General features: G+C 60.3%; 49 protein-coding genes and 1 tRNA gene (2 of these 50 cut by a window edge). 30 read left to right on the forward strand and 20 right to left on the reverse strand.

The window, feature by feature from the left end; genetic code table 11:
• Nucleotides 1-481, forward strand: the 3' portion of a protein-coding gene (locus ABXR19_RS05205) for a DNA ligase (protein ID WP_354600041.1). Its footprint begins 368 nt before the window's first position; 481 of the gene's 849 nt are visible here — the last part of the coding sequence; its start codon lies off the left edge, out of view; its stop codon occupies nucleotides 479-481.
• A gap of 83 nt (nucleotides 482-564) precedes the next feature.
• On the opposite strand, the gene ABXR19_RS05210 is transcribed toward ABXR19_RS05205, so the two are convergent.
• Entirely contained in the window at nucleotides 565-3,147 is a 2,583-nt protein-coding gene (locus tag ABXR19_RS05210; RefSeq protein ID WP_354600186.1) for a sensor histidine kinase, read from the reverse strand.
• A 149-nt stretch (nucleotides 3,148-3,296) separates the two neighbouring features.
• On the opposite strand from ABXR19_RS05210, the gene prfB reads away from it, so the two are divergent.
• From prfB to ABXR19_RS05235, 5 genes are all read left to right on the forward strand, one after another.
• Nucleotides 3,297-4,401 (forward strand): peptide chain release factor 2 gene (gene prfB / locus ABXR19_RS05215; RefSeq protein ID WP_354600042.1). Its coding sequence is split into 2 segments (ribosomal slippage): nucleotides 3,297-3,377 and nucleotides 3,379-4,401, totalling 1,104 coding nucleotides; the frame shifts between segments, so codons are not numbered across the junction.
• A gap of 53 nt (nucleotides 4,402-4,454) precedes the next feature.
• Nucleotides 4,455-4,925: a VOC family protein gene (locus ABXR19_RS05220; protein ID WP_354600043.1), complete on the forward strand. Its 471-nt coding sequence runs from the start codon at nucleotides 4,455-4,457 to the stop codon at nucleotides 4,923-4,925.
• Nucleotides 4,922-6,208 (forward strand): hypothetical protein, encoded by a 1,287-nt coding sequence (locus tag ABXR19_RS05225; protein WP_354600044.1) that lies wholly within the window; start codon nucleotides 4,922-4,924, stop codon nucleotides 6,206-6,208. The genes ABXR19_RS05220 and ABXR19_RS05225 overlap by 4 nt, the downstream gene beginning before the upstream one ends.
• Nucleotides 6,205-6,912, forward strand: a complete 708-nt coding sequence (locus ABXR19_RS05230) for a hypothetical protein (RefSeq protein WP_354600045.1) — start codon at nucleotides 6,205-6,207, stop codon at nucleotides 6,910-6,912. The genes ABXR19_RS05225 and ABXR19_RS05230 overlap by 4 nt, the downstream gene beginning before the upstream one ends.
• Before the next feature lie 144 nt (nucleotides 6,913-7,056).
• Nucleotides 7,057-9,849 carry an ATP-binding protein gene (locus tag ABXR19_RS05235; protein WP_354600046.1) on the forward strand — a complete coding sequence of 931 codons (2,793 nt, stop codon included), beginning with the start codon at nucleotides 7,057-7,059 and terminating at the stop codon, nucleotides 9,847-9,849.
• A 122-nt stretch (nucleotides 9,850-9,971) separates the two neighbouring features.
• On the opposite strand, the gene ABXR19_RS05240 is transcribed toward ABXR19_RS05235, so the two are convergent.
• The gene (locus tag ABXR19_RS05240; RefSeq protein WP_354600047.1) at nucleotides 9,972-10,703 is read right to left on the reverse strand and encodes a carboxylesterase family protein; all 732 of its coding nucleotides are present in this window, start codon (nucleotides 10,701-10,703) and stop codon (nucleotides 9,972-9,974) included.
• Between the two features lie 16 nt (nucleotides 10,704-10,719).
• On the opposite strand from ABXR19_RS05240, the gene ABXR19_RS05245 reads away from it, so the two are divergent.
• The 6 genes from ABXR19_RS05245 to ABXR19_RS19695 all read left to right on the forward strand — a co-directional run bounded on the left by ABXR19_RS05245 (nucleotide 10,720) and on the right by ABXR19_RS19695 (nucleotide 16,140).
• On the forward strand, nucleotides 10,720-11,226 hold the full coding sequence (locus ABXR19_RS05245; protein WP_354600048.1) for a hypothetical protein: 507 nt from the start codon (nucleotides 10,720-10,722) through the stop codon (nucleotides 11,224-11,226).
• Nucleotides 11,227-11,437: 211 nt separating this feature from the next.
• Entirely contained in the window at nucleotides 11,438-12,520 is a 1,083-nt protein-coding gene (locus tag ABXR19_RS05250) for a GGDEF domain-containing protein (protein WP_354600049.1), read from the forward strand.
• Between the two features lie 410 nt (nucleotides 12,521-12,930).
• The gene (gene lysS, locus ABXR19_RS05255) at nucleotides 12,931-14,445 is read left to right on the forward strand and encodes a lysine--tRNA ligase (RefSeq protein WP_354600050.1); all 1,515 of its coding nucleotides are present in this window, start codon (nucleotides 12,931-12,933) and stop codon (nucleotides 14,443-14,445) included.
• A gap of 108 nt (nucleotides 14,446-14,553) precedes the next feature.
• Nucleotides 14,554-15,150, forward strand: a complete 597-nt coding sequence (gene xpt / locus ABXR19_RS05260; protein ID WP_354600051.1) for a xanthine phosphoribosyltransferase — start codon at nucleotides 14,554-14,556, stop codon at nucleotides 15,148-15,150.
• A 56-nt stretch (nucleotides 15,151-15,206) separates the two neighbouring features.
• A tRNA-Ser gene (locus ABXR19_RS05265) sits at nucleotides 15,207-15,296 on the forward strand.
• A 514-nt stretch (nucleotides 15,297-15,810) separates the two neighbouring features.
• On the forward strand, nucleotides 15,811-16,140 hold the full coding sequence (locus ABXR19_RS19695; RefSeq protein WP_494338510.1) for a hypothetical protein: 330 nt from the start codon (nucleotides 15,811-15,813) through the stop codon (nucleotides 16,138-16,140).
• 211 nt (nucleotides 16,141-16,351) lie between these two features.
• Here ABXR19_RS19695 and ABXR19_RS05275 read toward each other — a convergent pair whose 3' ends face one another.
• The 3 genes from ABXR19_RS05275 to ABXR19_RS05285 form a co-directional block, all read right to left on the reverse strand.
• Nucleotides 16,352-17,116 carry a hypothetical protein gene (locus tag ABXR19_RS05275; protein WP_354600053.1) on the reverse strand — a complete coding sequence of 255 codons (765 nt, stop codon included), beginning with the start codon at nucleotides 17,114-17,116 and terminating at the stop codon, nucleotides 16,352-16,354.
• An 8-nt stretch (nucleotides 17,117-17,124) separates the two neighbouring features.
• The gene (locus ABXR19_RS05280) at nucleotides 17,125-18,156 is read right to left on the reverse strand and encodes a DGQHR domain-containing protein (protein WP_354600054.1); all 1,032 of its coding nucleotides are present in this window, start codon (nucleotides 18,154-18,156) and stop codon (nucleotides 17,125-17,127) included.
• Between the two features lie 554 nt (nucleotides 18,157-18,710).
• Entirely contained in the window at nucleotides 18,711-20,105 is a 1,395-nt protein-coding gene (locus ABXR19_RS05285; protein WP_354600055.1) for an amidase, read from the reverse strand.
• A 258-nt stretch (nucleotides 20,106-20,363) separates the two neighbouring features.
• Between ABXR19_RS05285 and ABXR19_RS05290 the strand changes: the two genes are divergently transcribed.
• The 4 genes from ABXR19_RS05290 (at nucleotide 20,364) to ABXR19_RS05305 (ending at nucleotide 24,279) form a co-directional block, all read left to right on the forward strand.
• Nucleotides 20,364-21,461, forward strand: coding sequence for an ABC transporter ATP-binding protein (locus ABXR19_RS05290; RefSeq protein WP_354600056.1), 1,098 nt, complete (start codon nucleotides 20,364-20,366; stop codon nucleotides 21,459-21,461).
• Nucleotides 21,462-21,478: 17 nt separating this feature from the next.
• Nucleotides 21,479-22,525, forward strand: a complete 1,047-nt coding sequence (locus ABXR19_RS05295; RefSeq protein WP_354600057.1) for an ABC transporter substrate-binding protein — start codon at nucleotides 21,479-21,481, stop codon at nucleotides 22,523-22,525.
• Nucleotides 22,526-22,612: 87 nt separating this feature from the next.
• The gene (locus tag ABXR19_RS05300) at nucleotides 22,613-23,467 is read left to right on the forward strand and encodes an ABC transporter permease (protein ID WP_354600058.1); all 855 of its coding nucleotides are present in this window, start codon (nucleotides 22,613-22,615) and stop codon (nucleotides 23,465-23,467) included.
• Nucleotides 23,464-24,279 (forward strand): ABC transporter permease, encoded by an 816-nt coding sequence (locus tag ABXR19_RS05305; RefSeq protein ID WP_354600059.1) that lies wholly within the window; start codon nucleotides 23,464-23,466, stop codon nucleotides 24,277-24,279. The genes ABXR19_RS05300 and ABXR19_RS05305 overlap by 4 nt, the downstream gene beginning before the upstream one ends.
• A gap of 64 nt (nucleotides 24,280-24,343) precedes the next feature.
• Here the strand turns inward: ABXR19_RS05305 and ABXR19_RS05310 are convergent, their stop codons facing one another.
• Nucleotides 24,344-24,694: a hydroxyisourate hydrolase gene (locus ABXR19_RS05310; RefSeq protein WP_354600060.1), complete on the reverse strand. Its 351-nt coding sequence runs from the start codon at nucleotides 24,692-24,694 to the stop codon at nucleotides 24,344-24,346.
• Between the two features lie 34 nt (nucleotides 24,695-24,728).
• Between ABXR19_RS05310 and ABXR19_RS05315 the strand changes: the two genes are divergently transcribed.
• The 6 genes from ABXR19_RS05315 to ABXR19_RS05340 all read left to right on the forward strand — a co-directional run bounded on the left by ABXR19_RS05315 (nucleotide 24,729) and on the right by ABXR19_RS05340 (nucleotide 30,798).
• Nucleotides 24,729-25,949 carry an MFS transporter gene (locus ABXR19_RS05315; protein WP_354600061.1) on the forward strand — a complete coding sequence of 407 codons (1,221 nt, stop codon included), beginning with the start codon at nucleotides 24,729-24,731 and terminating at the stop codon, nucleotides 25,947-25,949.
• Nucleotides 25,950-26,064: 115 nt separating this feature from the next.
• Entirely contained in the window at nucleotides 26,065-26,751 is a 687-nt protein-coding gene (locus tag ABXR19_RS05320; protein WP_354600062.1) for a GntR family transcriptional regulator, read from the forward strand.
• A gap of 139 nt (nucleotides 26,752-26,890) precedes the next feature.
• A complete protein-coding gene (locus ABXR19_RS05325; protein ID WP_354600063.1) occupies nucleotides 26,891-27,622 on the forward strand; it encodes a maleate cis-trans isomerase family protein in 732 nt (243 codons plus the stop codon).
• Nucleotides 27,622-29,067, forward strand: a complete 1,446-nt coding sequence (gene hydA / locus ABXR19_RS05330) for a dihydropyrimidinase (RefSeq protein WP_354600064.1) — start codon at nucleotides 27,622-27,624, stop codon at nucleotides 29,065-29,067. Before ABXR19_RS05325 ends, hydA begins: the two co-directional genes overlap by 1 nt.
• Nucleotides 29,068-29,071: 4 nt before the next feature.
• On the forward strand, nucleotides 29,072-29,848 hold the full coding sequence (locus tag ABXR19_RS05335; RefSeq protein WP_354600065.1) for a fumarylacetoacetate hydrolase family protein: 777 nt from the start codon (nucleotides 29,072-29,074) through the stop codon (nucleotides 29,846-29,848).
• Between the two features lie 149 nt (nucleotides 29,849-29,997).
• Nucleotides 29,998-30,798: a sulfite exporter TauE/SafE family protein gene (locus tag ABXR19_RS05340; RefSeq protein WP_354600066.1), complete on the forward strand. Its 801-nt coding sequence runs from the start codon at nucleotides 29,998-30,000 to the stop codon at nucleotides 30,796-30,798.
• A gap of 7 nt (nucleotides 30,799-30,805) precedes the next feature.
• On the opposite strand, the gene ABXR19_RS05345 is transcribed toward ABXR19_RS05340, so the two are convergent.
• From ABXR19_RS05345 to ABXR19_RS05405, 13 genes are all read right to left on the reverse strand, one after another.
• Nucleotides 30,806-31,474 carry an aspartate/glutamate racemase family protein gene (locus ABXR19_RS05345; RefSeq protein ID WP_354600067.1) on the reverse strand — a complete coding sequence of 223 codons (669 nt, stop codon included), beginning with the start codon at nucleotides 31,472-31,474 and terminating at the stop codon, nucleotides 30,806-30,808.
• Between the two features lie 2 nt (nucleotides 31,475-31,476).
• Complete coding sequence (locus ABXR19_RS05350) at nucleotides 31,477-32,490, reverse strand: ABC transporter ATP-binding protein (protein ID WP_354600068.1); 1,014 nt, start codon at nucleotides 32,488-32,490, stop codon at nucleotides 31,477-31,479.
• Complete coding sequence (locus ABXR19_RS05355; RefSeq protein WP_354600069.1) at nucleotides 32,487-33,527, reverse strand: ABC transporter ATP-binding protein; 1,041 nt, start codon at nucleotides 33,525-33,527, stop codon at nucleotides 32,487-32,489. The genes ABXR19_RS05350 and ABXR19_RS05355 overlap by 4 nt, the downstream gene beginning before the upstream one ends.
• Nucleotides 33,524-34,378, reverse strand: coding sequence for an ABC transporter permease (locus ABXR19_RS05360; RefSeq protein ID WP_354600070.1), 855 nt, complete (start codon nucleotides 34,376-34,378; stop codon nucleotides 33,524-33,526). Before ABXR19_RS05360 ends, ABXR19_RS05355 begins: the two co-directional genes overlap by 4 nt.
• Entirely contained in the window at nucleotides 34,375-35,316 is a 942-nt protein-coding gene (locus tag ABXR19_RS05365; protein ID WP_354600071.1) for an ABC transporter permease, read from the reverse strand. Before ABXR19_RS05365 ends, ABXR19_RS05360 begins: the two co-directional genes overlap by 4 nt.
• Before the next feature lie 91 nt (nucleotides 35,317-35,407).
• Nucleotides 35,408-37,051, reverse strand: coding sequence for an ABC transporter substrate-binding protein (locus ABXR19_RS05370; RefSeq protein WP_354600072.1), 1,644 nt, complete (start codon nucleotides 37,049-37,051; stop codon nucleotides 35,408-35,410).
• Nucleotides 37,052-37,322: 271 nt separating this feature from the next.
• The gene (locus tag ABXR19_RS05375) at nucleotides 37,323-38,165 is read right to left on the reverse strand and encodes a MurR/RpiR family transcriptional regulator (protein ID WP_354600073.1); all 843 of its coding nucleotides are present in this window, start codon (nucleotides 38,163-38,165) and stop codon (nucleotides 37,323-37,325) included.
• 641 nt (nucleotides 38,166-38,806) lie between these two features.
• Nucleotides 38,807-39,451 carry an IS5 family transposase gene (locus ABXR19_RS05380; RefSeq protein WP_354600074.1) on the reverse strand — a complete coding sequence of 215 codons (645 nt, stop codon included), beginning with the start codon at nucleotides 39,449-39,451 and terminating at the stop codon, nucleotides 38,807-38,809.
• Between the two features lie 243 nt (nucleotides 39,452-39,694).
• Nucleotides 39,695-41,587: an ABC transporter substrate-binding protein gene (locus ABXR19_RS05385; RefSeq protein WP_354600075.1), complete on the reverse strand. Its 1,893-nt coding sequence runs from the start codon at nucleotides 41,585-41,587 to the stop codon at nucleotides 39,695-39,697.
• 41 nt (nucleotides 41,588-41,628) lie between these two features.
• Nucleotides 41,629-43,164 carry a family 43 glycosylhydrolase gene (locus tag ABXR19_RS05390; RefSeq protein WP_354600076.1) on the reverse strand — a complete coding sequence of 512 codons (1,536 nt, stop codon included), beginning with the start codon at nucleotides 43,162-43,164 and terminating at the stop codon, nucleotides 41,629-41,631.
• Between the two features lie 13 nt (nucleotides 43,165-43,177).
• The gene (gene xylA, locus ABXR19_RS05395) at nucleotides 43,178-44,491 is read right to left on the reverse strand and encodes a xylose isomerase (protein ID WP_354600077.1); all 1,314 of its coding nucleotides are present in this window, start codon (nucleotides 44,489-44,491) and stop codon (nucleotides 43,178-43,180) included.
• Complete coding sequence (xylB, locus tag ABXR19_RS05400) at nucleotides 44,488-46,059, reverse strand: xylulokinase (RefSeq protein ID WP_354600078.1); 1,572 nt, start codon at nucleotides 46,057-46,059, stop codon at nucleotides 44,488-44,490. Before xylB ends, xylA begins: the two co-directional genes overlap by 4 nt.
• A 137-nt stretch (nucleotides 46,060-46,196) precedes the next feature.
• Nucleotides 46,197-47,231 (reverse strand): LacI family DNA-binding transcriptional regulator, encoded by a 1,035-nt coding sequence (locus ABXR19_RS05405; protein WP_354600079.1) that lies wholly within the window; start codon nucleotides 47,229-47,231, stop codon nucleotides 46,197-46,199.
• A 124-nt stretch (nucleotides 47,232-47,355) separates the two neighbouring features.
• Between ABXR19_RS05405 and pelA the strand changes: the two genes are divergently transcribed.
• The 6 genes from pelA to ABXR19_RS05435 all read left to right on the forward strand — a co-directional run bounded on the left by pelA (nucleotide 47,356) and on the right by ABXR19_RS05435 (nucleotide 54,620).
• Complete coding sequence (gene pelA, locus ABXR19_RS05410; protein ID WP_354600080.1) at nucleotides 47,356-48,936, forward strand: pectate lyase; 1,581 nt, start codon at nucleotides 47,356-47,358, stop codon at nucleotides 48,934-48,936.
• A 15-nt stretch (nucleotides 48,937-48,951) separates the two neighbouring features.
• Nucleotides 48,952-50,181, forward strand: coding sequence for a XylR family transcriptional regulator (locus tag ABXR19_RS05415; RefSeq protein WP_354600081.1), 1,230 nt, complete (start codon nucleotides 48,952-48,954; stop codon nucleotides 50,179-50,181).
• A gap of 141 nt (nucleotides 50,182-50,322) precedes the next feature.
• Nucleotides 50,323-51,561 (forward strand): porin, encoded by a 1,239-nt coding sequence (locus ABXR19_RS05420; RefSeq protein ID WP_354600082.1) that lies wholly within the window; start codon nucleotides 50,323-50,325, stop codon nucleotides 51,559-51,561.
• Nucleotides 51,562-51,679: 118 nt separating this feature from the next.
• Nucleotides 51,680-53,455: a pectate lyase gene (locus ABXR19_RS05425; protein WP_354600083.1), complete on the forward strand. Its 1,776-nt coding sequence runs from the start codon at nucleotides 51,680-51,682 to the stop codon at nucleotides 53,453-53,455.
• Between the two features lie 100 nt (nucleotides 53,456-53,555).
• Nucleotides 53,556-54,263, forward strand: a complete 708-nt coding sequence (locus ABXR19_RS05430) for a transposase (protein WP_354600084.1) — start codon at nucleotides 53,556-53,558, stop codon at nucleotides 54,261-54,263.
• A gap of 225 nt (nucleotides 54,264-54,488) precedes the next feature.
• Nucleotides 54,489-54,620 carry a hypothetical protein gene (locus ABXR19_RS05435; protein WP_354600085.1) on the forward strand — a complete coding sequence of 44 codons (132 nt, stop codon included), beginning with the start codon at nucleotides 54,489-54,491 and terminating at the stop codon, nucleotides 54,618-54,620.
• Between the two features lie 228 nt (nucleotides 54,621-54,848).
• Here the strand turns inward: ABXR19_RS05435 and ABXR19_RS05440 are convergent, their stop codons facing one another.
• On the reverse strand, nucleotides 54,849-55,583 hold the full coding sequence (locus tag ABXR19_RS05440) for an ankyrin repeat domain-containing protein (RefSeq protein WP_354600086.1): 735 nt from the start codon (nucleotides 55,581-55,583) through the stop codon (nucleotides 54,849-54,851).
• A gap of 199 nt (nucleotides 55,584-55,782) precedes the next feature.
• Between ABXR19_RS05440 and pstS the strand changes: the two genes are divergently transcribed.
• Together pstS and pstC are read left to right on the forward strand one after the other, a co-directional pair.
• On the forward strand, nucleotides 55,783-56,823 hold the full coding sequence (pstS, locus tag ABXR19_RS05445) for a phosphate ABC transporter substrate-binding protein PstS (protein WP_354600087.1): 1,041 nt from the start codon (nucleotides 55,783-55,785) through the stop codon (nucleotides 56,821-56,823).
• A 10-nt stretch (nucleotides 56,824-56,833) separates the two neighbouring features.
• On the forward strand, nucleotides 56,834-57,671 hold the 5' portion of the coding sequence (gene pstC / locus ABXR19_RS05450) for a phosphate ABC transporter permease PstC (protein ID WP_354600088.1). It continues 167 nt past the right edge of the window; only the first 838 of its 1,005 coding nucleotides appear in the window; its start codon is at nucleotides 56,834-56,836; its stop codon lies beyond the right edge, outside the window.

Below are 57,671 nucleotides of genomic sequence, written 5' to 3' on the forward strand. Positions count from 1 at the left end.
GCTGCCCGGCGCGGCCGGCGATTTCAGCGCGCGCGTGCAGCAGATCCGCCAGATCGTGGCGACCGCAAATCAGCCTTGGCTGCAGGCGGTGGAGCAGTTCCGTGTGGCCGACCGTGCAGCTTTGCAGAAGAAGATGGCGGCGGTAGTGAAAGCCGGCGGCGAAGGCCTGATGCTGCACCGGGCTGACGCGCCTTATATCGCCGGGCGCAACGATGCGCTACTCAAGCTGAAGCCTTGGGAAGACGCCGAGGCGCGGGTTGTGGGGCACGTGCCCGGCAAAGGCAGGAATGGCGGGCGTCTTGGCGCACTCAGCGTGGAGACGCCCGACGGGCGCCGCTTCCGGGTGGGCAGCGGGTTCACGGATCAGCTTCGTGAAAATCCGCCAGCGGTGGGAAGCACGATCACCTATCGCTTCCGCGCGCTGACGGCCAGCGGCTTGCCGCGTTTTCCGACGTATCTGCGGGTGCGCGAGGAGCCTTGAAGACCCGCCACCGGCGGCCCTCTTGTGGCAGGCAGGCTGCACGGCCAAGCGGGATGCGGCTCTACAGACAGCCCCTTGAAAACCTACACCTCGTCGTCCTCATAATCCTCGGCGTTGGAGGCGCCTGGAGTGGGCTGGTTCACCGGAATCACGAGGGTGAAGATTGAGCCCTTGCCGACTTCGGATTCGAGCAGGATGCGCCCGCCCATCAATTGCGCCAGATTGCGCACCAATGACAGGCCCAGTCCTGTGCCGCCCTTGTCGCGCTGGGCCTTGCCACCGACCCAGCCGAATTTCTCGAACACCGCCTGCATGTGTTCAGATGGAATGCCACAGCCGGTATCCGAGACTTCAAAATACACCTCGGTGCCGACACTCTCCACGGCAATGCGCACGCTGCCGGCGTCGGTGTATTTGATGGCGTTGTTGACCAGATTGTTGATCATCTGACGCAGACGTACCGGATCAGCCTGGATCACCGGCAGCGGGCCGTCCTGTCCCAGATCAAGATGGAACTCGAGTCGCTTGGTCGCAGCATGCGCGCGATGCACCTGGATCACATCAACCACGAAGGGCGCCAGATCGACCGGCTCGAGGTGCAGCACCATCTTGCCGGATTCGGCCTTGGCCACGTCCAGCAGATCATTCACCACGCCCAGCAGATGGCGGCCGGAGCTCTTGATGGTCTGGGCATGCTCGCGCTGCATAGGGTCCTGCAGATCCAGTTCGAGCAGTTCGGCAAACCCGAGGATACCGTTAAGCGGGGTGCGCAATTCGTGTGAAACATTGGCCATGAAATCACTTTTGCTGCGGTTGGCGTCCTCAGCCCGCTCGCGCGCATCCTCGGAATGACGGAAAGATTCTTCGACGCTGTCAGCCATGCGATTAAGCGCATCGGACAACTCGCCCAGTTCATCGCGCGAGCGCACGGGAAAACGCTGACTCAGATCACCGGTTTCGAAACGCCGGATGCCGCGGACCAGATTCTTGATCTGGGTGGTGATGAAGCCCGCCATCCAGAAGGCCACGCCGATCACCACGCAAATCATTGCGAGGGTAGACCAGGTCAGCTTGAGCGCCATGCTGCGCATGCTCTGTCCAACGGTGTCGAGCATGCCTGCACGTTCGACCTGGAAGAGGCGGTCTTTCTCGGCAATTGTTTCGCTGATCTGCTTGGCAGAAATGGTCGCCGCACGGTGAAAATCATCCATATTGGCGCCAATGGTGACAAAGCCGAAGCCTTGCGGGCTCTTGCCATACTGACCTGTGTAATACGGGATCGCAGCGGCGGTGGTGAGTTTGTGCAGGCCACTGAAATTGATCTCGAAGGAGCCGGAGCCGCCTTTCTCGGTCAGCTGATTCCAGCCCGCGCATTGCGGCGAGAAATTCAGGTAACGACAATCCAGCCCCAGCGTGCCGGCCTTGATCTGCTGCGGCGCGGGCTTGAGCTTGAGCGATTGATCCTTGAAGGTCGGCAAATCGCGCGAATACTCGGCCCAGGATTGGCCCGAAGCCTGCCAGGCGGCGTACAAGCCCTGATCCAGCCAGGGCGGCACCTGCTCGCCAGTGGCGGGATCGTAGCCAACGATCATGTAGTCCCGCGGATGGGCAATCGAGCGACTCTTGTGATCCCAGATGAAGGCGTAGTTGCCAGCAATCGCGTCGATGATGGGGGTATAGCGTGCATCGGTCGGGCTGACCCGGTCGGTGAATTGACGGATGTGGTCGTGATCCAGCGCCAGGGTCACGTAGCCGGTGATCTTGCCGCTGCGCACGACCGGTGTCGCCCACCGCACGATGCCCTGAAAGCGCCGTCCGACGGGGTTTTCGGTGCCGGCATAGGCGGAATTTTGTGGCTCGAAATCAATCCCGGCTTTCTTGGCACTGGCTGGCGTGTAGGGGCCGACCACATGGCTGGGCACATACGCGCCGACCACTTCAGACACGTAAATCTCGCCGGGCTTCAGGCGCTTGAGCTCGGGCCAGTAATTTTCCGCCTTGACGAAGGTATTGGCGCTGCGGCTGACATCGCGCAGTTGCGGCGACAGCAGCGTGCCGGCCTCTACCTTGACGCGCTCCCGCCCGTTCAGGTCGACAAAGCTGATCTCCAGAAACAGGGGACGCAATTCGCGCTGCCCCAGATAATCCGGCGCCCGGGTACTGAAAGAACGGGCGTTGTCAGGCAAGGTCTGAGCCGGGTCAGCCAGCAAGGCAGAATCCGGCGTCAGCGGCGTCACGGGCTCCCATTTGCTGCCGTCTGCCGACAGTTGCCAAGGGGCGTGAGCAAAATGCTCACGCCGCTGGCCTTGCAGATACTGGCGATAGGCGGCCTCACCCGGCTCCAGCTGTGCCACGCTGCGGATATCGTTATCCCGCTCATACAGGAACGCGGCGAGCGAGCGGGCAATATCCGTGGTCAGCCGCTCCATGCCCTCACGCGAACGATCATCCAGCGCCTTGATCGCGTCGGTAGTGACCTTGTCACCCACCTCACGGATCGCGCCAACCATGGTGTCGGCCATGCCGGTGGCGCGCGAACCCAGCGCCACGGCCAGCTGATGCGCGGCCGACCAAGCCAGCCAGGCCAGCAACACCAGCGGGATGAGTTTGATGACGACGAAGATCAGCACCAGTTTGGCGCGCAAACCCAGCGAGGCAAAAGTCATGTGTTTCAAGTCAATTCCATTGAGTTCAACTACATGCGCAGCCACGGATTTGCCGCAATGCACAAGGATAGCCGGACGGAACCAAGCAACCCAAGCGCTAGGGGTATAATCCGCGCCCTGTTCATGGAAAGTGTCACGGAAAGCCAACAATGGAAGCAGAACGCCTCAACGCAGTCTCGAACAAGATGTCCGACCTGAAGATCCGCGATCAGGATCTCCGGAGGTATCTTTGACTACGACAACAAAGCAGAAAAGCTGATCGAGGTCAGTAAGCAACTGGAAGATCCAGCGGTCTGGAATGATCCGAAGCGCGCCCAGGAAATGGGCCGCGAGAAGAAAGAACTCGAAGGCGTGGTATTCACCCTGGATGGCATCAGCCAGGGTCTGGTGGATTGCGCCGAGCTGTTCGAGCTGGCCAGCTCCGAGGATGACGAAGAAACCTTCGTGGCGGTGGAAACCGATGTGGTCGAAGTTGAAAAGCGCGTCGCCCTGCTTGAGTTCCGTCGCATGTTCAACAACCCAATGGACCCGCAGCCGGCCTTCATCGAAATCCAGTCGGGCGCGGGCGGCACCGAAGCGCAGGACTGGGCCAGCATGCTGGAGCGCATGTATCTGCGCTATTGCGAACGCAAGGGTTTCACCGTCGAGCTGATGGAAGAGTCCGAAGGCGAAGTCGCCGGCATCAAGAGCTGCATGATCAAGGTCACCGGCGAATACGCTTACGGCCATCTGCGCACCGAAACCGGCGTGCATCGCCTGGTGCGCAAGAGCCCGTTTGACTCCAGCGCGCGTCGCCACACGAGCTTCGTGTCGGTCGTGGTGTTCCCGGAAGTTGACGACTCGATCGAGATCGACATCAATCCGTCCGACGTGCGCACCGACACCTATCGCGCCTCCGGCGCGGGCGGCCAGCACATCAACAAGACCGATTCGGCCGTGCGCCTGACGCACATCCCGACCAACATTGTGGTGCAGTGCCAGAGCGACCGCTCGCAACACCGCAACCGTGACGAAGCCTGGAAGATGCTGCGCGCCCGTTTGTTCGAGCTGGAATTGCGTACGCGCCAGGCCGAGCAGCAGAAACTGGAAGACGCCAAGAGCGACATCGGCTGGGGCCACCAGATCCGTTCCTACGTGCTGGATCAGTCCCGCATCAAGGATCTGCGCACCAATTATGAAGTCGGCAACACCCAGGGCGTGCTCGATGGCGATCTGGATGACTTCATCCAGGCCAGCCTGAAACAAGGCGTTTAAGGCTCACGCGCGGAATGAGCCAAGGCAGCTTGCCTGAGCAAGTGCAATGCGAGGTGATCGGCATCGATCACCTCTACATTGCAGTTTCGGACTTGGCCAGGTCCGAAGCGTTCTACGACAAAGCCTTTGCCGTGCTCGGCTTTCGCAAAAATCGCTTCCAGATCAATAACGAACCACATGTGCAGTACTACAACCGGCATTTCGGATATGTACTGCGGCCTGCTCGCACACAGCATGTTCACGATGCCTATGCGCCGGGTCTGCATCATTTCTGTTTCAGGGTAGAAACGGCTGCCGAAGTTGAACGCTTGGCGCGGCAACTTGAGGCCTGTGGCATCAAGGCTTCAAGCCCCGAAACCTATCCGGACTATGCACCCGATTACGTTGCAACTTTTTTCACCGATCCCGATGGCATCAGGCTGGAAATTACCAATTACCGCATGGAGCGCCGCGAACGCCACGACAGCTGGAATGATCTGCCTGGCAGCCCCAGCAACAACTGTAATCACTCTGACGGTTCATGACTGAGTTTCCCGATTTCGACCTCGCTGAATTCCTGACCCCCGGCATCGAGCCCGACGACGTGCCGGCGCTGTGGTCGCTGGTGCGCTCGCGCGAGCTGATCAACACCTTCATCACGCTGTTCCGTGGCGGCGAGGAAGAGGTCTTCATCCGCCTGCACGTGCTGCGCGAAATCGGCGGTCGCGCGGATCATCCGCGCTGGCTGCCCGAAGAGCTGCGCCGCCACTTCGCCTACATCGATCCGATCAAGCTCGAAACCGTGCTCGGGCGCCTGCGCCACAACAGCCTGCTGATCTACGGTGAGGATGGTGCTTACCAATTCTCCGATGCGGGCCGCAACGCCGTCGCGGCGATGGCCGTGCTGCTGCGCTTTGGCGAGAACGAAGATGCCGAGCTGGGTTTTCTCACGACTCAGCTGGCTGGTATGCAGGCCACCGGCACGCTCACACCCGAGTTGCTGCAGCATCTGCTGGCCAAGCTCAATGCGCTGACGGCTTCGTTTGAGGAAGCCATCGCCTCCGGCTCCGAATTCCGCATTCTGGATGCACGCTCGCGCCTGACCGGCAATATGCGCTGGCTGGAAAAAGGCACGAATGTGCTACGTGGCCTGCTGTCCACCGAGGAAATCACCCCGGAAACCAGTCGCATCGCACACTCCATCGGCCTCGCGCAGAGCCGTCTGGCGCGGGTCGACGCGGCCTTTCAGCGCGCCCTCAACAAGATCGAATCGCAGCGCGTCACCCTGGGTTCCTCTGGCGTTTCGTCTTCGGACGCTGCGGCCTGGCTGCGCAGTCTGGACATCCGGCGCATTGCCGCGCTGGCCGATTCCGCCCTGTGCGCCGGCACGCAAGTGCAGTTCGTGGCGGGCGGGCATGAGTTGCTGGACCGCGCCGAATCCTCGCTATCCGAAGAAGTGCGCCAGATGGAGGCCGATACCACGCTGCCGCCGTCTGCAGATGCACCCCATGATGAAGTTGCGCCAACCGAAGATCTCGGCCTGCTGATTCGCCTGAGTGAACGCGTGGCTGCCATCGCCGAATCCAGCCCGGCCAGCAAGCTGATCCTCGGCGGCGGTTTCGGCCCGGCCAGTTATCGCCTGTCGCTACTATCCCTGCTCGGCAACGAAGAAGCCCAGGCCGAAGGCCCGGTCTCCGACCTGACCCAGATGCCTTATGACCTGATGCTGGAAGACTGGCTGGTCGAAGTCATGGAAGACGAAATCTCGCACATCTCCGCCGGCAACGTTGTTCGCCGCGACACCCCGAATGTGGAGCCCCAAGCATGAATCAGGACATCACCAACCTCACCGCCCGCCTGCTGGCCCACCGCTGGCTGCCGCGCACCGATTTGCAGGTGCGCCGCGTACTGGTCGACGAGGCTTTCCGCCTTGAGCTGGAAACGCGCCTTGCCGCCGTCGGCCTGCAACTGCTCGACAATCCTTTCGCCGAACACGTTGCCGTCGGCCTGCAGGACGAAGTCACAGACGCTGTCTTCGGTGGCCGCGATTATTCGGCCAGCACCATGGGCCTGACGCGCGACGAAATCGCCCTGCTGATCGTCATCTGGACCCTGATCATCCTGCCCAAGCGTGAACGCCAGCTCGGCCGCCGCAGCGTGGAGGATGACGGCCAGAACGACATGTTCGGCCAGGAAAAACCCATCGAACACGGCGAGAGCGTCTCCGGCGCGGTGTCCGAAGCCTCACTGCTGGCCGATTTCGGCACGCAACTGGGCGGGCGCACCAAGATCCGCAACTTCGCGCTGGGCAAGCTCGCCCGTCTCGGTTTCATCGAGCGCCGCAACGGCTACCTGTTCGAAGGCCCCCTGCTCGATGTGCTGCTGGACTACCGCGTACTGGCCGACCGCATCATCAACGGCACCCTGGCCGACGTGCTGGCCGCTGCGGGCCGCGCCCTGCCCGCCAGCCTCACCATTGAGGAGATCGATGAAGAGATCGATCTCGACAACGAAGTGGAATCGCGGCGCTAAGCCAACACCCATATGCCAATAACCGTTCGTGCTGAGCGTAAGGAGTATCACGACAGGAGTCGAAGCACTGCGTGCCCGCAGACCTGCCCTTCGACTTCGCTCCGCTACGCTCAGGGCGAACGGCTTTAACAGCCAGGACACAAGATGTTCCACATCCGCGATATCGAACTCGTTCACTGGGATTTCTGGCGCCGCTTCACGCTGCCGCTGGATGCCCAGATCATCACCATCGTCGGGCCGAACGGCTCGGGCAAGACCACGCTGCTGGACGCAATGCGTACGCTGTTTGCGCTCAAGTGTTCGGGCAAGCGCGATTTTCGCCGCTACGTGCGCCGCTCCAACGCGGGCTTCGCGTGGATTCGCACAAGCGTGTCGAACAAGCCCGGCAACACCGGCAAGCGCCCCTTCTTTCCGTGCATGAAGGACGACGTAACGCTGGCCTGCCGCATCAAACGAGCCGGCGGTGACTGGATTCGTGAGTACTGCATCGAGGACGGCATCGTCACGGTCGAGCAACTGGAGGAGTCCGCCCAGTTCATCGGTCTGCGCGATTACCAGTCGCGTCTGGCCTACGCCGGCCTGACCCCGGCGATTGCCAAGGTGCTGTCACTGGAACAGGGCGACACCGACAAGCTCTGCGAATACTCGCCACGCTCCTTGCTGGATCTGGTGTTTGACGTGTTCGGCGACAAGGAAGTGCTGGACAACTATCAGGCCGCGCGTGAGGAACAGAAAACCGCCCAGCGCGAGCTGGAAGCGCTGGCGCTGGATCTGGATCGCCTCAAGGCGCAGGCCGAGAGCAAGCGCATGGAAGCCGAGCGCTTTCTGGAGTGGCGCGAGCTGAACAAGGAAGCCACCGATCTGGAGGCGGAAGCGATTTCACGGCTGGAAGTGGCCGAACTGCAGACCGAAATCGGCAGCTGGCGTGGCAAGCTCGCCCGCGCACGTCTGGACGTGTATCAGGCCGAGCACACACTGAGCAGCTCAGACACGCGTATGGCCGCGCTGGCCGGTGAAAAGGCTCAGGCCGAGCACGCCTTGAACAGCGCCAGCGCGCAGCTCAAGGATCTGGACGGTACCTGGCTCGCCGCCCGCGACAGCCTGCGCGACGTCGACAAGAAGCTCGCCGAGCGCGACGCCCTGCGCGAGCGCGTGACGCGCGAACATGGCGCGGCCGCGCTGGACTCCGAGGATGCGGCCGCCACGGCCTACAACGACTGGCAAGCTGCGCGCAGCAAGGTCAAGGAACTGACCGCCCGCTTCGAGGAAGCCAGCACGCGCCAGCGCGAAGCCAGCAGCAAAAGCGGCGCGCCACAGGATCACGAGGTGCAGCGTTTCCGCAGCGCCCTCAACGAGGCCGGCATCGACCATCGCCTCCTCGCCGAGATCACCGAAATTACCGACCCGGCCTGGCAAGGCGCGCTGGAAGCCATTCTGCGGCCCTATCGCTCGCTGATCCTGCTGGAAAATGATGGCGACCGGCACACCGCCTGGGCGCTGGGCGAGCGCGAGCGCTTCCGCCACTTCATCGTCGCGGATCGTGCGCCCTGCCCCGAGGTGCTGCCCGGCAGCCTGCTGGAAGTCGTGAATTTTGCCGGCGAGCCGCCGAAATGGCTGGCCGAGCTGCTCAACCGCATTCGCCGCGTCGACAATGCCCAGGCTGCCGGCAAACTGCCGCGCGATCAGGACTGGATCACCCGCGAGGGCTATCACCGCGAACGCCGTGGGGCGCGCCATCTGGGCGTACCGCACGATTTCTGGTTCGGTGAACTGGCGCGCAATGCGCGTCTGGAAGGCTTGCAGCAGGAGATCGCCGAGCTCGATAAACAACTGGCCTGGGCGCGCAAGAAGCAGGACGAACACGAAGCCGCGATGAAAACCGCGCGCGAGAAACTGCTAGGCATGCAGGCGGCCGAATTGCTGCTGGCCCGCGCCGCCGAATTCGAAGCTGGCGAACAGGACAAGCCGGCCTTGCAGGCAGCCCTGCAGCGCGCCGAAAGCGAACTCGCCGCCGCGCGTGCCGAAGTGGATCGCGGCAAGGAACGTATGGCCGGCATCGCCATCGAGGCCGACCGTCGCTCGCGTGATCTGGCGCAGGCACGCGAGGTCCTCAAGCGCGTGGCCGGCGAATCGCGCCCGCAACGCCTCGAGCAAACCGCCCGCCTGCTGCGCCTGCGCGCCAAACGCAAAGGCATGCCCAAACACTGGCTGGACGCCGAGGCGCAGGCCGAGTTGGCCGAACACTACGGCGGCCTGGCCGGCGCGCGCAATGAGCTCAACCGCTTGAAACGCCGCCTGCATGACGGTGACTGGCCGCAGGACGAGTCCGTGCTGATCGTGAAGGAAAAGATCGGCATGGAGCTGACCCAGCGCGAAGGCGATTACGGCCAGCGCATGGCTTATTCCGAGCGCACCAAGAGCATGGTGGATGAGGCCCGCGCGGCCTACATCGCCCGTCTGCGCGCCACCGTGCGCCAGTACGGCAAGAACCTGCGCGCGCTGGGCGATCTGTCCGGCGTGGGCGTGGAATGTCCGGTGCCGACGCTGGAGAATGACGACGCGACGCTCGCCGCCGCCGGCCTCGAAGTGGCTTTCGACTTCGACCAGAAAGGCGCACAGACGCTCAATGACGGCGAAGCCTCGGGTGGCCAGCAGGTGATGAAGTCGCTGATTTTGCTGATCGCGCTGCTGATGGACGATGCCCGCCCCGGCGGCTTCGTCTTCATCGACGAGCCTTTTGCCCACCTGGACGTGGCCAACATCGACCGCGTCGGCGCCTTCCTGCGCGCTACCCGCGCGCAATACCTGATCACCACGCCGGTGACGCACAACGCCAACGTGTTCCAGCCGGCGCAGCTCACCCTGATCACGCGCAAGAAGAAACCGGCCGACAGCTGGGCACCGCCCATCGGGGTATTGCGCCGGCAGATCGACTGAAAACCGCAACGGGCGGGCCTCTTCACAAGGCCTGCCCGCACAGCCATACCCAGCAAGCATCTTCAGACACCATGCCCGCTCAGGCACGGCCAGAGCGGCTCTACGAGGCAGGCTCCGAAACCCTAGCGGTGGTACTGCAACAACCAGTCGTAGATGCTTTGGTCGTAGGGATTGAGGACATCCGTCCCGATCATGGTCTCCAGCGTAGAAGTCATGCCGCTGAGGTCGTAAGTCCGCGCCCAGGAACTGTGCGCAACGTTGGTATAAATGGTGAAACGCGGCGCCACAGCGGGTGCTGGCGTACAGGCTTTTAAACCATCAAAGGCCTGCTTGGAATGGTTTGGAACCACAGTGGGATCAAGCGCTCCGTGGAAGAACCACACGGGTATATTTTTCCAGCCACATTGCAGGCCGGCAAAGCTGTATATCGCCGCCACCGGAATCACCGCAGCGGCCTCGCCTCCGGCGTAAGCATCCAGATATGCGTACAAGGGGCCGCCCCCGCCTGACAAACCCGTGAGATAGATGCGCGATGTATCGATCTTGTAGTTGGCTTTGGCAAACTGGATGAAATCATGCACGGCCTGCGCTGTGCGCGTCTGCGTATTCATCTGCGGCGACAGCACGATGAAGCGGTAGGACGGGTCCCACTTCGACAGCGCGATCTGTCTCGCCAATCCGTCGTCATCCACTTTGCCAATATCCGCAGCAGAACCCGTCCCGGTCTGACCGTTGCCATGAAACGCGATGATCACAGGCCAGCTTGCCGTGCTGGCGTAAGTCGTCGGCACATATTCGGCATAGCCCAGCGCCTGTGCTGCGCATGCAGAACCTGCAGCCCGGAGCGTTTGCACGCCAGGAATAGGTACGATGGCAGGCGCACACGCCAGCCCAGCCCCCCCCGAAGACGAACTGCTTGAACTACTTGAGCTACTCGAACTGCTCGAACTGCTTGAGCTACTCGAACTGCTCGAACTGCTTGAGCTACTTGAACTGCTCGAACTGCTTGAACTGCTTGAACTGCTGGATGAACTGCTGCCACCAGAGCTTTCCGTTTCGCTGGCGCCGCCGCCTCCGCCGCCGCAGCCAGACAGCACCAGGAGACATACCACAGCAAGAGGCAGCACGACTTTACAGCGGCCATTCCGGTTTAATGAGTTCATGTCGTGCTCCCTTTGTTTGTTGAACAACGATGAAGCGCAAAACAACTCCCCTCAAGGCCGGAGAGACTCATGGCAAGCTCACCGGGACAGAAGGAAAGCCATTTTCCAAACGAGGTTTAATAAACAGCCAACAATCACCAAGCGGCTCAGCTCAATACAACTCGACGAAATATGGCGACCGCCCATAGGGGTATTGAGGCAGAAAATCGATTGAAAGCGGCGTCGGACGGGCGTCTTAAAAATGCCTGCCCGCACATCCTCACCCAGCAAGCGTTTCCAGCCATCATGCCTGCACAGGATTGACCAGAGCGGCTCTACAGGTAGGTTCATTTCCTGCCGTCCGTCCTGCCCGCTCACAAATGGGTCAAGAATCCGCCGCGCACGCCGTTAGATGGCCCTAATGCGCTGTTTTCGGACCCGTATCCATGCGAACTGAAGTCGCCCTGCTGCGTCTGCTCAAGAAGCTCCAGTCACTGGAAGCCTCGCGTGATCGGCTGGCCATCGCCGAATCCGTGGTGATCGCCACGCTGGAAATCCTCGACGCACGCTTTGCCCTGCTCCACGGCTTCCGCGCCACCTCGCACGGCTACATGACCGCACCGCTCTCCTGGGTCGTTGAAGGCGGAGAATCGGCGACCACAAATCTGGATCATCTGGATGCGGAAGAAAACCATCTGACGGCCGAACCGTTGCTGGAAGAATGCGCGATGGCCGCAAATGGCTACGCCATCGCGGAAGAGAGCGGGCGCTGCACCTTGGCCTTTGCCATCGGCCCGGTCGGCACCCCGGTCGCAGTGGTGGAAGCGCATTGCGACGCGCCCCCCAGCGATGACTTGCGCGATTGCGTGCACGAACTGCTCGCCATCTACGCCGAGCACATCGGCCTGCTCGACTACGCCGAACTGGACACGCTGACCAAGCTGCAGAACCGCAAGACTTTCGACGAAAATTTCGACCGCTTCATCGGCATGGTGGAGCAAGCCGTCCAGCGGAGGGATGAAAGCATCAACCACGCAGACGTCGATGATCGTCACTGCTGGCTGGCGGTGGCCGACATCGACAAGTTCAAACGCATCAACGACAACTTTGGTCACCTGTTTGGCGACGAAGTACTGATCCGTTTCGCCGACATGATGAAGAAAAGCTTTCGGGGCAGCGACAAGCTGTTCCGCTTCGGCGGCGAAGAATTTGTCGTGCTGCTGCGCTTCATCACCGCCGAAAATGCGCACATCGTGCTTGATCGCTTCCGTGTCGCCATTGAAGAACATGAGTTCCCGCAAGTCGGTCAGGTCACCTGCTCGATGGGCTATGTGCAGATCAATCCGCTGCTGACTCCCGCCGAAATCCTCGGCCGCGCCGACGAAGCTTTGTATTTCTGCAAGGAAAACGGCCGCAACCAGATCCAGCGCTACGAAGACCTGGTGGCCCAAGGCTTGATTGAAGGCCCAGTCGCAGCGCCAGAGACCAGTACCGATCTGCAGGCCGACATCGACGCCTTGTTTGATTAGTCGCTTACTCGCACGAGTCGCGTACATACGCGAGTCGCGAGTCGCAAGTCGCTAAAACTCACCCGCACGCTCGAGCAGCCCGCAAAGCCGCGCTGGTCTTGCTTGTGCAGACATACCACCTGAAGAGGCAGGCTGGGTGCGACTCTACAGACAGGCCATCACTGAAACGGCGAACATCCCACGCCCAGCGCCCACGACTTGCGACTTGCGACCTGCGACTTGCGACTCGCGACTTGCGACTTGCGACTCGCGACTTGCGACTTGCGACTCGCGACTTGCGACTTGCGACTCGCGACTCGCGACTCGCGACTCGCGATAAGAGCGGCTCGCGATTTGCGCTCCGATCAGTCAAAATAGCGATCTTTCGCGCAAGCGCCCTGCTTGTGCCACGCTCATTGCGAGAATCGACCATGTCCGAACAGAACAATATCCCCGCCGACGCACCCGCGCAGGACGAGAACCACATCATCGCCGAGCGCCGTGCCAAGCTGGCCGAATGGCGCAAGACGGGCGCAGCCTATCCGAACGACTTTCGCCGCGAGAATCTGGCCGGCCATCTGCACACTGCCTGTGGCGAAAAAAGCGCGGAAGAGCTCGAAGCCACCCCGCTGACGGTGTCCGTCGCCGGCCGCATCATGCTCAAGCGCGTGATGGGCAAAGCCTCTTTCGTGACGATTCAGGACATGTCGGGCCGCATCCAGCTCTACGTCACCCGCGACAACGTCGGCGAGGATCTGTACACCAGCTTCAAGACCTGGGACATCGGCGACATCGTCGGCACCACCGGCATTCTGGTCAAGACCAAGACCGGCGAGCTGTCGGTCAAATCCGAATCGCTGCGCCTGCTCTCCAAGTGCCTGCGTCCACTGCCGGACAAGTTCCATGGCATGTCGAATCTGGAAATGCGCTATCGCCAGCGTCACCTAGACCTGATCACCAACGATGAATCGCGCGCCACTTTCATCGCCCGCAGCAAGTTGATCTCCGCGATCCGCCGCTACATGGACGGCCACGGCTTCCTCGAAGTCGAGACGCCGATGATGCACCCGATCCCCGGCGGCGCCTCGGCCAAGCCCTTCGTCACCCATCACAACGCGCTGGATCAGCAGATGTTCCTGCGCATCGCGCCGGAGTTGTACCTCAAGCGCCTCGTGGTCGGCGGCATGGAAAAGGTCTACGAGATCAACCGCAACTTCCGCAACGAAGGTCTCAGCCCGCGCCACAACCCCGAATTCACGATGATCGAATTCTACGAAGCGTATGCCGACTACCGCACGCTGATGGACTTCGTCGAAGGTCTGCTGCGCCACAGTGCCCGCGAGGCGCTAGGCACCGAGCAGTTCCAGTACCAGGGCCGCGACCTCGACCTGTCCAAGCCCTTCGACCGTCTCACCGTCGTTCAGGCCGTGATGAAGTACTGCCCGGAATTCACCGAAGCCCAACTCGGTGATGCCGCCTGGCTGCGCGAGCAGCTCACCGCCCGCAAAGCGATGCCGAAGGGCACGGTCGGTCTGGGTTCGTTGCAACTGGCCTTCTTCGAGGAAACCGCCGAAAGCCTGCTGTGGAACCCGACCTTCATCATCGACTACCCGGTCGAAGTCAGCCCGCTGGCCCGTGCGTCGGATGCCAACCCCGGCATCACCGAGCGCTTCGAACTCTTCATCGTCGGCCGCGAAATCGCCAACGCCTTCTCCGAGCTGAACGATCCGGAAGATCAGGCTGAACGCTTCCAGGCCCAGTCCAAGGCCAAGGATGCCGGCGATGATGAAGCCATGTATTACGACGCCGACTACATCCGCACCCTCGAATCCGGCCTGCCCCCCACCGGCGGCTGCGGCATCGGCATCGACCGCCTGATCATGCTGCTGACCGACAGCCCGGCAATCCGCGATGTGATCCTCTTCCCGCAGATGCGTCCGGAATAAGGCAGCGTCTCAGTAGACCAAGCCACAAACCGGGCGCACTCACCACGCGCCCGGTTTGCACATTCAGCGTCCCGAACCTTCAATCAAAACACCTTGCGCATTGCCATCATGACCGACATTCTCACTCGTCCTTTCCCCGAACTCGTTCAGCGCGTAGAGCGAGAAGGCATCGTGCAAGGCAACGAAATCCTCAAGATTGATCACTTTCTGAACCACCGCATTGAACCCTCGTTCATGCAACGCATGGCCCGTGAGATCGCGACGCGCCTGCGTCCGTTCAAGCCTGAACTGATCCTCACTGCCGAAGCCAGCGGCATCGCCCCGGGGCTGATGGTCGCGCTCGAACTTGATATACCCATGGTCTATGCCAAGAAATATCATCCAGAAGTCGAAACACCCATGCTCTCGCGTCTGATCCCTTCTCCCACAAAAGGCGGCGAAGTGCGCATGGTCGTCAGTCAGCGTTATATCCAGACAGGTCAGCGCATCGCCATCGTCGACGACTTCCTGTCCAACGGGCGTACCGCACTGGCGCTGATCGAAATTGCCCGCGAAGCAGGCTGTGAATTGGTTGCCGCGGCTTTTCTGGTCGAAAAGTGCTTCAAGCGTGGCCATGAACTGGTAGAAGAAGCTGGCGTCCCGCTCATCACCTTGGCGCAAGTCGAAAAACTTGAAGACGGCAAAGCCCATCTCAAGCAAAGCTGAAGCTGCGCTGAAACGCTGGCGCGAACGCGATTGGCTCTATATAATGCGCCGCTCGCGGAGAGGTGGCAGAGTGGTCGAATGTACCTGACTCGAAATCAGGCGTAGGTGTAAGCCTACCGTGGGTTCGAATCCCACCCTCTCCGCCAGCAATTCATCGAAGACCCGCACAGCCAATGGCTTTGCGGGTTTTTCGTTTCTAACTACCCCCCGCGCCACCCCCCTACAGCATTCTGCTAAGCATTGACGTTTGTGCTGGGTGTCATTGCGACCGCATTTCAGAGCGTCTCCCTAGAACCAAGCCTTTCCCTCTCTGGCCATGAAGAGATTGTTGCTTGCTCGCAACAAGGGCATGTACAACTAAGAACAAAGAGCGACAACGCCATTTTCTTTATAAAACAATTACTTAAAAAGATATTCCCCTGTGGTAGCGTCCAGCTTTTAACTGAAGGAGCGCACCATGCATCCGAAGTACGAAGCCGACAACATCACGAGCGACTGGGGCATTTTGGTCAATGAGCACCTTGCCGGGTACGGCATCACCTGAGCAAGCATCGCAACCAACTCTTTGCCAACAGGCGCTGCAACAATCTGCTTCGAGGTATCAACGGCTACGTCTGGACAATAGAAGAAGGTGGAGGTTCGGCGGGGCTCCATCTCCACATTTGCATTTTCTACACCGGGGAAAGTCGAGCTGACGTGTACCTCACCCGAAAAATCGGCGAATACTGGGTGAACGTGATAACGCAAGGTATTGGCAGATACTGGAACAGTAATGCCCAGAAGGAAATCCATGAGGAATACGGGCATGGAATAGGCACGGGGCAAATTAATCGCCACGACACAGAGAAGCGGGAGTCTCTACGGAAAAACCTGCAGTACCTATGTAAAACAGATCAGGCGGTATCGAGTAGAGAAGGCCAGCGTACCAAGGCATTCGGCACTAGCCAGGTGCCTCGTGCAAGATCTTTTGATACGAAAAAACCTGGCTGACCGACCTGATCCCTGCTCGGCACCCAGCGTGGTGCGCAGATGCCGAGCAGTCGATATCGACCCACAAGAGACATTCGACATCCGACGGCTCTGCGGCAGGTTTCTGAGCGGAACGGAGCGGTCATTCCGAGCAACTGCTCACCGACAAGTCATCGGCCAAAGCCGACTTTGGACCGTTGGCCAATATCAGACGGGAATGTATCGCTAAGAGTTAGGGCAACAACATGCGAGCCCCTGGCATCTCGCCGTGCCGGTCTCGAAACAAGCCTGCCAGAAACTTCGCGTCATCCTCTAAAAGTACGGCGGGCGGAACCATTGCCGCAAACGCAGTCTTTGCTGCCTGTATCGCTGCAATTGGAAGCGCGATTATTGCGTGATCGGGATCGAAGGCAAAGGTTGTGCCATTGTCATTTATATAAGCAAGCAGTAGGCGTCTTATGTTCTCTGACGCAATTTTTTTGAAGAACAGAGGTGCAGCTGGCTCATGGAATTTTGCGTTCTTGTAATTTATTTCTTCCCTTCGATCCATCATCCAGTCAAACGGCTTTTGGATACCTATTAACTGTGTGACCATAGGCGCGCCGGGAAAGTGTACGGTGTATTGCTGCAATATGACCTTGTGCGTATTTCCGCTCAGTTTTGTAGGGGCCTGTCCGGAGGCTGCTAGCAGCCGGTAGGGCGTACCCTTCTGGCCGACCACATGGTAAATGATTGCATACTTATGCGCGGCGAGAACGGCACGGAGTGCGTAAAAAACGGCGTAATAGAGCTTCACCGTGGACCACGAAAACATCTCACGCTGGATTCCCTGTATGGCATCGCCAACCGAAACAACTGCCGAATACAAGTAACTCTTGGCATCCTCAGCCAGTTCAAGTTCCAGCCTGCTGGCTGTCGTTGGATTAAGCGCTATGCCCGTCGGTGCATTTCCAGCAGGATTGATGAAAGTGTCAAAGTACTGCTGAGCCCTATGCATCGCGGGCCTTAGATTTCGAAGGTCTTCTGCTTACCTGCATCTGGCTCAAACGCTTCGACGAGCCGGTCGTAAACTTTCGAAACTGCAGCGCTACCGCCGAGTCCCTTAATCTCAGACTGCCAGATCAGTCGGTCGCCTTCAAGGTTCAGTGCATCCCGAATTGTGTCAGCCTTGAACGACTGCTTCGTGCTGCAATAAGAAACAAGTTTCTGTTGAAAAAACTGTGCGGCGGCCATGAATCCGGCGGCGTACAGAAATACGTTTTCCTTGCTTCCCCATTGATCCTTGTATTTCGATGCGATGGCCAAAAATAGATTCAGGATGATTTGTCGCTCGACTTCAAGTTCTTCAATTCCAATCTGTTCTAGTGCGCCTTTCGCTTCCACGATGGGCTTGATCGCAGTAACCGCCGTTGAAAACGCGATACCCCCTTTGCGGATTGGTGTACCCGGCAGTTTCAATAACCCAAAATATGGAGAACTCTCGAACGTATGCAGATTCATGGCAATGTCCCGCGCACGAAGCGCTGCGGGATCAACGCTGCCTTCACTAGCGATTCCGAAAAGGTCAAACACCAAGCTACGCGGTACCGGCTTTTGCTCTTCGTTAATTGAGAGAAAGATATCCGCGCACTCTCTGGACGTCAGGTTCTGATAGATCACCACCGGCAGGTCCATCGAACCAATGTTTTCATTTTCGACAATTGCCGCGCGTATTCCCGCGATGCGATGTTGTCCGTCGATGATCTGCGCGGATCGCGGAGCGTCTTCAAACTGAAGGTTTCCACCAACAATGGAAAGAGGGTTGTCTTTGCTGACCCAATTCAAGACGATGGCGTTGGGGTAGTCCCCCCCGCGCAGCGTGAAATCCTTGATACTTGCAATTCGGCTTGTATTGAGAACACGCTGAATCGAACCCTCTTCGGTATCTTGACCGCGCACCGACGCGTATGACAGTGCAACAACCCAATGGGCGGGCATTGTGGTGATGAAGAAATCGCGATTCGATTGCTTTGCATGCAGAAACGGAGATGTTTTCATGGTGTTTTGGTTCTAGGCCATTTATCGGCTGCAGTTGCCGCTTGCAGTATAGATATTACCCTGAGTCTGCGAACGGCCGCATCCAGGAAGCGAAACACGCAAATGCTGTACGTTACCCTACGGCAACTTTCGGGAGTGGCGGAGTCCGGAGTGGGTCGGGTCCGGCTATCGCCCGAAGCGCGACAAGCGGCCATTGATCGCCACCAGCAGGTAACCGGCGCATTGCCGCTCGAATCCGGCCCAAGGTCCGCTCAGGCCGAGCTCCGGGCGCTGAGATTCGAACCGGCAGAGGCGACTACAGGCCTCACTGCTTTCGCCGACTCATCGTCGGCCATTCCGGCCATTCGCTTTACGGTCCTAGTCGGTCGGCAATGTGGCGCTTAGCGGCCGCTTTGCTTTGAAACCTGACTGGCTTTGTAACAAACGTGAAGCCGCCATCACCTTGATCCGCTGTAGTGGCTGCACGCCCGTTGAAAAAACATCTACCGCCGAGAGGCACTCACTTGGCACCCAAGCTCTAGCGTTAAATCCTCATTTGCTTTCACACACCAGTATCAATCCAACTGCCAGGCACTTTCTATTTGCCAAGCAGCGGCCAAAACGAGCGCATCGGCATACCGTGGCCCTACTATTTGCAGGCCAACTGGCAAGCCCTGCCGACCTTTACCACACGGGATCGACACCGCGGGCACATTGCAATAATTGAACAGCGGGGTATACGCCGCATGTCCTCGCGGCCCGGCGGGTCTGCCACCAATGACAGGCGGGCCAAACTGATCTATTGGCCAGGCCTCAACCGGCGAGGCGGGGCAGAGCAAGAGATCGTAATCTCCGAAAAATGCGGCCAGCGCCTGAGCCAACTTGTCGCGCAACATCAGCACAGCGGCCAGCTGCGAGCCGGTGACCTGCTGGCCGAGGCGGATCTGGTCGGCAATGTTGGGATAAATATCGTTCGGCGCACTTGCCAGCGCCTCGCTAAACATTGCTGCCAGCTCCGCCTGCTGCAAGACCAGCAGCGGGTACTCGCGCGCCGAAGCCGGCCAGTTCGGGCTCGCCTCGTCGATCTGCCAGCCGGCTGCACGCAAGCGCTCGACCGCCGCAAGCATGGCTGCCGCAACATCGTCATCAATCGCGAAATCACAGCCCAAGTCCAGCGAGGAAGCGATGCGCAGGGGTGGCAGCGGTGCCTTCAGCGTGGGCATTGCGCGCAGTTGCGCGAAGTCCGGCTGCGAGAGCGGATCACGGGCATCGTAATCCGCAAGCGCGTCGAACATCAGTGCCACGTCTTCCACATCGCGCCCGACCTGACCGATCACCGACAGCATGTGACTGGGGTCATCAAAACCCCAGGGGTTGGGCACGGCGCCGAGGGTGGGTTTGAAACCGACCAGTCCGGTGTGGGCCGCAGGGCGCCGAGTCGAGCCGCCCGCGTCGGTCGCCAGTGCCAGCGGCCCCATGCCGGCCGCCACCGCCGCGACTGCACCGCCTGATGAGCCGCCGGGCGTGCGGCTCAGATCCAGCGGATTGCGCGTCACGCCATGTAGTAAATTATTGGTGATGCCCATGCAGGCGAACTCGGCACAGTTGGTGATGCCCAACATCACGCCGCCCAGTGCACGCAGGCGCGACACGCACCAGGAGTCACGCGGCGCCACGAAATCCTTGAACAAGCGTGAGCCAAACGTGGCTGGCAGGTCGCCCACCCACAGGTTGTCCTTCGTCGTGAAGGGCACGCCCGCCAGCGGCAGGTCTTCGCCCGCCGCCAGACGTGCGTCCACCGCCGCCGCTTCGGCCAGAACGGCCTCGCGGTCAAAGTAGATCAGCGCATTGAGCGCAGGATTCTCGCGCTCGACCTGATCACACACCGCTGCAGCGATCGCTTGCGCGCTCATTTCGCCACCCCGAACTAGGCCTGCAATATCGCGCGCCTTCATCCATTCGATCTGCATCTGTTCACTCCCGATCTCATACAAGCAAGCACCAAAGACGTCCAGAAAACCGCATTGAAGCCCAAATTTAGTGCAATGTTTAGTTGAATAAATTGTGTACAACATTGCCAAAAACAGATTCTACACAAACAACACATAAGACATAAGCCAATGTTTTAAATAAACAAAAATCAAACAAAAATTGTTCATCAAGTCAATTGAAGAAGCTGGCACTACACTTGCTAACAGGCTGATATCAGTCATTTTTCGTACCTGAGCATGAGCACTCCTGGCCACGGCTTCAGCATCACGCTGGACGACATCCTTCACCAATACGGCAGCTCGATCGCCGTTGATCATGTCACGCTGGAAATTGCCGCCGGCGAGCTAGTCTCCCTGCTCGGCCCATCAGGCTGCGGCAAGACCACCCTGCTACGCATCATCGGGGGCTTCATCCAGCAAACCTCGGGCCGCGTCATTGTGGGCGGCCGGCCGATTGATGATTTACCACCGAACAAGCGCGCCGTCGGAATCGTGTTCCAGAACTACGCGCTGTTCCCGCACATGAACGTAGCCGACAACATCGCCTACGGTCTGGCTGCGCGCGGTGAAGACCGTGCCTCCCAGAAAAAGCGCTGCGGTGAAATGCTGGAGCTGGTGCAGATGGCTCATCTTGCCGACCGCCTGCCGCGCGCACTCTCCGGCGGCCAGCAACAACGCGTGGCGCTGGCACGTGCGCTGGCGGTTGAGCCGCGCATCCTGCTGCTGGACGAACCCTTTGCCGCGCTCGACAAGAGCCTGCGTCTCGATATGCAGATCGAGATCAAGCGCATCCAGCGCCAGTCCGGCACCACCTGCATCATGGTCACCCACGATCAGGAAGAAGCCCTGTCGATGTCCGACCGCGTGGCAGTCCTCAATCGCGGCAAGCTGGAACAGTTCAGCACGCCTTCTGAAATCTACGACCGCCCGCAGAGTCTCTTCGTCAATCAATTCGTTGGCAGTGCCAACCAGCTGCACGGCACGCTGACCCCCTTGTCAGCGACCGAATGCGAAGTGCTGCTCGCCAACGGCCAGCGCCTGCGCTGTGCTGCGCCACGCGAAGCCTTGAGTGAAGGCAGCGCGGTGATTGCCTGCGTCCGCCCGGAAAGCCTGCGCTTAGGCATCGATGATATTGATATTGGTATTGCTGCCACGGTCGAACTGGGCATGCCGCTCGGCCCCACCATCGTGCACGAGGTCGTCACCGACGACGGCCTGCGCATCAAGACCTCGGAGCCGCGCCTGCCCGGCCTCGAACCCCGCGCCCCCGGCACACGCATCAGCGTGAGTCCGCTCGCCGCCACATCCATCCAGGTTTTCTCAGCCTCAGCCTGACCCGAAAGGAGCTTTACATGAACCTCAACCGTCGCCGCGTCCTGCAATCGGCGCTCACCCTCGCCGCCGTGCAGATGTTCCCAGGCATCTCTCATGCTCAGGCACGCCGTCTCGTCTTCGCCACCTTCACCGGCAGCTGGGAAGAAGCGCACAAGGCGGTGCTCGTACCCGCCTTCCGCAAGGCCAACAACAACGCCGACATCTCGCTCGACCCAATGTTGTCGGTCGACCAGATCGCCAAGGTCACAGCCGTCCGCAACAACCCGCCCATCGACGTCATGCTGCACGATCCGGGCCCTGCGCTCACCGCCGTGGCGCAAGATTTGGTCGAGCCCTACCCGGTCGCCAAGAGCAAGTATTTCAAGGACCTCATCCCCGAAGCACAGGAAGTGAATGGCCCGGCGATTTTCTTCCAGGTTGTCGGCCTCACCTATAACCCCGAAACCGTCAAAAAGGCGCCGACCTCGTGGCATGACCTGTGGAAGCCTGAATTCAAAGGCCGCGTAGGCATCACCAACATGAACTCCACGCTGGGCACCGGCTTCATGGTTGAGCTGGCGAAAATGCTCGGCGGCTCGGAATCGAATATCGAGCCCGCCTTCAAGGCCATCCAAGAACTCAAGCCCAACCTTGCTGCGGTTGCTGCCAACCCCGGCCAGCTAGCCTCACTGTTTCAGCAAGGGCAGATCGATATCAGCCCGGGCAATTTTAATGCAATCCAGATTCTCAAGGCGCAAGGCGTGCCAGTGGAATGGGTCGCACCGAAGGAAGGCGCAATTGCCTTCAAGACCACCATCCACATCGTCAAGAACTCGCCCAACCGCGAGCTGGCTGTCGCTCTGATCGAAGCGGCCATGTCGCCCGAAGTGCAAAGCAAGCTGATGCAGGCGCCCTACCTCGTCGTGCCGACGAACACCAAGGTCAAGATGGAAGGCGAGATCGCCAAGGTCCTGGCCAAGGACCACGCCGAAATGAAGAAGAAGTTTCTGTTCCAGGACTGGAAGAAGATCAACGAGCAACGCTCGGCCTGGATCGAACGCTTCAACAAGGAAATCAAGCTGTAAGGCACAACCGAAAGTCACCGTCATCCTGGCAAAAGCCGGGATGACGGCCCCCATGCCGTTACAACACCACTTTTCAGGACATCGCCCGTGCGCACCTTCAATCCGGTCACCGTTTACGGCCTGCGCTTCGCCATGCCACTGGCGGCGTTCTTCGTCGCTTTCTTCCTCACGCCGCTGTTGCTGCTGCTGTTCATCAGCCTGCACAACGACACCTCGCTCACCGAATTCGGCATCACTCAATACACCAAATTCTTTACCGAAGGCTTCGCCCTGCCGATCCTTGCCGACACGCTGTGGCTGGGCGTGCAGGTCACCCTGCTGTGCCTGGTGCTGGGCTATGCGCTAGCCTGGGCCTTCGTGCGCAGCAACTCCACCATGCAATCCGTGCTGATGATGATCATCGTACTGCCGCTGCTCACTAGCGTGGTGGTGCGAACTTTCGCCTGGATCGTCATCCTCGGCCGCCAGGGCATCATCAACTCGGTGCTGCTGCAGTGGGAATGGATCGAGACGCCCCTCAAGCTCATCTACACCCGCCCCGGCCTCGTCGTTGCGCTGGCCAATGTGCAGCTGCCACTGATGGTGCTGCCGCTGATCACCACCCTGCAGCGCCTTGAGCCCAACCTCGAAGACGCCTCATCCATCCTCGGCGCCAGCGCTTGGCGCACCTTCATCAAGGTCACGCTGCCGCTGACTCTGCCCGGCATCATCGCCGGCTGCCTGCTGACCTTCGCGGCGTCGATTACGGCCTTCATCTCGCAATCGCTGATCGGCGGCGGGCAGATGCTGTTCATGCCGATGTACATCTACCAACAAGCCTCCACGCTGCAGAACTGGCCCTACGCCGCCACCATTTCGCTGATCTTCCTGGTTGCCGTGATGGGCTGCGTGACCCTCTTCAATTACCTCGGCCGACTCTCGAAAGGCTACGCGACAACATGACTCTCGGACATCGCAACAGCCTCTCCGACCTCAGCCTGCGGGTCACCCTGTGGGGTCTCGCTGCGCTTTCCATCATCCTGCTGATGGCGCCGACGCTGGTCGTGCTGATCGTCTCTTTCACCAGCGGCTTCTCGCTGAAATTCCCGCCGCCGGGCTATTCGCTGCGCTGGTACGAGGCGCTGTTCGAAGCCTGGCAACTGCACTTCGCCGCATGGAACAGCATCAAGATTGCCGGCCTCACGACCCTGCTATCGGTCGTGCTGGGGGTTTCTGCCTCACTGGGCATCGCGCGTTCAGAAAAGATGATGGCCCGCGTGCTAGATTCATTTTTCATGTCCCCCCTGATCCTGCCGGCGCTGGCCTTCGGGCTGGCAGCGTTGATCTTCTTCAGTCAGCTCGGCATGAGCGCCTCGGTCACCACGCTGGTGATCGGCCACACCGTCGTGTGCATTCCCTATGTGATGCGCACCACCGTCGCGGCGCTGGCCCAGCTCCCGGCTACCCTGCTCGAAAGCTCGGCCAGTCTGGGTGCCGACCGCTGGTACTCGTTCCGCCGCGTTACCCTACCGCTGATTGCGCCGGGCATCGCCGCTGGCGCCTTCATCGCCTTCATGTCCAGCTTCGACAACGTGCCCGTCTCGCTCTTCCTGCGCGACGCCCGCACCGACATGCTGCCAATTCGCATGTGGCAAGACCTGGAAGGCAAGCTTGACGTCACCATCGCCGCACTTTCAGGCGTGATGATCTTCGCCACCCTGATCCTGATGATCGTGATGGAGAAGCTCACGGGGATTACGAAGCGCATGCGCTGACATCCCAGCACCCCTCTCCCCCAACCCCTCTCCCGCACGCGGGAGAGGGGAGTGGCAACGACGTTCAGGCCCCGCGAAACAAAGAGTAGCCCCAGGGCGTCATTTTCAAAGGCAGATGATAGTGCTGCGACGGATCACGAATCACAAAGCGGAAGGGCAGCACGTCGAGAATGCCCGGCGCGCTGCCGCTGGCCTCAAAGTAGGCGCCTGCGTAGAAGCGCGCCTCGTAGGTGCCCACCACGATGACCTCGGTGCGCGTTACAGGGTCTTCCCACACGCCGATCTCACTCAGGGTACCTCTCCCCAGCAAGCGACTCTCCGGCGCCAGCATCCACAATTCCACCTGCATGCCACGCGCCGGAACGCCTCGCGCCACATCCACCCCGTGCATCGATATTCCACCAGCCATATCCATTCCCCTCATCAGAGCTATTGTCGAGTGCAGTCGCATGCCTGAGGCTCGTCCCGAAAACTCCACTCGCAAGGAGCGTGCCCTGCTGTGGCCTGCCCTCGCCAGCATGACGGCAGTACAAGCCGTGATAGCGGCCGGCATTTTCGGTCTGGGCATTGCAGCCCCTTTGATCGGTCTCCCGGTAGCGCAACTCGGCTGGCTCAACGCACTCATCTTTGGCCTCGGTGCCTGTGGTGCCTCGCAAGCTGGCGGGTTGTGCCAGCGCTGGGGTGGGGTACGCGTAACCATTGCCTGTGTGAGCTGCGTTCTGCTGGCCAGCCTGCTGCTGAGTTTGCCCCTGAGCATCACGGTATGGCCTGCCGCGATCCTGCTGGGTCTGGCCTTCGGCCCTGAAACCCCGGCCAGCTCAGCCAGCCTGGTGCGCGTCACCACGCCCGCGCAGCGCAACGGAGTGATTGCCCTGCGCCAGACCGGCAATCAATGGGGCGCCATCGCCGCCTCGCTGTGCCTGCCAATGCTTATGGGATACAACCGGACAGCAGCTTTCGGACTGCTGGCGCTTCTCTGCCTATTGCTCATCGCCGCCCTGATGTCACTACTCAGGATTGATCAGATCCCCCTATCCGACGCCGGCAGCGCAGGCAGTTTCAGCCATGCCTTGCTGCCAACTCTGGCCGCACAATGCCGCAGCCCCGGCATGCCCGCCTTGCTTGCCCTCTCGGCCAGTTATGCGGCCATTCAGATCGCCATCAATGGTTTTGCCTTCTCTTATCTGGTACGCGTTCTGGAGCTTGCACCCGCCATCGCCGGAATCCTGCTTGCCACCGCCCAAGGCGCCGGACTAGTCGCGCGTATCCTGCTCGGCACCTGGGCACGTCACGCCACCAGCACAGCGCTTGCCTTGGGCTGGATTGGCCCCGGCATCGCGCTCAGCGTCACCACCCTTGCGCTGATGCCGGCGGGGCAGGCCAGCGCGCTCTTGTATCTGCTGATGTTCGCCGTCGGTTTTCTCGCCTCGGGCTGGAATGGCTTGCTGCTGGCCGAACTGTCGCGCCGGGCTGGCCCCAGCCGCACCGCTGCGTGGACAGGCGCCACGATGACCGTCAGCTATGCCGGTCTGGTGACGGCTCCGCTGCTTTTCACCCTGAGCAGCGTCGGCATGCGCAGCACCTATCTTGTACTGGCGGCTGCCTGCGGCCTGAGTGGCATCGCCGTGCTACTGAGCAGGCCGGCACAGAGTGGTGCAAAAACACAGTAAACGCACCAGCGCGGCGCATGATTGTGAACAATCATTCCTTAACTTAATGCGCCCCACGTATGCGACGCGTACAATCCGCGCAAATCTTCAATCTCAAGCCAGCGCCCGCCTGCCCATGAACACCATCGCCAAGTCTGAAAAATCGGACATCGCCCTGATCGCCGAGCGCATCACCAACGCCGTGATGGAGCATCGCCTGCCCCCCGGCGTGAAGCTTGCCGAAGAGCGTCTGGCTGAAGCCTTCAAGGTCAGCCGCACCAAGGTTCGCCACGCCCTCACCGTGCTCGCCAAGGAAGGCTTGGTCACGCTTTACCCCAATCGCGGAGCCTTCGTCGCCAGCCCCTCGGTACAAGATGCGCGGGAGCTTTTCGCCACCCGCCGCCTGCTCGAACCGGAAGTGGTACGCAAGGTCATCGACCGCGCCGGCAAAGCCGAACTACGCCGCCTGCGCGCCCATATCGCCAAGGAAGCAGAAGCCCGTCTCGCCAACGACCGGCGCGCGGTCATCAAGCTCTCCGGCGAATTTCACATGCTGCTCGCCAAGCTCAGCGGCAACCCTTACATCAGCAAATTGATGGACGAGTTATGCCCGCTGACCTGCCTCATCATTGCGCTCTACGACTCGCCGCAAACCCCGGCCTGTCCCGAGGATGAGCATATCCGCATCGTCGAGGCCATCGAACTCAAGGACGAAGCCACCGCCGTCTCCCTCATGCTGCACCACCTGCAACATGTGGAAAACGAACTCAAACTCTCGGTCGACGAGAAAGTCGATATCGACTGGGAAAAGATGTTCGCCTGAGCCGTTTCGCCCAGCCTGCGCTGCCAAGGCAGGAATAAAGCTAATCACACACTTTTCCTGGCCCGTCTCTTGCTAGAATTGTTCACAATTTATTGAACATTCATGAGCCCGCATATGTGGCTCGGAAAGAGACCCGTCCATGAGCACGCCGCGCACCCTGCTGGGCATTCTGACACCTTCTTCCAACACCTCGCTGGAGCCGCTGACCAGCGCGTTGTGCGCAACTGCGCCCGGAGTATCCGCGCACTTCGCACGTTTTCCGGTGACCGAGATCTCACTCAAGCCGCTGGCACTGGGCCAGTTCGACGACGAAAAAATCCTCGCCGCCGCACGCCTGCTGGCTGATGCCAAGGTGCAGTGCATCGGCTGGAGCGGCACATCATCGGGCTGGCTGGGGCTCGAAGCAGATCGCATCCTGTGCCGCCGCATCGAAGATGCCACAGGCATTCCCGCCACCACCTCAACCCTGGCGCTCAAGGAAATCATGGAGAAGACCGCCCGCACGACTTTGGGTCTGGTCACACCCTACCTCGATGATGTGCAGGCCAAGATCCTCAGCAACTTCGCCAGCGAACGCATGCAGTGCATTGCCGAACGCCACCTGGGTATCTGCGTGAACTTCGATTTCTCAGAGGTCAGCGAAGCCCAGCTGAGCGAGATGGTGGCCACAGTGGCGGCAGCCAAACCGGATGCCATTACCACCTTCTGCACCAATCTCAAGGCCGCGCATCTGGCTGAAGCCTGGGAGGCTGCATACGGCATTGCCATCTACGACACAGTCAGCACCGTGGTCTGGAAAATGCTGCGCATGCAAGGCTATGACACCACGCAGATCAAGGGCTGGGGCAGCCTGTTCACTGAGGTTCAGTAATGGCTGATTTCGATTTGGTGATCCGCAACGCGCGCTGCGTTACGGCCGCCGATATCTTCGATGCAGACATCGGCATCAAGGACGGCCGCATCGCCTCACTGGGCCAGCAACTTGCCGCCGGCAAGGAGGAGATCGACGCGGCCGGCCGCTACGTGCTGCCCGGCGGTGTAGACGGCCACTGCCACCTCGATCAGCCGATGAGCGACGGCTCGAAGATAGCCGATGACTTTCTCTCAGGTACGCGCTCGGCTGCCTGCGGCGGCACCACCACGGTGATCCCCTTCGCCTGTCAGATGAAGGGCCAGAGCCTGCGCGCCGCGGTGGAGGACTATCACCTGCGCGCCGGCGACAAGGCCTGCATCGACTACGCCTTCCATCTGATCGTCTCCGACCCCACGCCGCATGTACTGACCGAAGAGCTGCCCGCACTAATACGCGAGGGCTATACCTCGTTCAAGATCTACATGACTTATGACGATCTCAAGTTGAATGACCGCCAGATCCTCGATGTACTCTCGGTCGCCCGAGATGAGGGCGCCATGGTCATGCTGCACGCCGAAAACAGCGACTGCATCGCCTGGCTCACCCAGCGCCTGCTGGCCGCTGGCAAGCGCGCACCGAAGTACCATGCAGCCTCGCGCCCCATGCTGGTGGAACGTGAAGCCACACACCGCGCAATAGCCTTGGCCGAGCTGGTCGACGTGCCCATCCTGATCGTGCACGTCTCGGGTCGCGAAGCGGTCGAGCAGATCCAGTGGGCACAGGCACAAGGCCTCAAGGTGTATGCCGAAACCTGTCCGCAATACCTTTTTCTCACAGCTGCGGATCTGGGCATCGACGAGCACGCACAGCACGGCGCGCATCAGGGCGCCAAGTGCATCTGCAGCCCGCCACCACGCGACGCGGCCAACCAGCAAGTGATCTGGGACGGCCTGCAATCGGGCGTGTTCGCCGTGTTTTCGTCTGACCACGCGCCCTTCCGCTTCGATGATCAGCATGGCAAGTTCATTACCGGTCAGGATGCCGCCTTCAATCAGATCCCGAATGGCATACCGGGTCTGGAGACACGGCTGGCGCTCCTGTTCTCGGCCGGCGTGCTGAGCGGGCGTCTGGATATCTGCGAGTTCGTCGCGCTCACCTCCACCAATGTCGCCAAGATGTACGGCCTCTATCCGCGCAAAGGCTCGATTGCCATTGGCGCCGACGCCGACCTCGTGATCTGGGATACCGGGCTGGAGCGAATCATCCGCAATGCCGACCTGCACCACGCCGTCGACTACACGCCCTACGAGGGCCAGCGCGTGCAGGCCTGGCCGCGCACCACGCTGTCGCGCGGTAAAGTGGTCGCTGATGCCGGCAGTTTTCTCGGGACACAGGGGCACGGTCAGTTCCTGCCCTGTGATCTGCCTGCGCCAGCCAAGCCCAGAGTACGCAGCAGCGCCTGAAAACATGACTCAAATCCAGACCCTTGCCGAACGCCTGATCGCCGCACGCCAACGCAAACAGCCCCTTGCTGCGGACGACTTTGCGGCGCTGCAAGCACTCACCCGCAGCGAAGCCTATGCCGTGCAAGCGGCTGTCTGGCAGGCGCAGAAGGGTAGCGTCAGGCCGCAGGCCTGGAAGATCGGCGGCAGTTCAGATCAACCCTCGCCAGTGCGCGCCGCCATGCCGGAAATTATCCGCACCGGCGCCAGCACACCGCAAACGCGCTTTCGCTGCTTCGGCATCGAGACCGAGATTGCCGTGCGCTTTGGAAAAGCGCTGTCACCCCGCGCCACACCCTATGCTTATGACGAGGTGCTGGCCGCCATCGATACGGCACATGTCGCCATCGAGATCGTGGACACCGCTCTGGCTGACCATGCCACAGCCGGCCCGATTGCCTGCCTTGGTGACAGCATGCTGCACGGCAGTTTCGTGCTGGGCGATGTCTTCACCGACTGGCGCACGCTCGACTGGCGCACGCTGAGCGCGCACAGCTTCATTGATGAGCAGCTTGTCGCCGAGCGCACGGGTGGCCATCCGCATATCGACCCTTTCACCCTGCTGCCCTGGTGGGCCAGCTCCGGTGCGCTGGATTGGGGCGGCGTACAGGCTGGCGACATCGTGACCACCGGCACCTGGAACGGCATGCATTTTGCGGCCGCTCCACGCAGTTTCGACGCACGCTTCACCGACGCCAACGGACATGTGCTCGGCAGCGCCAGCGTCATCTTCAGCTTGTAAGAAGCTGTTCACGATCCCTCAAAATTTGGAATATCCGCCCACGAAAATCCGCATCACTGCCGGCGGTCTTCGTTTCATAACTGAAGCCCATCTCTGGTATGTAAACACTCACGCTAAATGCCTAAATAGTTTTTACATAGGAAATTAAGATGATCGATTTCTGGTACGCCAGCTATGTCGTGCTTGGTCTGATAGCTGGTTTTTTAGGTGGTTTGCTGGGTATCGGAGGCGGGATTGTGATGGTTCCCGTGCTGATGATGATATTCGCTACGCAGAGCTTCTCACCTGAACATGTGATGCATCTGGCGCTCGGAACCTCAATGGCAGGAATCATTTTCAGTTCGCTAGCCAGCGCCAGAACACATCATGCTCACGGTGCTGTTCGATGGATTGTCGTGCGGAATATCACCCCCGGAATTTTCCTTGGTGCCATGCTTGGCACACGCGTAGCCACCCTGATTCCTACTCGTGAATTAGTCATTTTCTTTGGCTGCTTCGTGCTTTTCATTGCACTCCAAATGCTATTGAAGTTCCAGCCAAAGCCTGGACGTAAACTACCTGAAGCGCTGGGGCAGGCCAGCGTTGGCCTGGGCATTGGCGGGCTTTCGGCGCTTGTGGCAATCGGAGGCGGCTCACTTACCGTTCCCTGGCTGCTTCGCTGCAACCTGACTATCCAGCAAGCGATTGGTAGCTCCGCAGCGATCGGTCTGCCGATAGCCGTATTCGGCTCCGCTGGCTACATTTGGAACGGCTACGGAGCCTCTGGATTGCCAGCCAGGAGCCTTGGCTTCATTTATCTACCAGCGCTTTCATGCATGCTCGTAGCCAGCACACTGGCGGCTCCATTTGGAGCCCGGCTCGCTCACCGCATGCCGGTTGCACTGCTCAAACAAGTCTTCGCTGTGCTGCTCATCGCAATGGCAATCAAAATGCTATGGACCGTGATCTAGCCCAGAGCTACGAACTTGATGCACGGCAGCGTTGCACAGCGAGTCGCACAGCGGCTGCGACAGGCTCGATAAGCGGCACGCCCAGTTGCGGTGCGATGATTTGCGCAGCGCTGGCGAGTGGGCCGCCGCCGATGACGATGGCCTCTGCGCCGTCAAGACGGGTGGCTTGTTGACAGCTCTCTAGCAGAGCTGCGGCCAAGCGCGTGGTGCTTTGCATGGTGTGCATCATGTCGCCTGCGGTGATGCGCACCGACACCAGCGTGTCGGCGTGGCCGTATTGCTCGGCAGTACGCCTCAGGCTATCCAGAAGTGCTGGCGTGGTAGTGACGATAGCATAACGACGTCCCCCGGCGGCAGCCTCGGAGATGCCGGCTTCGGCAATACCGGTGACGGGAATGGCGAGGCGCTCGCGCAGGGCCAGCAGACCGGGGTCGCCAAAACCCGCAATGATGAGGGCATCGAAACCCTCTGCCGCCACCTTAACGCCATAGTTCTGTACGACGAGTACGGCGGCGGCAAGGGCGGCTTCGTCGACAATGAGGGATTCGCCGGTGGGCGCCGTGCGCCCCTCAATCTGCACACCAGCCGTCAGCGCCTGCTTTGCGATATCCAGCATCATCTGCGTGGTGTCGGCATTGGTGTTGGGGTTAAGCAGGGCGATGCGTTTGCTGAGCATGCTTATGCCTTTGCACTAACTTGCAGCTGCGCTGCACCGGGGTAGAAACAGGCCACCGCCTGTGCGGCTTGTGCGCGCAGCGCGGGCACGGTTTGCTCGCAGCCCGCAGCCGCACGTGTGCAGCGCTCGCGAAAGGCGCAGCCCGCAGGCAAGTGCGCCAGATCGGGCGGCGCGCCGGCGATACCTGTGATGCGCTGGCCGCGCATCGAGCCGTGGATGGTCGAAGCCATCAGGGCTTGCGTGTAGGGATGTTGTGGTGCGCGCAGCACTTCGCTGGCGCTGCCGATCTCGACAATGCGGCCGGCGTACATCACGGCGATGCGGTCGCAGATTTCAGCGGCCACGCCCAGATCGTGGGTCACGAAAATGGCGCTGGTGCCCATCTTCTGCTGCAGCTCACGGAGGAGCAGCAGCACCTGGATCTGCACCGTGGCGTCGAGTGCCGTGGTCGGCTCGTCAGCAAGGATCAGCTTCGGCTTGCACGACAAGGCCAACGCGATCATGGCGCGCTGGCGCATGCCGCCGGACATCTCGTGCGGGTAGCTTTTGAGGCGCTCGGCGGCCGAGGGGATATTCACCAGTTCAAGGTATTCCTGCGCCTGTGCGCGGGCCTCGCTGCGTGTGGCATTCGTGTGGCGGCGGATCGCTTCTTCGATCTGCTGACCGATGGTATAGACCGGGTCCAGCGCGAGCGAGGGGTCCTGAAAGATCATCGCCGTGGTGCCGCCGCGATAGTCGCTGAGCAGGCTGCGCGAGAGCGCCATGATGTTGCGCCCGCCGACGATGATGCTGCCGTCGATAGTCGTGCGGTCTTCGGGCAGCAGCTTCATCAGCGCGCGCAAGGTGACGCTCTTGCCGCTGCCGGATTCGCCGATCAGGCCCAGCACCTCGCCGGGAGCGATGTCGAAGCTCACACCGTTGACGGCGCTCACTTCGCCCTGCGCGCTGCGAAAGCGCACGGTCAGATCGCGCACCGAGGCGAGGACGGTGTGCTGTGGGTCGAGTAGTGCGCTCATGCTGCGGGACTTTCGCTGTGACCGGACTGCGGCACCAGCATGTGGCAGGCCGCGCGGTGGGGGTTGGTCTGGATGTCGCCTGACGACAGCCCCGCCAACGAAGACAGCTGCGGCTCGGCCTCGCCGCAGATCGCCTGTGCATGCGGGCAACGCGTGCGGAAGCGGCAGCCCGAGGGCGGGTCGATGGGGCTGGGTGGATCGCCGGTTATCGGTGCGCTCAGCGTGCGCTGCGCGGGGTCCATGCTGGGCATGGAGGCGAGCAAAGCGCGCGTGTAGGGATGTGCCGGGTTTTCGTACAGCGATTGCGCTGGGCCGATCTCGACGATCTTGCCAAGGTACATGACCAGCACCACATCGCTGATGTACTGCACGACGTTGAGGTCGTGCGAGATGAAGAGGTAGCTGAGGCCGAATTCTTCCTTGAGGTCGCGCAGCAGGTTGAGCACCTGGATCTCGACCGACTTGTCGAGCGCCGACACGGACTCGTCGAACAGCACGACCTCGGGCGACAGGGCCAGCGCACGTGCGATGTTGACGCGCTGCCGCTGGCCGCCGGAGACCTCGTGCGGATAGCGCGAGGCGAAGCGCGCCGGGTCGAGACCAACGCGCGACAGCAGCTTGTGGGCGCGCTCGCGTGCTTCGCTGCGCGGGGTGCCGTGCACCAGCGGGCCGAACATGATGGCGTCTTCAATGCTCATGCGCGGGTTGAGCGAGGCATAGGAATCCTGAAACACCATCTGCATCTTGCGGCGCAGGGCCTTGAGTTGCGCGGCGTCCTGCTGCAGCTCGACGCCAGCAATCCGCACCGTGCCGCCATCGGCCGGGATCAGGCCCATCAAGAGGCGTGCGAGGGTGGACTTACCGCAGCCGGATTCACCGACGATGCCCAGCGTCTGCCCGGCAGCGAGTTCGAATGAGATGTCGGACACCGCATGCACCACGCGCGGCTTCTCGCCCCAGCGTTTCTGGCGCGTCTTGAACTGCTTGCGCAGGCCACTGACCTCGACAACATTGGTCGTGTTCGGTGAGGGATTCATTTCACCTCCATGGCGCTGCGCAGGCCGTCGGCCAGCAGGTTGAAGCACAGAGAGACGGCGAAGATCAGCATGCCCGGCAGCGCTGCCAGCAGTGGCTGCGAGTAGATCGCGTTGCGCAGGGTATTGAGCATCAGACCCCACTCCGGTATGGGCGGCTTTGCGCCGAGGCCGATGAAGGAGAGACCCGCGGCCATGATGATCGACACGGACAGCAGGCTGGTCGCATACACCAGCACCGGGCCGATCACGTTGCTGAGCACATGCACGCGCAGGATGGTGAAGTCGTCCGCCCCGCTGGCGCGCGCAGCCTCGATGAAGTCCAGCGAACGTACCTGTGTCGTGGCGCTTTCGGCCACGCGCAGAATCGGCGGTACCAGCACGATGGTCAGCGCCAGCAAGGTGTTGGCGAGGCCCGCGCCGAGCGCACCGGCAATCGCCACGGCCAGCAGCACTGAGGGGAAGGCGAACAGCACATCGGTGATCCGCATGATCAGCGCATTGATTCGCCCGCCCGAAAAGCCCGCTAGCATGCCCAGCGAACCGCCGATGAGGAGCGCGAGGCCGACCGGCACCGTGCCCATCAGCAGGGTGGTGCGGCCGCCGTAGAGCAGGCGCGTGAGCATGTCGCGGCCGAGCTCGTCGGTACCCAGCAGGTGGCCTTCGGTGCCGACCGGCTTGAGGCGTTTGAGCACACTGCCGACGGAAGGATCACCCGGCGCAAGCCAGGGCGCGAAGATGGCGCCGAGCAGGATCAGCACGAGGATGGCGAGGCAGATCATGGACAGCGGATCGCGCGCAAGTTTGAGCAGCACGCGCGACCAGTAGCCCTGGGTCTGGATGGTTGTTGTCATGAGCGGCTGATCCTCGGGTCGAACAGCGGCTGCAGCATGTCGACCAGCAGATTGAGCAGGACGAAGAACATGGCGAGCACAAGGATGGTTCCCTGCAGCAGCGGGATGTCGCGCTGCTGGATGGCGTTGTTGAGTAGCAGCCCGGTGCCGGGCCAGGAGAAAACCGTCTCGACGAGGATGGAGCCAGCCATGAGGTAACCCAGCTGCACGCCGATCACGGCCAGCGCCGTCGGCGCGATGTTCTTGACCAGGTGGCGGAACACGGTGCGCCGCCCCATGCCCTTGGCGACGAGGCCGTTGACGAATTCGCGATTGAGGGTATCCGCCACCAGCGCGCGCACCGAGCGCATGACGATGCCGGTCGGGATGGCCGCCAGCGTGATGGCGGGCAGGATCATGTAGCTGAAGCGGTCCCAGTTCCACAGATCGCTGGAGCCGGCGCCCATGGCGGGCAGCATGTTGAGCTTCACCGAGAAGATGGCGACCAGCACGATGCCCAGCCAGTAGTGCGGAATCGACACGCCGGAGATGGCAATGGCGGAGAGCAGGCGATCCAGCTTGGAACCGTGGGTGTAACCGCCGATAACGCCCAGCGCCGCGCCCAGGGTGAAACCGATGGAAGATGCCAGCAGCGCCAATACCAGCGAGTTACCGATGGCAGCGCCGATCTCGGAGGCCACCGCGCGGCCGGTGCTGATCGACTGACCCAGATCTCCCTGCAGCGCACGGCTCAGCCATATCGCATATTGCACGGCGATGGGTTTGTCGAGCCCATAGCTAACCTTGACCTTCTCGATCATCTCTTGCGAAGCATCAGACGGCAGCACAGCCGAGAGCGGATCGCCGGGCGCGAGATAGACCAGCGAGAAGCACAGCGCACTGACGGCCAGCGCGATGGGCAGGGCGAAGGCAAGGCGTTTGAGGAAGTAGCTGAGCATGGAGGCTTGATTATTTATGACATAGAGACAGGATGGATTCGCGAGCCAACCCACCGCTTTTTATATCAGCGGTGAGTTGTCGCAGCCCCCCCTACTCCATGGTGATTGGCGAGAAATCCACATACCAGTTGTGCGGCGGTACAAAGCCCTTCACTTTCTTCGTCATCGCACGCGGAGCCACATCGTGCGCCACGAACAGGAACAGCGCGTCATTGACGAATTTTTCGTGTGCCTTGGCGACGAGAGCGGTCTGCGCTTCCGGGTTGAACTCGGTGCGGATGGCATCGAAGATCTTGTCCATCTCCGGGTCGCTGTAGTAGCCCCAGTTGGTGCCCTTGGGGGGCATCAGGCCGCTATCCACATGGCGTATCAGCGCGGTGAAGGGGTCCTGGCTGAAGTAGGAGCTGTTGGTGGTTGTTGCGCCCTTAGTGCCGGGGTCCTTGGCTCCGGCACGCCAGTTGGCGAGCAGCGCGTTCCAGTCACGCACATCGAACTCCACCTGGATACCAATTTCTGCAAGGTTCTGCTGGATCAGCTCGTTCATCAGCATGGGCTGCATCTGGCCGCCACCGTTGGGCGAGATGATGGACTTGATCTTGAGCGGCTTCTCTTTCGAGTACCCGGCCTGCGCCATCAGCGCCCTGGCCGCAGCGGGGTCGTACTTCACGTCGAAGCTCGGCTTGCCGAACCAGGCGCTGGCGGTTGGCACCATGCCCTTGGCTGGCGACATCATGCCGCCCAGCAGTGCTTTCATGCCCTCGCGGTCAATGGCCAGGTTGGCCGCCTTGCGGATGCGGATGTCATTCCAGGGAGAGCCTTCCACGCGTGAGAGGTGCCACGGCCACACATGCGGATAAACGTTGCTGACAATGTTGAAGCCTGCGCCCTTTAGGCTTTCGATGCCATCGGGCGGCGGCGTTTCGATCCAGTCGACCTGACCGGAGCGCAGCGCGGCAACGCGGGCCGAGGCGTCAGGCACGGGCAGCAGCACCATGGAGTCGAGCTTGGGCACGCGCTTGGCATCCCAGTAGCCGGTGTTCTTCACCAGCACGGCGCGCTCGCGCGGGGTGTAGGTCTGCAGCTTCCACGGGCCGGTACCGGACGCCTTGGGCAGGAAGACATCCCAGCTCTTGCCGACGGCATTCCACTGCGCCGGGCTGGACATCACGATCCAGAGAATCTTGTAGGGCAACAGGGCATCGACTTCGGTGGTGGTGAATTCCACCGTCAGGTCGTCAATCGCCTTGACGCTCTTCACCGTAGGGATGCGGCCACGGCCCTGAGCCGCTTGCTTGGGGTCGTATTGCTCGGCCTTGTCGTTGAGGATCTTCTCGTAGTTCCACACCACGGCCTGCGCATTGAAAGCTGAGCCATCGTGGAACTTGACGCCGGGGCGCAGCTTGAAGACCCAGCGCAGCTTGTCCTTGGGGTCCACCGCCCATTCGGTAGCCAGCGCCGGGATCAGCGTCACCGGCTTGGTCGAGCTGGAGAGGTCGAAGCCGATCAGCGCTTCGAACACGGTGTAACCCATGAAGCGCATTCCCTCGCTGCCCTGATCGGTCTGGCCGTTGGGCAAGGGGATATCGGATGTAGTCATGGCGACGCGTAGGGTGCCGGCGGCGTGGGCAGCGCCCATCGCGCAGCCGAGTGCGGCAGCGAGTGCCACGCTGCGCAACAGCCGGGGGGTAAATGCGCGCTGGCGGAAAAGGGAGGTGATGGATGAAGCAATGTGCATGGCAGACCTCGTGGCGGAAGAGAAACCGGAGCGTCCCGGGATGCCAGAGATAAGCCGCTTTCATGCCTAAAATGAAGTGAAAAAATATTTTCACGCATGAGGCTCACCTTGCCGCTCGCGAGGCGCTTAGCTGCGGGCTATGCACGGTAGGCGTTCAGGGTGATGATCAGGCAATCGTCACGGATAACGTGACGATGCGTGGCAGGGGTTTGTCGTGTCACGGCTGTCGCGCCCCGCTTGAGTGCGCGGAAGGCTTTATCAGGGTGCGTGCCTACATCTCGCCAAACGCATCGTGTTCGGCTTCGATTGCTGTCAGGCGGTCACGGCCGCTGGCGCCAGATATTTCCATGACGCGATTGGCCAGCAGGTGGCACAGGGCGATCACAGCAGCATGGTTGTCGAGCGGCCCTGGCGCCGTGCAGGCGCAACGGAGGTGCCAAGCAACCTCCTTGTGCTCGGCAAGTGCTTCATCGGTGATGTAGAGCACTGGAGCGCCGGTGGCGACGGCTTGATTGACGATGTCGCGCAGGCGCGCCGGGCGGCGGCGCAGACCGAATATAACCACCAGATCCTGCGGCGTGATACTGGCGAGGTACTCGCCCAGCGTGTCGCCTGCGTTGGGAACAACATGGATGTCTTCCTTGACCTGAAAGATCTGCCAGCGGAAGTAGCTGGCCACGGCATGGCTGCTTCGAAAGCCGGTCACCCACACTTTGCGCGCCGACAGCAGAGCCTGCGCAATGGCGGCCACCTGTGGCTCGCTGAGTCTCGCGAAAGTTCGCCGCAGATTATCCTGCCCTTGCTCGGCATGCGCTTCGAAGAGCTTCTCGATGCCCACGGCACGGTCGGCGAGAAACAGCGGCGAGCCGGTCTGCTTCTCCTCGCGCACCTGCCGCCGAGCTTCGTCGTAGTTCTGATAATTGAGGCGCTTGATGAGGCGCGTCACGGTGGCGTTCGACACGCCTGCCAGCCGGGCCAACTCGGAGGCCGAGTAACTGGCCAGTTCGCCGGGAAAGTCGAGCATGAACTCGGCAAGCTTGCGCTCGGTGGGGTGCAGCCTCGGCAGGCTGTCGCGCACGCGGGCAAGGAAGGATTGCGCGGTAGTGCTGTTCATGGTGAGTATCGGCAAGGATGGTTGGGGATTCCTGAAGGCACCAAAACTCCGGCGCCACACAGAAACACTGCTCGACCAGCATCACATCGTTCTAAGAGGATGTCCGATATCAAAGGGCCGTCGGCATGGAATCGCATGGCCCCAATTTATCATCAATCCTGCATCGAAGCAGTGCGCCTCTGGCTGGATCGAACTTCGTTCCTCACCATAAAGCAAAGTCTGCTTTGCCTTCAAAACAGCCTGAAGATGTCATAGAGCCGAACGGCAGCAATGGCCGAGCTGCGCTCACTCGCCACTTGTCCTGAAGGATCGCTCCACTCAAAAACCTGCCGCAGAGTTGTCGAGATGACGAATGTCTCTTGTGGGTCGAGAGGGTGGCTGTCGCCTGAAAAAATGGATTCTTCAGGTTCGACTATCTATGGCCAGAAGAAATTTCCGCTCCAACCAATGTACGTTTGATTGCGATCCAACTCCACCGAGGGTAGTTCGGCCCCCCTTCCATGCAAAATTTTATAAGCCAATCAAATTTGGACCTTAACAAACTCATTTCACTACTTTTTTGCAACCAAATTAAACATAGAAAAAACACGAATAGACTATGCAAATCGGTGATCCGTGCTTGCGTCTTTCTCCCGTTTTTGTTAGCCAGCGCTGCGCTTGTATTGTTTGGCATGGGCATTACGCCCTGCTTGCAACTGCCGCTGTGGGCCAACGCGTGCGTAGCTCTGGCGAAGCTCGATGCCTTCTTTCTGGGCGGCCTCAACCAGTTTCTCGCGCGCGGTGTTGAGCAGGCGCGAGTCCGTCGGGTGAGCCACTGCCTTCTCCTGCACGGTGGTATCCACGATGATCTTCTCGAAGCTTTGGCGTTTGAGCGCGCCAGATCGCTTGCCTGCTTCGATGGTTTCGGTCAGCAGCCATTCGCAACCGGCTTCACCAACGCGTTTGCGCCAGCGCGTCAGGCTTGTCGGATGGCAGGGAAGCGCATGGCGAAAGAACACTTCGCCACAAAAGTGCTGCCAGTACGGATTCTCGCACCAGCGCGCGACGATCTCTTCGTCAGACAGGGTAAAGCAGTGCTTGAGGTAGGTGAGTCCGGCCATCAGCCGCGTTGGCAAGGGCGGCTGACCCGCACCCTCTGCATGAATCGCGCCGAACTCCCGCTCGAAAACAGGCCAATCAATCAAGCTCGCCAGTCGGACCAGTTCGTGGCGCGAATCGATCAGATTCTCCAGACGCATCCGGAACAGATCTTCTTGGGGGACGGCTTCTTGGCGTTTGGGCTTCATCGCAGCTCGCTTGGTTTGCAAGAAAACGCGGCGCCAGAATTTAAAATCTGGCAAACCAACAGCCCGCATTATCTCATTCAAACCTAGATGCAGTAGGGGTTACAAGGATATTTCATGGGCGACTACTTCCCAAGGGCTCCGCTTGCTCGGCTCACCCCGAAAGTCCGCAGGAGTGTGCCCATGCCGGGCGCACAAAAAACCCGCCAGTGAAACACTGGCGGGTTTTATCTGAGGTGCTGAAATTTACTTGTAGAAATACTGCTGTGGCAGCGAGGCTGCCGGCGTAGCGTAGGGCCAAGCCCAAGGCATTTTCTCGTTGACGTTAACAAGGCGCTTGCTGAGTACGCCCAAGACCTTCGGCGTGGAGATGGTGCCGATGACCTCGAACTCGTCTGCGGCCAACTGCAGAATCTGGCGCAGATAGCCATCAGCCTCGGCCTGGGTCTTGGCGGTCTTCCACTTTTCGTCGATTTCGAGACGCTTTTTCATGGACGGCGTCGGCTCCTCACCCTGCTTGCCACCGCTCTGTGCCCACTTCACCCACTGCAGACTCTGGCGCGATTCGGTCGGACTCCAGGCGAGCACGCCGGTCTTGTCGAATTGCGGGTCAAGACCGCCGCCCACCACGAAAATCGCCATCTCGTAGTCATTGGTATTGGAGCGGTCATAAAAAAGCGACCGCTCTACCGGCTGCAGGACCAGTTCGATGCCAACCTTGGCCCAGTGCTTGCGCACCATGTCCAGGGTATCAATGCCGCCCGTACTGGCCGCCGGCACGATGGCGCCAATGGACACGCGGCCACCTGCCGGATACTGGCGGAAACCGTCGGCATCGCGCTTGCTCAGACCAGCCTTGTCGAGCAATTCATTGGCCTTGCCCAGATCGGTTTTGGTGAACTGGGTGGCCAGCTGCTCATTGTAGAAACGGTTCGATTTCTTCGGGCCGAGCTGCCAGGGGGAGCCCTGACCGAGGTGGATGATGTCGTTGATTTCCTTACGATCCATCGCCAACGAAAGCGCGACGCGAAAATCCTTGTTGCGGATCAACGGGCGCAATTTTTCGTTGCGGGTCGTAAAGTTCAGGAACAGGCCGCCGGAATTGGAGCTGGCGTCTTCCATCTGCAGCACACGATAGCCACCCTTGTCGGCGCTCTCGGAGAGAACCGGCAGATTCGGCGTGCCGCCGATGTGACGCGACTGGAAATCGAGCTGGCCATTGATGGCTGCGAGCACCATGGTTTCCACTTCAGAGATCACCGTCAGGCTCAACTCGTCGATATAGGGCAGCTGCTGGCCCTTGCTATCGACCTGCCAGAAATACGGGTTGCGCTTCAGACGCACCTTGGACGCGCTGCCACCATACGGCTCGACGATCAGCCAGGGATCCAGCGTGGGACGCTCCGGATTGCCCCAGCGGGTGGGTGTTTCCTGATCGCCGCAACGATTGCGGATCAGCATGCCCCAATCCTTGGCGGCGTACTGCTTGAGCAATTCATCCAGTTTGGGGTTGTACTTGGGATGGTATTGGCTGCAGTAATTTTTCGAGTACAGGGTGGGGTACTGCAGGGTGGGGTGAGCGAGGATCTCGATGAAAGAGACATAGGGTGCCGCGAATTTGAAACGCACCGTTAACTCGTCAATCTTCTCGGTAATGACAGGCTTGTCCTGCACCTTGAAAAAGGCCGGCGGATTGGCCACGAAACCCTTGTTGCCAAGCAGATCGTTCATCGTGAACAGAATATCATCAGCGGTGAAGGGGCTGCCATCGGACCACTTCATGCCACGCCGCAGCTTGAAGGTGTATTCGGAAGAGTCAGTGTTGGTGGTCCAGCTTTCGGCCACATTCGGCACAACCTTGCTCATATCCAGATTCCAGCGCACCAGGCCTTGGTTGCCGACCATGCGCAGGATCGCATTGCCATCGCCATTGCCACGCAGCGCGCTGCGCAGAGTTCCACCGTATTTACCAACACGTTCCAGCGGAATGATGACTTCTGGACTATCCGGAAGGCGTTTATCCACGGTCGGAAGTTTGCCTTCCTTCTCCAGTTTCTCCAGCGCCGGGGCGCTGGTATAGGCCTGCGCCGCCAGCGGCAGCGCCAGGCAGGCCAGCACGGCCAGTAATCTCATTGACATGCTCATCTCCTCTTGTTGATGCCGGTATGCCCCGGCCTGATTCACTCCGCCGCGAGTGCCTCGTAACGGAAATTCCTGAACCTCACCTCGCCCTCACCGGCCGCATACAGGCCGGGACGCAAGCTGAGGAAATCGAAAGCCACGTTGTGGTGGTATCCGCTGACTTCCATCTGGGTCGCGAATTTGTGCCAGCTCACTCCGTCTGCGCTGGTATGAATCGTCACGACGTGATCCCGATTGGTGACGCGCATGAACAGGCGCTTGCCATCGATATGGGGCGGGATCTTCATCTCGCGCTCGGTGCCATAGCGATGCATCAGCAACTGGCCTGCGTTAAAGCCCAGACCGACGTACAGACGGCGGCTGTAGAAGAGCAGAACGCCACCGGTGGCACCTTCGCCCACCTCGATTTCGACCTCGAAACGATAGGCGCGGTCGCCATTCACGCAAGTCAGCGGCGAACAGTCGGCAGGCGTGCCGCCCACCCCGCGAATCACCAGCGCACCCTCCTCGTAGCGATGGCGCAGACCATGCTCGGGCTGAGGGTCGTAGAAACCCCACTGCACGCCCATCTTGTCCTGCGAAAAATCATCCGACAGCGCCTGCCCGTGCGGCACGGCGCAATCGGTGATCGGCAGGCGGATCGGTTGCGCCACATCCGAGCCCGTCACCTTGAACCAGCCGTCATCGGTCCATTCGATGGGTTCGAGCAGGCACTGGCGGCCGAGGTTGTAATAGCCGTTTTCGTAACCGTGATACACCGTGTACCACTGACCGCCCGGCCCTTCGACCAGGGTGGCGTGGCCGCGCGACCACCAGGTTTCCTTGGGCGATTGCGTACGCACGACGGGATTGTTCGGCGCGTTCTCCCACGGCCCGTGAATCGACTTCGAGCGTGCCACCACCACCATGTGGCCGGTAGCCGGGCCGGCGGTGCCGCCCTCGGCGAGGATCATGTAGTAGTAGTCGCCGTGGCGCGAGATCTTCGGCCCTTCCTGAGCGAAGTTCTCGACATCCCACTCTTCCGGATACTGCCAGCCGTCATAGACGTGCTCCATCTCGCCCACGATCGAGAGGCCGTCATCGGCGAGCTGGACACGGTCTCCACCGGAAAGGAACAGATAACGTTTGCCATCCTCGCCCACGGCGTGGCCGGGGTCGATGCGTGGATTGCACAGATCAATCGGCTCGCTCCAGGGGCCACGGATATCGTCGGCCCAGATCACATGAATGCTGCCACGCCCCTGCAGGCCCTGATTCTTCAGGCGTGTTGGGATATACAGGTAATAGCGTCCGGCATGCTTGGTCAGCTCCGGCGCCCATACCGAACCAATCGGCTTTTTGAGCGCGGCTCCAACAGGCTGCCAGTTCACCAGATCCTTCGAGTGCCAGATCACCAGGCCGGGATAGGCATCGAACGTAGAGAAGGTCATGTAGTAATCGTCACCGTCCTTCAGAATCGACGGATCGGGATGATCACCGGGCATTATCGGGTTCAGGTAAAAGCCATTGCCCAGATCAGCCTTGCGCTGACCTTCCGGACCTCGCCCCCACTGCATGTTTGACGCTTCACTCATTAACACATTCCTCTCAGCAGAACCGGTTGAGCAGATTCTCATACCATTCCTGCTTACCTGAAACCGGCTGCACATCGACGTTGTCCGCCAGCACCCGGTCCGACAAATCGGCCAGACTCAGCGAGCCGTCGAGAATGCCACGCCCAAGTTCGCCATTCCAGCCGGCATAACGCTTATCCACGGCGGCCTGCAGGGGATCGTTGCTGAGCATCTGCTCGGCAATCAACAGCGCACGCGCACTGACATCCATACCGCCGATATGGGCGATGAACAGATCTTCCGCATCGATGGACTGGCGGCGAACCTTGGCATCAAAATTCAGGCCGCCGCTGGTGAAGCCGCCCCCCTTGAGGATGTGGTACATGGCCAGCGCGGTTTCCGGCACGTTATTCGGGAACTGATCGGTATCCCAGCCCAGTTGCGGGTCGCCACGGTTCATGTCGATGCTGCCGAAAATACCCAGCGCCTGCGCCGTGGCAATTTCATGTTCGAAGCTATGACCCGACAGCGTCGCGTGATTGGCCTCGATATTCACCTTGACTTCGTTTTCGAGGCCGTAGCGTTTGAGGAAACCATAGACCGTAGCGGTGTCGAAATCGTATTGATGCTTGGACGGTTCGCGTGGTTTCGGTTCGATCAGGATCAGGCCCTTGAAACCGATGCGATGCTTGTGCTCAACCACCAGCGTCAGGAAGCGTCCGAGCTGATCCATCTCGCGCGACAGGTCGGTATTAAGCAGGGTTTCATAACCTTCACGTCCGCCCCACAGCACATAGTTCTCACCGCCGAGCTCGAGCGTCGCATCCAGTGCGGCACGCACCTGGGCCGCGCCCATGGCGAAAATCTCGGGATCCGGATTGCTCGCAGCCCCGGACATGAAGCGCCGGTGACTGAACAGATTGGCCGTGCCCCACAACAGCTTCACGCCGGTGCGCTGCTGATGCGCCGCCAGCTTGTCGACCATGTGGCGGAAGTTGGCGTGCGATTCACGCGGCGTAGCGCCTTCCGGGGCCACATCTCGATCGTGAAAACAGTAATACGGCACACCAAGCTTGCTGAAAAAGTCGAAAGCTGCATCGGCCTTGCGCTCGGCCATTTCCAGCGGCGTACCGCCCTGAAACCACGGACGCTCGAAGGTCGAGCCGCCGAACGGATCATTACCGCCCCACACGAAGTTATGCCAATAACACACTGCAAAACGCAGGTGATCTTCCATGCGCTTGCCGAGCACGACGCGATCCTTGTCGTACCAGCGGAAGGCCAGTGGATTGGTGCTTTCAGGCCCCTCATAGGAGATGGCGGGAATGTTGGAAAAATAGGTGTTCATGCAGCAAGGTCCTGTGACAGTTTGATTCTTTGATGCGCGTCGGGCGCGAGTTCTGATTTCAGCGCCGGATCGGCTTGAGCAAATTCTGGATTTGAGGCGTACGCGAATTCGGACTTGAGTGTCGGGTACAGTCGGCGAAAGCGCTGGTAGCGAGGCTCCAGCAAGAGCATCTGCGCTGGATCGGGTTGATAGCGGGCGGCAACCGGCGGAACGGCGCACACCACCGACTCTTCGCCCCCATCGGCCAGCCAGGCCAGGCGAGCGGCGCCCAAAGCGCCCCCTGTCTCACCGCCCTCATGCGTAAGGATTTCGACACCCAGCGCACTGGCCAATAATTGCGCCCATTCCGGACTACGGGCGCCACCACCGACCAGCGACAAGCGCAATACGGTGGTTCCTGCCTGCTGCAAGGCTGCCAATCCATCGCGGAAGGCAAAAGCCACGCCTTCGATCACGGCGTAGCCCAGATGCGCGGGTCCGTGCTCGAAGCCCAGTCCAAAAAAGACACCCTGCGCATGCGGATCGTTATGCGGCGTACGCTCACCCGACAGGTAAGGCAGAAACACAGGGGCCTTGGCGAGGGCCGTCTCGTCCAGGGCCGCGACTTCCGCCAGCAGACAAGCTTCGTCGGCGCGGCCGGTCATTTGCGTAACCCACTTCAAACAGCTCGCGGCAGAAAGCATCACACTCATCTGGTGCCAGCGCCCCGGCAAAGCATGGCAGAAGGCATGCACGGCCAGCTCAGGATTCGGGCGAAAACAGTCATTCACCACGAACAGAACGCCCGAAGTCCCCAGAGACAGAAAACCATCGCCGGGCCGAATGGCGCCAATCCCCACGGCGCTGGCCGCATTGTCGCCGGCGCCGCCCGCCACGATCACCGCCGCAGCCAAGCCCCAGCGTCCTGCCAAGGCCGGGTTCAGCACCCCGGAAGACTCACTCCCCTCCAGCAGTCGCGGCATCTGGCTGCGATTCAGCCCCGTCGCGGCCAACAACTCATCGGACCAGTCACGCCGCGCCACATCCAACCACAAAGTGCCGGCGGCATCGGACATGTCCGAGACCTTGTCGCCGCTCAGGCGCATACGCAGCCAGTCCTTGGGCAGCAGCACGCAGCGGATGCGCGCAAAAACATCGGGCTCGTGCTTCGCGACCCAGCGCAACTTGGGGGCGGTGAAGCCCGGCATGGCCAGATTGCCCGCGATCTGCGGCAGCGTCGGCAATTCCGCCATCAGTTCGGCGCACTCCAGTTCGCTGCGTCCGTCATTCCAGAGGATGGCCGGACGCAAGACTTGATCGGCCTCGTCCAGCAGCACGGCGCCATGCATCTGCCCCGAAAGACCGATGCCACGTACCCGAGCCATCAGTGGCGCATGCGTAGCAGCAAGAAAATCCATGCCGGCGCAGAAGGCCTGCCACCAGTCAGCAGGATTCTGCTCCGAGCAGCGCGGCGCAGGCCGCGATACCGTCAGCGCCACGCCCTTCATCGCCAGCACGGTGTGCTCGCTATCGAGCAAAAGAAGCTTGATCTCGGAAGTCCCCAGATCGATACCCAGATAACAGCTCACGGAAATCCTTCTACAGATGTCGTGCGGCTCGATGAAATGATGCACAGAACATTAATTACGATCAATTTTTGATGATCGTACATCAATTTTGAGCAGCAAAACGCCCCGGTAAAATTCGTAATCCGGGGCGTCAGAAATCAGGGCAGATTGTCTTTCAGGAAAATCTCGATCCGGATGCGCTCCTGGTTACGCACGATAGCGCCGTCCTCACACAGGGCTTGCAGAATCCGGACTGCACTGCGTACTTCATGCGCCGGATCCTGACACAGGATTGCGTCGTAAGTCCCCTCCAGCAGGGCCTGCCGTGCATGTGGCGTGAGTTCGTGCGCAATCGTCACCACCTGACCTGGCTGGCGCGCCGCCTTGAGCTCCCGGATCAAACCGCGATTACCCGCGCCCATGTTGTAAATCCCGACGATGTCGGGATGGTTCAGCAACAAATCCCGTGCGACTGCGGCGGTCGTCTCGGCGTCATCGCGCCCTTCGATCACAGGCAAAGCCGTTAAGGCTGGAAACTCGGCGCGCAAAACCTGCTCGCAGCCCATATAGCGCTCCATGTGGTCGCGCAGCACCATGGAGCCGGCAATCAAGGCGATCCGCCCACTGCGCCCGGCATTGAAGCGTCCGAGCAAACGGCCTGCGACACGCCCTGCTGCAATGTTGTCGATCCCGACAAAATGCTGTCGGGCCGAGGACGGCAGATCTGACACCAGCGTCACCAGCTTGAGGCCGCGCGCAACACAGGCGTCAATCGCCTCGCGCACCAGTTGTGCATCGGGCACAACAACGGCCACGCCGTCCCAATCCTGTTCGGACAGGCCATTCAGCGTCGCCGCCACCGAGGCGCCATCGAAGGCCTCGACAAACAGAACGTCAATGAAACAGCGCTCATGCAGCATGCGCTCTGCGGTGTTGTGCACCTCGTCAAGCAGCAGATCCATGAAGGTGTTGTGCCCACGGGGGATCACAAACGCCAGACGCAAGTTCCGCCCCTTGGCGAGACGCGCCGCATGAATATCCGGACGGTAGTTGAGTTGTCTGAGGGCAGCCTCCACCCGCGCGACGGTCTGCTGGCGAACACCCGGGCGCTTGTTCAGTACCCGGTCCACGGTTGCAACTCCCACCCCGGCAACGGCGGCAACATCCTGAATCTTGGCTTTAGGCTTGATCACATGAGTACATTTTTTAGGTGTCAAATAGCAAAATTTGATGTTCGCACATCAAATTTTGATTCGTTTGATTATACTTCGCCATCAAGTTTGCGGTAGTTTCACCCCCCGGACAAGGAATACAGTCATGCAGCGCATCGTTTTCAATAGCCTGGCACTACTCGGCGCAGCCCTTGTATGCGCAGCCTGTGCGGGCCCGCAAACGATGGCACCGAGTAGTGCATCTTCGGCAGCAATGGTGCGTCCTGCCAATACGACGCTGCTTACGATCGCCCTGATCATGGGTGAGCCTAACTTCTCAATGGACAGCGGTTATCAGGAGCTGGAAGAAGGCCTCTACACCATGCCCGAACTCAAGCCGGGCAAGAGGATGTTTGCCCCCATTCAGGACATCGTGACACTGCTGGGCGGCGAGTATCAGTTTGATCCCGCCACAAGCAGCGCCCACTATCGACTCAATGGCCAGCAACTCGCGCTGACTGCTGGTTCGGTCAGCGCACAACTCAACAACTCAATATCCACACTGGATCTCGCCCCCGAGCGGCGCGGCGGCAGCCTGTGGGTGCCTGTGGCATCGGTTTTCGATCTGCTGGGCGCCTATACAAAATGGGACGAAGCGCGCCAGCGCCTGTCGGCCACCTTCATCATGCCCGTCTCGAAGAAGACCGAAGATCTGGCCAAGGGCGGTCCAGTCACTGAATCCACCATGACCACACAAGCGGTCGCCTTCTATGCCAGCGCCGACGGGCGCAAACTCGCCGATGTGGTGCTGGGTTATCAGAACAAGGACGGCGGCTGGCCCAAACTTGATCGCAACGTGAACATGCTGCTCCCCATCAACACCGCCCACCTCAGCGGCGTCAAAGGGAAGTCGACCATCGACAACGACTCCACCTTGAAGCAAGTACGCGTTCTGGCGCGTGCCTACACCGCGTTCGGCGAAGACAAGTACCGCGCAGCCTTCAACCGCGGCCTCGACTACCTCCTCGCGGCGCAACTCCAGAATGGAGGCTGGCAACAGTTCTGGCCCGACCCGATCGGCTACAAAAAACGCATCACCTTTAACGATGATGCAATTGCCAATGCACTGGAAGTCATGCGCGACATCAGCGCCCAGACTGAAGAGTTCCGCTTTGTCGACAAGGCGCGACTGGCACGCGCCAAAGATTCATTCCAGCGCGGACTGGATCTGATCATCAAGACTCAACTTTTAGTGGGCGGCAAGAAAACCGGCTGGTGCGCGCAGTACGATGAAGCCTCTCTTGCGCCCGTCACCGGAAGATCCTATGAACTCCCTTCCATCAGCGGCCATGAAAGCGTGAACGTCATCCGTTTTCTGATGAGTCTGGACAAGCCCTCGCCAGCTGTCGTGCAGACGATTCAGGATGCCGTCGCCTGGCTGGACAGCGCCAAACTACTAGGCCAGAAACGGGTCAAGAAGGAAGATCGCACCTTGGAGTGGGGCGCTGATTACGTCATCGTCAAAGACCCCAAAGCGCCACCGATCTGGGCACGCTTCTACGATCTGGACAAAGGCCAGCCGCTCTTCACCTCCCGCGACGGTATCAAACGCACAGATTTTTCAGAGGTAGCCTACGAGCGACGCGTCAAATACAACTGGTTTTCAGAAGCGCCACGCGAATTGCTTGGGCAGGATTACCCGCAATGGCAACAGCGCTGGGCGCCCGGCCATAGCGTGCTTAAGTGATTGGGAGCGGTGTTCATGCATCGTGAAACAGAAGCAAGGCCAGGGCCTTTCGGCGCGCAGCCGCCGACGCACGGACCACGCCCGCATCGCATCGCCCTTCTGTTCAACGCCAACAAGGTTTATGACCGTGAGATCGTCGCCGGCATCGGTGCCTATATGGGTTCAACCCGGGCCGTGTGGGATCTGTTCATGGAAGATGACTTCCGCTGCCGGCCTTGGGAAATGGAAGGCTGGGGTGGCGACGGGATCATTGCGGATTTCGACGATCCGGAAATCAGCAAGGCCTTGAGCCAGAGCCCCTGCCCGGTCGTGGCGGTAGGCAGCTCCTACGCATCGCCCGCAGATTACCCAACTGGTATTCCGTACGTCGCCACCGACAACCTGCAACTGATCAGGCTGGCGCACGAACATCTGCTAAGTGTTGGCATTACCGAATTCGCCATGTACAGCGCGCCACTCAACCCCGGCAATCGCTGGGCGCAGGAACGTGAAAAAGCCTTCGCGACCGTCGTCGGCGGCCCGAACGCCCATAGAGCCATCTTCCGGGGCGAGGCGACTCATGCCAGCGGCTGGCAAGACGCCATGAGCAAGCTGATTGTCTGGCTACAAGCCCTGCCCAAGCCCCTCGGCATCATCGCCGTCAACGATGCGCGTGCACGTCATGTGATGCAGGCTTGCCTGATTGCCGGCCTGGCGGTTCCTGAAGAGATTGCAATCATCGGCATCGACAACGACCCGCTGACCCAGACGCTGTCACGCATTCCGATGAGCTCGGTGATCCAGGGCACTCAGGAAATGGGCATGACGGCCGCGCGTCTGCTGCACCGCATGCTGTGCGGCGGGCGCGAATGCAGCGCACCCGTGCTGGTCGCGCCAGCAGGCATCCACATCGCCACCTCAAGCCAGCATCAGGCCTTGCGCAATCCCTATGTGATGCGCGCCCGGCACTACATTCGCCAATACGCGGCTCAAGGCATCAAGGCCGAGCAGGTGGTTGATTACCTTGGCTTGGCACGTTCAACTCTCGACGCCTACTTCCGCAAGGAGCTTGGCCACACGGTACACGACGAAATCATGCACACCAAACTGGCCAAGGCTAAAGAACTGCTACTGGACGCGCAATTGAGCTGCGCCAGCATTGCAATCCAGTGCGGCTTCACCACCCTTCAATACATGCATGCGGTCTTTCGTCGCGAACTGGGCTGTACTCCGCGTGAATACCAGCTTTCGCAACGCACAAGCTGAAAACACAAGTACTCGAAGCAGATAACGGAATTGTTGCAACACCCCGAATTCGCAATCATGCATCGCAATGGAAATCAAGGCGCTGCACCACAACGAAACTATTACCAAATAGAAAACTGTCTTTCACCAAAGGAGATATAAATGAAGGAACAAAAGATTGGCTTTGCTCTGGCCCCCATCGCCATTGCGGTACTTACACTTGCCGCCGGTGCCGCACAAGCTCAAACAGAACTCAAGATCGGCGGAAAATTTGATGCGGGCTATCAGTTCAAGCGCACGGCAGCTACTGATTCCATCACTGATGGCAGCTGCGGTAGCCCCACTGCGGCATGCTATCTCACGACAGAAACCCAGGGCGACGGCAGCGCATCAACTTCACGCATCACCATTCAAGCCAACGAAACCATCAGCCCCAGTTTGTCAGCTTTCATTGATCTGGATCTGCGCTTCACCAACATCCACGAAGGCAAGAACACAGCAACAAACGGTGGCCTCAACGCCAATGACAAAAAGATCATGGGGATTAAAGGCTCCTTCGGCAAGCTGGCTTGGGGCACTTACAACATCGTGAACCTGTCAGGGATCGCCGATAAGCCGTATATGACCAACATCAGGGACATCGAGTTCGTGAAGTTCGGCATCTCCAAGCCACGCTCTTCGGATCTGACGAACCGCGTAACCGAGTACGTCACGCCAATACTCACACTGGGCCCGGTCAAAATGCTGGCCAAGGCCAATTATGCCTTTGGTGATCAACACAAGGATGGCAGCAATGACGGCAATTTGGCTGCATCGCCCAATAACACCATTGGTAGCGGTGATGCCTCGGCTGTAGGTTACGAATTGAGTCTTGGTAGCGAAGCCACTTTCGGCTATCACATCGTCAAACGCGCCGCATCCGCCTATGGTGACGCAGCCAACGGCTCCCAGTTGCGCGATGGTATGACCTACTCGGAAACCTCTGTGGTTTACAAACCCGGTTTCGCCAAAGGCCTGAAACTATCGACCTCCTACTTCGTCGAAAAGGGCTATAACCCGAACCAGACCGCAGCCCTAGGCTATGACGGCACGGCCTTCAAGGCTAAAGGAATGAACTACGTGGTCTCATATAACTGGGACAAACTCTGGGCGGTCGGCCTGGAGGTCGCGAGCAACAAAGACTTGGGGTCGAACCGCAATAGTGGCCGTGGATTCATGTTTGGGGGCATGTATATGCTGAGCCCCAGCGTATACGTATATGGTGCCGTGGCGAAGTCAGACTTTGAGCGCAATACCTCCATCGCGGGCGGCAAATACGATGGCACCAAAGTCGGCTTCAAAGACACTCTCACACTCAGAGACGAACGTTACACGCGCTTCGGCATCGTCAAGGAGTTCTGATCAGGCCTAGCCTGCTGAAGAATTCGTAAGGAGTACCATGACTCCGCTATTTACCGGCACCTCACCCGGTTTATGGCGGAGTCGCTTTTTGTGGATCACGCTTCCCGGGAGTCTGTTCATGCAACGCCGCAGCTTCGTTAAAAGTCTGTTGTCGACACCCTTTGCCCTCACGGCAACATCCAGCCTGGCCGTCGAAGCCACGCCATCTCAACCTGCAGATCTACGCAGCAGCGCACTCGACGCGATGCGTCGAGCAGTGCGTCATATGGATGAAAAAGTGTCCTACCGCGGCGGCTATGTATGGGCCTGCCTGCCGGATCTGAGCGTGAGTTGGGGCGAGATGGAGGCCAAGCGCAGCATGTGCTGGATCCAGCCCCCGGGGACCCCCACTGCGGGACACGCTTTCATTGATGCCTGGCACGCGACAGGCGAGGAAGTCTTCTACAAGGCTGCCGAACGCACCGCGCTGGCGCTGATTGAAGCGCAACTGCCCTGCGGCGGCTGGAATTACATCCATGATTTCGCCGGCGAAGAATCCCTCAAACATTGGTACGACACCATCGGCCGCAATGGCTGGCGCCTCGAAGAATTTCACCACTATTACGGCAATGCGACTTTTGACGACGCAGGCTCCGCCACCGCGTCGCAAATGTTGCTGCGCATGTATCTGGCGAAACGTGATGAACGTTTTCGCGCCCCGCTCTATCGTGCCATCGACTTAGTACTCAAAGCCCAATATGCCGGTGGCGTTGCCGACGGAGGCTGGCCGCAGCGCTGGCCGCACTACGCCGGAGCAGCGAGCAAGATGGACGCGCCACCGGGCCTGCCGCCGGGCACTACACAAGGTATGGAGGATGGCGACTACACCCCGCACGTCACCTGGAATGACGACGTGGCCGGCGAGAACATCAAGTTCCTGCTGCTGTGCGTGATGGGTCTGGGCGAAACGCGCTTGCTGCCCGCCGTCAAACGGGCCATGGATTGCATGGCACGCATGCAGCAAGCGGCCCCACAAGCGGGCTGGGCATTGCAGCATCTGGCCACGCCCGCCAATGGACGCCCCGCCGGAGCGCCTGCCGGTGCACGCAGCTACGAGCCGCGCGCCCTGGCCACTCACACCACGGCCACCAACATCCAGCAACTTCTCCACTATTTCCGTCTGACCGGTGATCGCCAATACCTCGCCCGCATACCGGAAGCCATCTCCTGGCTCAAGAGCTGCCCGCTCAGCGATGCCATGCTGGCAGAGAATCCGCAACTGCGCGGACGCACCCACCCCACTTTCGTCGAGCTGGGCACAAACCGCCCACGCTTTGTGCACCGCTACGGATCAAACGTACGCAACGGCGCGTACTACGTGGATTACGATCACCGCGACACGCTGAGCCATTATTCGGCTGGGCGCATGCTGCGCCTGGATGCCCTGCAAGCCGAATACGAAGTCCTGGCCAGCCTGCCTGCCGGGGTGATCGCCGAGATGCGCGCCCGCTCGCCTTTTGCACTGAAAGCCGCCGTCGCCTTGCCGCGATATTTTTCCTTGCAAAAACTCAGCCTGCCCGAACTGCTCGCCGGTGCAAAGAGCGCGACAGCAAGCATCAGCACAGCCGAGGCCACTCAGCTCATCCGGGATCTGGGCGACAAGAACTACTGGGCCACGCCCCTGCCCGCGATCACCAACCCCTATCGTGGCGACGGCCCACGCGATGCCTTCACCGGGCGCGAGTACATGAGCCGCAATGTGGGCGACACCCACGACACCTCGCCCTACGATCCGCAAAGCCCGCCGGAGATTGCGCCCTATACCAAACGCCCCCGACCGCTGGGCATCAACACCCAGCAGTTCGTCAAGAATCTGGGACAGCTGATCGCCTTCTACGCTCCCGAGAAAACCTGATCCGCAGAACCTGAAAAGCAAAACGCCCGGCAATGCCGGGCGTTTTGCTTGAGTCGAGCAGGCTTATTTAGTCGCCCCTGAAATATCCTTGTAACCCTTAATGCATCTAGGTTTGAATGAGATAATACGGGCTGTTGGTTTGCCAGATTTTAAATTCTGGCGCGGCGTTTTCTTGCAAACCAAGCGAGCTGCGATGAAGCCCAAACGCCAAGAAGCCGTCCCGCAGGAAGATCTGTTCCGGATGCGTCTGGAGAATCTGATCGATTCGCGCCACGAACTGGTCCGACTGGCGAGCTTGATTGATTGGCCTGTTTTCGAGCGGGAGTTCGGCGCGATTCATGCAGAGGGTGCGGGTCAGCCGCCCTTGCCAACGCGGCTGATGGCCGGACTCACCTACCTCAAGCACTGCTTTACCCTGTCTGACGAAGAGATCGTCGCGCGCTGGTGCGAGAATCCGTACTGGCAGCACTTTTGTGGCGAAGTGTTCTTTCGCCATGAGCTTCCCTGCCATCCGACAAGCCTGACGCGCTGGCGCAAACGCGTTGGTGAAGCCGGTAGCGAATGGCTGCTGACCGAAACCATCGAAGCAGGCAAGCGATCTGGCGCGCTCAAACGCCAAAGCTTCGAGAAGATCATCGTGGATACCACCGTGCAGGAGAAGGCAGTGGCTCAACGCTTCGCCACCGTCGAACCTGTCTTTGGCAACCTTCGGCACAACAAACAGCTCAACCAGATCACGTCACAGTGGATGTGCCAGATTTCTAATTGTGGCACCGCGCTTTTTTGCAAACTTAGCGAGCCGCGATAAAGCTCAAGTGCCAGGAATCTGTCCCATAAGCGCCCGCCAAAGTCATCTTTCGGCGCGCGGATCGGCGCGCCAAGTTGGAGTCCCCTCAGTGATTGGCGGACATCATGGACAAATTTTTGAAACCGACCTGCACGCGGCGTCAGCACAGCGAAGAGTTCAAGCAGGCTATCGTGGCCGCATGTAGCGCGCCGGGAGCAGAAGGGCAAGCCGCAGTCGGACAGCGCTTTGCGCGACACCGAAAACGTGCCGCTCGGTGAGAACATCGCCGCCTACTTCAAACGCGAAGTGCTGCCTCACGCGCCAGACGCCTGGATTGACGAAGAGAAGAGCAAGATAGGCTACGAAAATACGGTTTAACCGCAACTTCTACGTTTTCGAGCCGCCGCGCAGTCTGCATACCATCGACGAGGAGCTCAAGTCTGTCTCGGCCAACATCATGAAGATGCTGGAGGGCCTGGCGGAATGAGTTTGCCGAGGTATCCAGAGTACAAGGATAGTGGCGTCGAATGGCTTGATGATGTGCCGGCCCATTGGAGTCTTTGTGCATTAAACCCGTCCTCAGGCAAGCGCGCAGGTGATTCAAAACTAACCTCCCAACAAAGCCACCACTCGCGCCTGATCCTGAATCCGTGCCAGTTGCAGCGGTGTATAGCCTTCCGAGCGCTGATCCGTGCGCGCACCGCGCTGGATCAGCGCCAGCGCCATGTCTTCGTGGTTTTCCAGGATCGCCCAGAACAAGGGGCTGCGCCCCGTCTCGTCACGCCGATCCAGATTCAAGCGCCGTGGCAGCAAGGCCTCGAAGCCTCTGGTGTTGCCATAGCGCACCGCCACCAGAATCGGCGATTCGCCCTCGCCATTGGGCACATTCACATCAGCACCGGCCGCCAGCAACTGCGCCACGATGTCGTCACGCTTGAGCATCAGCGCCAGATGCAGTGGCGAATCACCATTCACGTTGCGGATGTCCGGCCGCGCACCCGCACGCAGCAACATCTTTACCATCTCCACATCACCATGAATCGTCGCGCTGGTCAATGCGGATTGCCCTTCACTGCCGACCAAGTCGGGATTCACACGTTTGGCCAGCAGCGTTTTCAGCAAAGACTGCTGCCGTCCCAGCGCCGCCATCACCACCGTGTTGTTGCCGTCCTTGTCCACCGCATGCAGCTTGGCGCCCAGCGCGATGGCTAGATTGAAACTGGTCATGTCACCGCGCCGCGCCGCAAACGTCAGGCTGCGATCCAGATCCTCCTTGCGGACATCCTCGTCAGCCAGCACCACGCCCGAAAACAAGATGACTCCCACCCAAAAACTTCGCATCAAACAAGCCCGCATGATTTCTCCATGAACGCCCGACCGGAACGCCGGCCAGCAAACCCTGCTAGATAGCACGCGGGCATTGCAAGGCCGTGATCAGTAACACTCCTAACGGACTATTCACCCATTCACCAGGCGTCACACGCCTGCAGCCTCGGCCGTCTAAGCTTGCGCGGCTAAATTCACTCCTCTGAGGTTATCCATGTACAAGCGTCTGTTGTCCGCCTGCCTGACAGTTTCACTGGCGGCCCTGCCTGCGATTTCCCATGCTGCAGACGTTACCGGCGCCGGAGCCTCCTTCCCTGCGCCGATCTATAGCAAGTGGGCGGATGCCTACGCCAAAGCCAGCGGCAATCGCGTCAATTACCAGTCCATCGGCTCGGGCGCCGGCATCAAGCAGATCACCGCCAAGACGGTCGACTTCGGGGCATCCGACATGCCCTTGCTGCCTGACGAACTGATCCGCAGCGGAATGATTCAATTCCCCGCCGTGATCGGTGGCGTCGTCCCGGTCGTCAAGATTGCCGGCATCAAAGCCGGCGAGTTGAAGCTGACAGGCCCGATCCTCGCTGACATCTATCTGGGCAAGATCACCAAGTGGAGCCACAAGGCCATCACCGACCTGAATCCCACGCTCAAGCTGCCGGATGCCGACATCGCCGTGGTGCGTCGTGCCGACGGGTCGGGCACCTCGTTTGTCTTCACCAACTATCTGTCTAAAGTTTCCAGCGACTGGAAAAGCCGCGTCGGCGAAGGCACGGCTCCGCAGTGGCCGGTGGGCCTGGGCGGCAAGGGCAACGAGGGCGTCGCCGCCTTCGTGCAGCGCCTGCCGAACGCCATCGGCTATGTCGAATTCGCCTATGCCAAACAGAACAAGCTGACCTGGACGCAGATGCAGAACAAGGACAAGGCCTTCATTCAGCCCGATGACAGCAGTTTCGCCGCCGCAGCGGTGACTGCCGACTGGAGCCGCAGCTTTTACGAAATTCTCACCGACAAGGCTGGCGCCAATGCCTGGCCGATCACCAGCGCGACCTTCATCCTGATGCATCGCACTCAGGATCTGCCGTTGCAAGGCGCCGAGGTGCTGAAGTTCTTCGAGTGGGCCTACAAGAATGGCGCTGCCATGGCCACAGAGCTGGACTACGTGCCGTTGCATGAAGCCACCGTAAAGCAGATCAACTCGGCGGCCTGGGCGCAGATCAAGGATGTCGCCGGCAAACCGGTCTACAGCGCACGCTGAGTCGCCGCACATGAGTCTCACCATCACCGAAACGCCGGGCGAGCTCAGCGATTTCACACCGGACGACAGCCGCCCGCATCTGGCGCAGGCGCGCCGCGACTATCGCGAGTTCGCCTTCGCCTGGTTGACCCGCAGCGTCGCAACGCTGGTGCTGCTGACCTTGCTGGGGATCATCGCCTCGCTGCTCATCGCATCCTGGCCGACGATCCGCAGCATGGGTTTCGACTTCCTGCTCAGCGCCGAGTGGAATCCGCCCATGGATCGCTACGGCGCGATGGTGCCGATCTACGGCACGCTAGTGACCTCGGCCATCGCCCTGATCATTGCCGTTCCGGTCAGCTTCGGCATCGCGCTGTTCCTGACCGAGCTGGCCCCGGCCTGGCTGCGCCGACCGCTGGGCACGGCGATTGAACTGCTGGCCGCCATCCCCAGCATCGTTTACGGCATGTGGGGCCTGCTCGTGTTCTCGCCGATTTTTGCCGAACACATCCAGCCGGCATTGGGCGCCACACTCGGCAAACTACCCCTGATCGGCCATCTGTTTTCCGGCCCGCCGATGGGCATCGGCCTGCTCTGCGCCGGCATCATTCTGGCGATCATGATCATCCCCTTCATCGCTTCGGTGATGCGGGATGTCTTCGAGATCACTCCGCCGATGATTCGCGAATCCGCCTACGGCATGGGTTGCACCACCTGGGAAGTGGTCTGGAACATCGTCCTGCCCTACTCCAAAACCGGCATCATCGGCGGCATCATGCTCGGCCTCGGGCGCGCGCTCGGAGAAACCATGGCAGTGACCTTCGTGATCGGCAACACCAACAGCCTGTCCTCCCCATCCCTCTTCATGC

The organism is Uliginosibacterium flavum, assembly GCF_040566545.1.
Lineage (GTDB): Bacteria > Pseudomonadota > Gammaproteobacteria > Burkholderiales > Rhodocyclaceae > Uliginosibacterium > Uliginosibacterium flavum.

Bases quoted from the DNA above. Each gene is read 5' to 3' on its own strand.
- lysS (WP_354600050.1), top strand. From the start codon at position 12,931: ATGTCCGAACAGAACAATATCCCCGCCGACGCACCCGCGCAGGACGAG.
- ABXR19_RS05425 (WP_354600083.1), top strand. From the start codon at position 51,680: ATGCAACGCCGCAGCTTCGTTAAAAGTCTGTTGTCGACACCCTTTGCC.
- ABXR19_RS05310 (WP_354600060.1), bottom strand. From the start codon at position 24,694: ATGGATATGGCTGGTGGAATATCGATGCACGGGGTGGATGTGGCGCGA.
- ABXR19_RS05390 (WP_354600076.1), bottom strand. From the start codon at position 43,164: ATGAGTGAAGCGTCAAACATGCAGTGGGGGCGAGGTCCGGAAGGTCAG.
- ABXR19_RS05440 (WP_354600086.1), bottom strand. From the start codon at position 55,583: ATGCGAAGTTTTTGGGTGGGAGTCATCTTGTTTTCGGGCGTGGTGCTG.
- ABXR19_RS05375 (WP_354600073.1), bottom strand. From the start codon at position 38,165: ATGAACAGCACTACCGCGCAATCCTTCCTTGCCCGCGTGCGCGACAGC.
- ABXR19_RS05345 (WP_354600067.1), bottom strand. From the start codon at position 31,474: ATGCTCAGCAAACGCATCGCCCTGCTTAACCCCAACACCAATGCCGAC.
- ABXR19_RS05370 (WP_354600072.1), bottom strand. From the start codon at position 37,051: ATGCACATTGCTTCATCCATCACCTCCCTTTTCCGCCAGCGCGCATTT.
- xylA (WP_354600077.1), bottom strand. From the start codon at position 44,491: ATGAACACCTATTTTTCCAACATTCCCGCCATCTCCTATGAGGGGCCT.
- ABXR19_RS05275 (WP_354600053.1), bottom strand. From the start codon at position 17,116: ATGCATAGGGCTCAGCAGTACTTTGACACTTTCATCAATCCTGCTGGA.
- ABXR19_RS05315 (WP_354600061.1), top strand. From the start codon at position 24,729: ATGCCTGAGGCTCGTCCCGAAAACTCCACTCGCAAGGAGCGTGCCCTG.
- ABXR19_RS05320 (WP_354600062.1), top strand. From the start codon at position 26,065: ATGAACACCATCGCCAAGTCTGAAAAATCGGACATCGCCCTGATCGCC.
- hydA (WP_354600064.1), top strand. From the start codon at position 27,622: ATGGCTGATTTCGATTTGGTGATCCGCAACGCGCGCTGCGTTACGGCC.
- ABXR19_RS05295 (WP_354600057.1), top strand. From the start codon at position 21,479: ATGAACCTCAACCGTCGCCGCGTCCTGCAATCGGCGCTCACCCTCGCC.
- ABXR19_RS05365 (WP_354600071.1), bottom strand. From the start codon at position 35,316: ATGCTCAGCTACTTCCTCAAACGCCTTGCCTTCGCCCTGCCCATCGCG.
- ABXR19_RS05415 (WP_354600081.1), top strand. From the start codon at position 48,952: ATGCATCGTGAAACAGAAGCAAGGCCAGGGCCTTTCGGCGCGCAGCCG.
- ABXR19_RS05325 (WP_354600063.1), top strand. From the start codon at position 26,891: ATGAGCACGCCGCGCACCCTGCTGGGCATTCTGACACCTTCTTCCAAC.
- pelA (WP_354600080.1), top strand. From the start codon at position 47,356: ATGCAGCGCATCGTTTTCAATAGCCTGGCACTACTCGGCGCAGCCCTT.
- ABXR19_RS05380 (WP_354600074.1), bottom strand. From the start codon at position 39,451: ATGAAGCCCAAACGCCAAGAAGCCGTCCCCCAAGAAGATCTGTTCCGG.
- ABXR19_RS05305 (WP_354600059.1), top strand. From the start codon at position 23,464: ATGACTCTCGGACATCGCAACAGCCTCTCCGACCTCAGCCTGCGGGTC.
- ABXR19_RS05280 (WP_354600054.1), bottom strand. From the start codon at position 18,156: ATGAAAACATCTCCGTTTCTGCATGCAAAGCAATCGAATCGCGATTTC.
- ABXR19_RS05285 (WP_354600055.1), bottom strand. From the start codon at position 20,105: ATGCAGATCGAATGGATGAAGGCGCGCGATATTGCAGGCCTAGTTCGG.
- ABXR19_RS05430 (WP_354600084.1), top strand. From the start codon at position 53,556: ATGCATCTAGGTTTGAATGAGATAATACGGGCTGTTGGTTTGCCAGAT.
- ABXR19_RS05250 (WP_354600049.1), top strand. From the start codon at position 11,438: ATGCGAACTGAAGTCGCCCTGCTGCGTCTGCTCAAGAAGCTCCAGTCA.
- ABXR19_RS05355 (WP_354600069.1), bottom strand. From the start codon at position 33,527: ATGAATCCCTCACCGAACACGACCAATGTTGTCGAGGTCAGTGGCCTG.
- ABXR19_RS05235 (WP_354600046.1), top strand. From the start codon at position 7,057: ATGTTCCACATCCGCGATATCGAACTCGTTCACTGGGATTTCTGGCGC.
- ABXR19_RS05340 (WP_354600066.1), top strand. From the start codon at position 29,998: ATGATCGATTTCTGGTACGCCAGCTATGTCGTGCTTGGTCTGATAGCT.
- ABXR19_RS05385 (WP_354600075.1), bottom strand. From the start codon at position 41,587: ATGTCAATGAGATTACTGGCCGTGCTGGCCTGCCTGGCGCTGCCGCTG.
- ABXR19_RS05420 (WP_354600082.1), top strand. From the start codon at position 50,323: ATGAAGGAACAAAAGATTGGCTTTGCTCTGGCCCCCATCGCCATTGCG.
- pstS (WP_354600087.1), top strand. From the start codon at position 55,783: ATGTACAAGCGTCTGTTGTCCGCCTGCCTGACAGTTTCACTGGCGGCC.
- xpt (WP_354600051.1), top strand. From the start codon at position 14,554: ATGACCGACATTCTCACTCGTCCTTTCCCCGAACTCGTTCAGCGCGTA.
- ABXR19_RS05225 (WP_354600044.1), top strand. From the start codon at position 4,922: ATGACTGAGTTTCCCGATTTCGACCTCGCTGAATTCCTGACCCCCGGC.
- ABXR19_RS05245 (WP_354600048.1), top strand. From the start codon at position 10,720: ATGGCAGGCGCACACGCCAGCCCAGCCCCCCCCGAAGACGAACTGCTT.
- ABXR19_RS05230 (WP_354600045.1), top strand. From the start codon at position 6,205: ATGAATCAGGACATCACCAACCTCACCGCCCGCCTGCTGGCCCACCGC.
- ABXR19_RS05360 (WP_354600070.1), bottom strand. From the start codon at position 34,378: ATGACAACAACCATCCAGACCCAGGGCTACTGGTCGCGCGTGCTGCTC.
- ABXR19_RS05335 (WP_354600065.1), top strand. From the start codon at position 29,072: ATGACTCAAATCCAGACCCTTGCCGAACGCCTGATCGCCGCACGCCAA.
- ABXR19_RS05290 (WP_354600056.1), top strand. From the start codon at position 20,364: ATGAGCACTCCTGGCCACGGCTTCAGCATCACGCTGGACGACATCCTT.
- ABXR19_RS05350 (WP_354600068.1), bottom strand. From the start codon at position 32,490: ATGAGCGCACTACTCGACCCACAGCACACCGTCCTCGCCTCGGTGCGC.
- ABXR19_RS05210 (WP_354600186.1), bottom strand. From the start codon at position 3,147: ATGACTTTTGCCTCGCTGGGTTTGCGCGCCAAACTGGTGCTGATCTTC.